Source organism: Nitrospira sp. (assembly GCA_037045225.1).
Lineage (GTDB): Bacteria > Nitrospirota > Nitrospiria > Nitrospirales > Nitrospiraceae > Nitrospira_A.
This window is the reverse complement of sequence record JBAOHZ010000009.1, coordinates 2,758,687-2,816,357: the sequence shown is the minus strand read 5'-3', so window position 1 is coordinate 2,816,357 and position 57,671 is coordinate 2,758,687. Positions and strand designations below refer to the sequence as shown.

At 56.4% G+C, this 57,671-nt stretch carries 59 protein-coding genes, 2 tRNA genes, 1 other RNA gene and 1 riboswitch (2 of these 63 only partly in view); of the genes, 21 read left to right on the top strand and 41 right to left on the bottom strand.

Translation table 11 applies throughout. From position 1 onward, the window contains the following. From mrdA to V9G17_13985, 5 genes are all read right to left on the bottom strand, one after another. Window positions 1-1,579 carry the 5' portion of a penicillin-binding protein 2 gene (gene mrdA, locus V9G17_14005; protein ID MEI2753710.1) on the bottom strand. It extends 305 nt beyond the left edge of the window, so the window shows 1,579 of its 1,884 coding nt (coding positions 1-1,579); the start codon lies at window positions 1,577-1,579; its stop codon lies off the left edge, out of view. A 40-nt stretch (window positions 1,580-1,619) separates the two neighbouring features. After that, the gene (locus tag V9G17_14000) at window positions 1,620-2,120 is read right to left on the bottom strand and encodes a hypothetical protein (GenBank protein ID MEI2753709.1); all 501 of its coding nucleotides are present in this window, start codon (window positions 2,118-2,120) and stop codon (window positions 1,620-1,622) included. Then, entirely contained in the window at window positions 2,117-2,998 is an 882-nt protein-coding gene (mreC, locus tag V9G17_13995; protein MEI2753708.1) for a rod shape-determining protein MreC, read from the bottom strand. The genes V9G17_14000 and mreC overlap by 4 nt, the downstream gene beginning before the upstream one ends. Before the next feature lie 18 nt (window positions 2,999-3,016). After that, entirely contained in the window at window positions 3,017-4,048 is a 1,032-nt protein-coding gene (locus V9G17_13990) for a rod shape-determining protein (protein ID MEI2753707.1), read from the bottom strand. 66 nt (window positions 4,049-4,114) lie between these two features. Then, on the bottom strand, window positions 4,115-4,660 hold the full coding sequence (locus tag V9G17_13985; GenBank protein MEI2753706.1) for an RDD family protein: 546 nt from the start codon (window positions 4,658-4,660) through the stop codon (window positions 4,115-4,117). Between the two features lie 75 nt (window positions 4,661-4,735). Between V9G17_13985 and V9G17_13980 the strand changes: the two genes are divergently transcribed. Then, window positions 4,736-5,434 carry a SurA N-terminal domain-containing protein gene (locus V9G17_13980; GenBank protein MEI2753705.1) on the top strand — a complete coding sequence of 233 codons (699 nt, stop codon included), beginning with the start codon at window positions 4,736-4,738 and terminating at the stop codon, window positions 5,432-5,434. Here V9G17_13980 and queA read toward each other — a convergent pair. From queA to rnpB, 14 genes are all read right to left on the bottom strand, one after another. Further along, a complete protein-coding gene (gene queA / locus V9G17_13975; GenBank protein ID MEI2753704.1) occupies window positions 5,427-6,470 on the bottom strand; it encodes a tRNA preQ1(34) S-adenosylmethionine ribosyltransferase-isomerase QueA in 1,044 nt (347 codons plus the stop codon). The two genes, V9G17_13980 and queA, sit on opposite strands and share 8 nt — an antisense overlap. Beyond that, complete coding sequence (locus V9G17_13970) at window positions 6,470-7,669, bottom strand: SpoIID/LytB domain-containing protein (protein MEI2753703.1); 1,200 nt, start codon at window positions 7,667-7,669, stop codon at window positions 6,470-6,472. Before V9G17_13970 ends, queA begins: the two co-directional genes overlap by 1 nt. Beyond that, on the bottom strand, window positions 7,651-7,905 hold the full coding sequence (locus tag V9G17_13965; protein ID MEI2753702.1) for a DUF2905 family protein: 255 nt from the start codon (window positions 7,903-7,905) through the stop codon (window positions 7,651-7,653). Before V9G17_13965 ends, V9G17_13970 begins: the two co-directional genes overlap by 19 nt. 3 nt (window positions 7,906-7,908) lie before the next feature. Beyond that, the gene (locus V9G17_13960) at window positions 7,909-8,928 is read right to left on the bottom strand and encodes an aspartate-semialdehyde dehydrogenase (GenBank protein MEI2753701.1); all 1,020 of its coding nucleotides are present in this window, start codon (window positions 8,926-8,928) and stop codon (window positions 7,909-7,911) included. A gap of 10 nt (window positions 8,929-8,938) precedes the next feature. Beyond that, complete coding sequence (locus V9G17_13955) at window positions 8,939-10,153, bottom strand: hypothetical protein (GenBank protein MEI2753700.1); 1,215 nt, start codon at window positions 10,151-10,153, stop codon at window positions 8,939-8,941. A gap of 3 nt (window positions 10,154-10,156) precedes the next feature. After that, window positions 10,157-11,233: a 3-isopropylmalate dehydrogenase gene (gene leuB / locus V9G17_13950; GenBank protein ID MEI2753699.1), complete on the bottom strand. Its 1,077-nt coding sequence runs from the start codon at window positions 11,231-11,233 to the stop codon at window positions 10,157-10,159. Window positions 11,234-11,251: 18 nt separating this feature from the next. Beyond that, entirely contained in the window at window positions 11,252-11,614 is a 363-nt protein-coding gene (locus tag V9G17_13945) for a cupin domain-containing protein (protein MEI2753698.1), read from the bottom strand. Between the two features lie 102 nt (window positions 11,615-11,716). Beyond that, on the bottom strand, window positions 11,717-13,264 hold the full coding sequence (locus V9G17_13940) for a 2-isopropylmalate synthase (GenBank protein MEI2753697.1): 1,548 nt from the start codon (window positions 13,262-13,264) through the stop codon (window positions 11,717-11,719). Window positions 13,265-13,693: 429 nt separating this feature from the next. Next, entirely contained in the window at window positions 13,694-14,494 is an 801-nt protein-coding gene (gene pssA / locus V9G17_13935) for a CDP-diacylglycerol--serine O-phosphatidyltransferase (protein ID MEI2753696.1), read from the bottom strand. Continuing rightward, window positions 14,491-15,141: a phosphatidylserine decarboxylase family protein gene (locus tag V9G17_13930; protein MEI2753695.1), complete on the bottom strand. Its 651-nt coding sequence runs from the start codon at window positions 15,139-15,141 to the stop codon at window positions 14,491-14,493. Before V9G17_13930 ends, pssA begins: the two co-directional genes overlap by 4 nt. Window positions 15,142-15,190: 49 nt before the next feature. Beyond that, complete coding sequence (ilvC, locus tag V9G17_13925) at window positions 15,191-16,204, bottom strand: ketol-acid reductoisomerase (protein MEI2753694.1); 1,014 nt, start codon at window positions 16,202-16,204, stop codon at window positions 15,191-15,193. Between the two features lie 65 nt (window positions 16,205-16,269). Beyond that, a complete protein-coding gene (gene ilvN / locus V9G17_13920) occupies window positions 16,270-16,788 on the bottom strand; it encodes an acetolactate synthase small subunit (protein ID MEI2753693.1) in 519 nt (172 codons plus the stop codon). A gap of 41 nt (window positions 16,789-16,829) precedes the next feature. Beyond that, entirely contained in the window at window positions 16,830-18,608 is a 1,779-nt protein-coding gene (gene ilvB / locus V9G17_13915; protein MEI2753692.1) for a biosynthetic-type acetolactate synthase large subunit, read from the bottom strand. Window positions 18,609-19,101: 493 nt separating this feature from the next. Further along, window positions 19,102-19,525: RNase P RNA component class A (gene rnpB / locus V9G17_13910), an RNA gene on the bottom strand. Between the two features lie 503 nt (window positions 19,526-20,028). Here rnpB and V9G17_13905 point away from each other — a divergent pair. After that, entirely contained in the window at window positions 20,029-21,468 is a 1,440-nt protein-coding gene (locus V9G17_13905; GenBank protein ID MEI2753691.1) for a hypothetical protein, read from the top strand. Between the two features lie 82 nt (window positions 21,469-21,550). Here the strand turns inward: V9G17_13905 and V9G17_13900 are convergent, their stop codons facing one another. The 19 genes from V9G17_13900 to rho form a co-directional block, all read right to left on the bottom strand. Continuing rightward, on the bottom strand, window positions 21,551-22,441 hold the full coding sequence (locus tag V9G17_13900; protein ID MEI2753690.1) for a M48 family metallopeptidase: 891 nt from the start codon (window positions 22,439-22,441) through the stop codon (window positions 21,551-21,553). Between the two features lie 359 nt (window positions 22,442-22,800). Next, window positions 22,801-23,571 (bottom strand): C4-type zinc ribbon domain-containing protein, encoded by a 771-nt coding sequence (locus tag V9G17_13895; GenBank protein MEI2753689.1) that lies wholly within the window; start codon window positions 23,569-23,571, stop codon window positions 22,801-22,803. Window positions 23,572-23,648: 77 nt separating this feature from the next. Continuing rightward, window positions 23,649-23,725: transfer RNA gene (locus tag V9G17_13890), tRNA-Ile, on the bottom strand. Between the two features lie 213 nt (window positions 23,726-23,938). After that, window positions 23,939-25,744, bottom strand: coding sequence for an RNA polymerase sigma factor RpoD (gene rpoD, locus V9G17_13885; protein MEI2753688.1), 1,806 nt, complete (start codon window positions 25,742-25,744; stop codon window positions 23,939-23,941). Between the two features lie 2 nt (window positions 25,745-25,746). Next, window positions 25,747-27,648: a DNA primase gene (dnaG, locus tag V9G17_13880; GenBank protein MEI2753687.1), complete on the bottom strand. Its 1,902-nt coding sequence runs from the start codon at window positions 27,646-27,648 to the stop codon at window positions 25,747-25,749. Window positions 27,649-27,721: 73 nt separating this feature from the next. Continuing rightward, complete coding sequence (locus V9G17_13875) at window positions 27,722-28,066, bottom strand: histidine triad nucleotide-binding protein (GenBank protein ID MEI2753686.1); 345 nt, start codon at window positions 28,064-28,066, stop codon at window positions 27,722-27,724. Continuing rightward, entirely contained in the window at window positions 28,059-28,742 is a 684-nt protein-coding gene (hisIE, locus tag V9G17_13870) for a bifunctional phosphoribosyl-AMP cyclohydrolase/phosphoribosyl-ATP diphosphatase HisIE (protein MEI2753685.1), read from the bottom strand. The genes V9G17_13875 and hisIE overlap by 8 nt, the downstream gene beginning before the upstream one ends. A 15-nt stretch (window positions 28,743-28,757) precedes the next feature. After that, a complete protein-coding gene (gene hisF / locus V9G17_13865) occupies window positions 28,758-29,528 on the bottom strand; it encodes an imidazole glycerol phosphate synthase subunit HisF (GenBank protein ID MEI2753684.1) in 771 nt (256 codons plus the stop codon). 73 nt (window positions 29,529-29,601) lie between these two features. Continuing rightward, window positions 29,602-30,411, bottom strand: coding sequence for a 1-(5-phosphoribosyl)-5-[(5-phosphoribosylamino)methylideneamino]imidazole-4-carboxamide isomerase (hisA, locus tag V9G17_13860; protein MEI2753683.1), 810 nt, complete (start codon window positions 30,409-30,411; stop codon window positions 29,602-29,604). Beyond that, a complete protein-coding gene (locus tag V9G17_13855; GenBank protein ID MEI2753682.1) occupies window positions 30,350-31,054 on the bottom strand; it encodes a hypothetical protein in 705 nt (234 codons plus the stop codon). Before V9G17_13855 ends, hisA begins: the two co-directional genes overlap by 62 nt. 26 nt (window positions 31,055-31,080) lie before the next feature. Continuing rightward, entirely contained in the window at window positions 31,081-31,689 is a 609-nt protein-coding gene (gene hisH / locus V9G17_13850; GenBank protein MEI2753681.1) for an imidazole glycerol phosphate synthase subunit HisH, read from the bottom strand. A gap of 86 nt (window positions 31,690-31,775) precedes the next feature. After that, window positions 31,776-32,381, bottom strand: coding sequence for an imidazoleglycerol-phosphate dehydratase HisB (hisB, locus tag V9G17_13845; GenBank protein MEI2753680.1), 606 nt, complete (start codon window positions 32,379-32,381; stop codon window positions 31,776-31,778). After that, window positions 32,378-33,661: a histidinol dehydrogenase gene (gene hisD / locus V9G17_13840; GenBank protein ID MEI2753679.1), complete on the bottom strand. Its 1,284-nt coding sequence runs from the start codon at window positions 33,659-33,661 to the stop codon at window positions 32,378-32,380. The genes hisB and hisD overlap by 4 nt, the downstream gene beginning before the upstream one ends. A 58-nt stretch (window positions 33,662-33,719) precedes the next feature. Beyond that, on the bottom strand, window positions 33,720-34,415 hold the full coding sequence (gene hisG, locus V9G17_13835; GenBank protein MEI2753678.1) for an ATP phosphoribosyltransferase: 696 nt from the start codon (window positions 34,413-34,415) through the stop codon (window positions 33,720-33,722). Between the two features lie 2 nt (window positions 34,416-34,417). Further along, window positions 34,418-35,674 (bottom strand): UDP-N-acetylglucosamine 1-carboxyvinyltransferase, encoded by a 1,257-nt coding sequence (murA, locus tag V9G17_13830; protein MEI2753677.1) that lies wholly within the window; start codon window positions 35,672-35,674, stop codon window positions 34,418-34,420. 52 nt (window positions 35,675-35,726) lie between these two features. Continuing rightward, window positions 35,727-36,644, bottom strand: coding sequence for a peptide chain release factor N(5)-glutamine methyltransferase (gene prmC, locus V9G17_13825; protein MEI2753676.1), 918 nt, complete (start codon window positions 36,642-36,644; stop codon window positions 35,727-35,729). Beyond that, window positions 36,641-37,723, bottom strand: a complete 1,083-nt coding sequence (gene prfA / locus V9G17_13820; protein MEI2753675.1) for a peptide chain release factor 1 — start codon at window positions 37,721-37,723, stop codon at window positions 36,641-36,643. Before prfA ends, prmC begins: the two co-directional genes overlap by 4 nt. A 95-nt stretch (window positions 37,724-37,818) precedes the next feature. Continuing rightward, complete coding sequence (rpmE, locus tag V9G17_13815) at window positions 37,819-38,025, bottom strand: 50S ribosomal protein L31 (protein ID MEI2753674.1); 207 nt, start codon at window positions 38,023-38,025, stop codon at window positions 37,819-37,821. A gap of 99 nt (window positions 38,026-38,124) precedes the next feature. Beyond that, a complete protein-coding gene (rho, locus tag V9G17_13810) occupies window positions 38,125-39,372 on the bottom strand; it encodes a transcription termination factor Rho (protein MEI2753673.1) in 1,248 nt (415 codons plus the stop codon). 505 nt (window positions 39,373-39,877) lie between these two features. Between rho and V9G17_13805 the strand changes: the two genes are divergently transcribed. The 9 genes from V9G17_13805 (at window position 39,878) to V9G17_13765 (ending at window position 45,329) form a co-directional block, all read left to right on the top strand. Continuing rightward, a complete protein-coding gene (locus V9G17_13805) occupies window positions 39,878-40,291 on the top strand; it encodes a DUF2203 domain-containing protein (GenBank protein MEI2753672.1) in 414 nt (137 codons plus the stop codon). A 22-nt stretch (window positions 40,292-40,313) separates the two neighbouring features. Then, entirely contained in the window at window positions 40,314-40,601 is a 288-nt protein-coding gene (locus tag V9G17_13800) for a YciI family protein (protein ID MEI2753671.1), read from the top strand. 352 nt (window positions 40,602-40,953) lie between these two features. After that, window positions 40,954-41,589, top strand: a complete 636-nt coding sequence (locus tag V9G17_13795; GenBank protein ID MEI2753670.1) for a carbon monoxide dehydrogenase beta subunit family protein — start codon at window positions 40,954-40,956, stop codon at window positions 41,587-41,589. Window positions 41,590-41,631: 42 nt separating this feature from the next. After that, window positions 41,632-42,843 carry a transketolase C-terminal domain-containing protein gene (locus tag V9G17_13790; protein MEI2753669.1) on the top strand — a complete coding sequence of 404 codons (1,212 nt, stop codon included), beginning with the start codon at window positions 41,632-41,634 and terminating at the stop codon, window positions 42,841-42,843. A 69-nt stretch (window positions 42,844-42,912) separates the two neighbouring features. Then, a complete protein-coding gene (locus V9G17_13785) occupies window positions 42,913-43,815 on the top strand; it encodes a thiamine pyrophosphate-dependent enzyme (GenBank protein MEI2753668.1) in 903 nt (300 codons plus the stop codon). Window positions 43,816-43,832: 17 nt separating this feature from the next. After that, entirely contained in the window at window positions 43,833-44,540 is a 708-nt protein-coding gene (locus V9G17_13780) for a 2-oxoacid:acceptor oxidoreductase family protein (GenBank protein MEI2753667.1), read from the top strand. 23 nt (window positions 44,541-44,563) lie between these two features. Then, entirely contained in the window at window positions 44,564-44,842 is a 279-nt protein-coding gene (locus V9G17_13775; protein MEI2753666.1) for a pyruvate ferredoxin oxidoreductase, read from the top strand. 78 nt (window positions 44,843-44,920) lie between these two features. Continuing rightward, the gene (locus tag V9G17_13770; protein MEI2753665.1) at window positions 44,921-45,190 is read left to right on the top strand and encodes a hypothetical protein; all 270 of its coding nucleotides are present in this window, start codon (window positions 44,921-44,923) and stop codon (window positions 45,188-45,190) included. 63 nt (window positions 45,191-45,253) lie between these two features. Further along, window positions 45,254-45,329, top strand: a tRNA-Asn gene (locus V9G17_13765). Between the two features lie 1,502 nt (window positions 45,330-46,831). On the opposite strand, the gene V9G17_13760 is transcribed toward V9G17_13765, so the two are convergent. Beyond that, window positions 46,832-47,401 carry an ImmA/IrrE family metallo-endopeptidase gene (locus V9G17_13760; protein ID MEI2753664.1) on the bottom strand — a complete coding sequence of 190 codons (570 nt, stop codon included), beginning with the start codon at window positions 47,399-47,401 and terminating at the stop codon, window positions 46,832-46,834. Then, a complete protein-coding gene (locus V9G17_13755; GenBank protein MEI2753663.1) occupies window positions 47,398-47,778 on the bottom strand; it encodes a helix-turn-helix transcriptional regulator in 381 nt (126 codons plus the stop codon). The genes V9G17_13760 and V9G17_13755 overlap by 4 nt, the downstream gene beginning before the upstream one ends. Window positions 47,779-47,881: 103 nt before the next feature. Between V9G17_13755 and V9G17_13750 the strand changes: the two genes are divergently transcribed. From V9G17_13750 to V9G17_13720, 7 genes are all read left to right on the top strand, one after another. Beyond that, complete coding sequence (locus tag V9G17_13750) at window positions 47,882-48,151, top strand: helix-turn-helix transcriptional regulator (GenBank protein MEI2753662.1); 270 nt, start codon at window positions 47,882-47,884, stop codon at window positions 48,149-48,151. Window positions 48,152-48,327: 176 nt separating this feature from the next. Continuing rightward, complete coding sequence (locus tag V9G17_13745) at window positions 48,328-49,074, top strand: hypothetical protein (protein ID MEI2753661.1); 747 nt, start codon at window positions 48,328-48,330, stop codon at window positions 49,072-49,074. A gap of 479 nt (window positions 49,075-49,553) precedes the next feature. Continuing rightward, window positions 49,554-50,273: a response regulator transcription factor gene (locus V9G17_13740; GenBank protein ID MEI2753660.1), complete on the top strand. Its 720-nt coding sequence runs from the start codon at window positions 49,554-49,556 to the stop codon at window positions 50,271-50,273. 2 nt (window positions 50,274-50,275) lie between these two features. Then, entirely contained in the window at window positions 50,276-51,754 is a 1,479-nt protein-coding gene (locus tag V9G17_13735; protein ID MEI2753659.1) for an ATP-binding protein, read from the top strand. Window positions 51,755-51,902: 148 nt separating this feature from the next. After that, complete coding sequence (locus V9G17_13730; GenBank protein MEI2753658.1) at window positions 51,903-52,697, top strand: chlorite dismutase family protein; 795 nt, start codon at window positions 51,903-51,905, stop codon at window positions 52,695-52,697. Window positions 52,698-53,264: 567 nt separating this feature from the next. Further along, window positions 53,265-54,548 (top strand): hypothetical protein, encoded by a 1,284-nt coding sequence (locus tag V9G17_13725; GenBank protein MEI2753657.1) that lies wholly within the window; start codon window positions 53,265-53,267, stop codon window positions 54,546-54,548. Window positions 54,549-54,577: 29 nt separating this feature from the next. Next, window positions 54,578-54,775 (top strand): hypothetical protein, encoded by a 198-nt coding sequence (locus V9G17_13720; protein ID MEI2753656.1) that lies wholly within the window; start codon window positions 54,578-54,580, stop codon window positions 54,773-54,775. Between the two features lie 205 nt (window positions 54,776-54,980). Here the strand turns inward: V9G17_13720 and V9G17_13715 are convergent, their stop codons facing one another. After that, window positions 54,981-55,124, bottom strand: a complete 144-nt coding sequence (locus tag V9G17_13715) for a hypothetical protein (GenBank protein ID MEI2753655.1) — start codon at window positions 55,122-55,124, stop codon at window positions 54,981-54,983. Between the two features lie 1,238 nt (window positions 55,125-56,362). Beyond that, a riboswitch (Fluoride riboswitch) is annotated at window positions 56,363-56,427 on the top strand. Between the two features lie 88 nt (window positions 56,428-56,515). On the opposite strand from V9G17_13715, the gene V9G17_13710 reads away from it, so the two are divergent. The 3 genes from V9G17_13710 to V9G17_13700 all read left to right on the top strand — a co-directional run. After that, entirely contained in the window at window positions 56,516-56,878 is a 363-nt protein-coding gene (locus V9G17_13710; GenBank protein MEI2753654.1) for a cation:proton antiporter, read from the top strand. Between the two features lie 97 nt (window positions 56,879-56,975). Beyond that, a complete protein-coding gene (locus V9G17_13705; GenBank protein ID MEI2753653.1) occupies window positions 56,976-57,524 on the top strand; it encodes a hypothetical protein in 549 nt (182 codons plus the stop codon). A 47-nt stretch (window positions 57,525-57,571) separates the two neighbouring features. Continuing rightward, window positions 57,572-57,671, top strand: partial view of a bile acid:sodium symporter gene (locus V9G17_13700; GenBank protein MEI2753652.1) — the beginning only. Its footprint extends 974 nt past the window's final position; the window shows 100 of its 1,074 coding nt (coding positions 1-100); the start codon lies at window positions 57,572-57,574; the stop codon falls past the right edge of the window.

The following is a 57,671-nucleotide window of genomic DNA, read 5'->3' as shown; positions in this document are numbered from 1 at the left end:
CGAGAGAGGACTTGGCTCGCGTCGCGGTTCCCTTCGTGACCACATCCGCCAGCGCCGCCTTGATCAAAGCAATGCTGGCCGGCTTCACCGCCACTTTGCCCCGCACCGTCGGTGGAAATTCGGCACGGTCTCCCGTCGCGCGATTCATCACCGCTTGCACCAAACGCGGCTTGATCGCCACGCCGTCGTTGGCCACCGTACCGATCATACTGGCCATCTGCAGCGGTGTCACCGTGACGTATCCCTGTCCGATCGCGGCAGAAATCGTTTCACCGGGATACCAGGGCTGATTGCGGGCCTTCTGCTTCCAAGCTGTCGACGGCACAATACCGACACGTTCCGACGGCAGTTCAACTCCGGTCTCCTGTCCGAGCCCGAACTGCTTCGCATACTCGGCGATCGTATCGATCCCCATTCGCTGCCCGACGGTATAGAAATAGACGTCGCACGAATGGATCAAGGCCTCGTTCAGATCGACTGATCCATGCCCACCCTGCTTCCAGTCGCGGAACAACCGATTCCCGAATTGATAGCCTCCCGTACACCGGACCATGGTCGAGGGAGTCACCGTATTGGATTCAAGCGCCGCCGCCGCCATGACGACTTTGAACGTCGAACCTGGAGGATATTGGCCTTGAGTGGCGCGATTATTCAGGGGGCGCCGCTCATTCTGCACGATCTCCACCCACTGCTTATTCGTGAGTTCTTTCGACAACATGTTCGGATCGAATCCCGGACGACTGGCCATTGCCAGAATATCTCCGTTGGTCGGATCCAGTGCCACGATGGCGCCAGATTCCTCCCCAAGCAGATCTTCGGCGATTTTCTGGAGATGCGCGTCGATGGTGAGGTAGAGATCGTCACCGGCGACCGGCTTATCCGACACCACGGCGCGTTTTTCGTGACCGAGCGCATCCACCTCCACACTCTTCTGCCCGGCACGTCCACGCACCTGCCGGTCGAACCACTTCTCAACCCCATATTGCCCGACCACACTACCTTGATGGAGATCCGCAAAATCCGCCTTCTCAAGCTGGTCCGCCGACACTTCGCCCACATACCCTAGCAAATGCGCCGCAACCGGCCCGCCGGGGTAGTTCCGTTGCGACTCCACCTGAATCATCACGCCAGGCAAATCCAACCGATGTGACTCGATCAACGTCGCCTCGCGCAGCGTTAGCCGATCTTTTACCTTGCGAGGCTGGAGCTTGCTGCCCTTGCCGGTCGACAACTTTTTCTGAATCAACTCCGGATCAAGGTTGAGCAACGAGGCTAACTCCGCGACCAAAGCCGGGCGATCCTTTACGTCTTCCAGCGTGACATACAGGGCGAAACTCGGCACATTGTTCGCCAACAACACACCGTTCCGGTCGAAGATGAGACCGCGGGCCGGCTCCAACACCACCGAACGCGTCCGGTTGTTTTCGGACAAGTCCCGGTAATAAGGTCCTTCCCGAATCTGGAGATGCCACAGGCGTAAGGCAAGCAACGCGACCACCAGCAGGAGCCCCACGCGCAGAATGGCCAGCCGTCGCTGAAGATCGAGAAGGTCAGAATCGTTAAATCCTATCGAGGCCATCGTAGTCAGACTCTCGCCGCTTGTTGCCGGGCAATCACAGTTAGAGCGCGCCCTCCGTCACCAGTCGATCATCGGACCAGCGCTGACGAAACAGCAGATACAAACCTGCCCCGACCAAGGCGTCGAACCCGGCCTGCACGAGCACTGTTGAGCGGACACCCATCCAGACCTCATCGATACCCGCCGGGTTCATCGAATAGAGAAACACCGCACTGGAAAGACAGGAAATGATCGCCAATCCGGCGGTTAACACGGCCGGAGTGATATGGGCCATATGGCGGCCGGCCAGCCCAGCCAGAAACCCGCCCCCACCCTTGGTCACCACATTGATCCAAAGATCCCCTGCGGACAACATATCCTGAAAACACCCCAGGAGGAGCCCGAGAATCAATCCGTCCAACTCGCCCCCGAGAAACCCGACGAGACAAGCGGCCACCAGACCGAGATCAGGACGCACGCCGAAGAGGCTGAAGTAGTGCAGCAAGGTGGCCTGAAAGGGAACGACGACCAGCGCTAAGAGGAGATACAGGAGAAACTTCATGGTTTTTTTCGATCCCCGCGAATGTCCTGCAACAGCTTTTGCGCAGAGTCGGCATCCTCATATGGAGCCGTGATAATGAGGACTTCATCCAGTTTCGAAAGGTCCACTTCCGGTTCGATTTCGGCCGACTGAAACAAATCCCCCTCCGACTTCTCAACCTGGGTCAGTCCCCCGATCGCCAAACCGCGAGGAAAGGCCCCCGTCAATCCTGAGGTGACGACCCGGTCGCCGGCCTGAACCCGAGACAACAGGGGAATGTACTTGAGTCGCGCCCGTCCGTGGCTGGTGCCCTCCACAATGCCTTCATCACGAGTCCGTTGCACCACCCCTGCAATCGCGTTGTTGGGATCGGTGACCAGGAGGACCACCGACGAGGCTGAATTGGTCTTCACGATTCGTCCCACCACACCTGCAGGAGTCACCACTCCCATTTCCACACGCACGCCGTCACTTTCGCCCTTATTGAGAATCATCCCGCCATACCAATTCGTGGCATCCCGACCGATCACTTGAGCCGCCAGAGTCTGGGACGGCGATTGCTGTTTAAAATTCAGCAGCGTCTCATATCGTTGCGTGGCCGCTACGGCTTCACGCAGCTGATTATTCTGTCCTTCAAGCAACTCGATGTCGCGACGAAGCTGGCGGTTCTCTTCGTGGACACCCTGCAGGGCAAGATACGCATTCCAGGTTTCCGAAATGCCGTGGTCGATCGAGGAAAACGCGGCGAGGGGCACACTGAGGATTTGACCAAGCGGTCCGCCGACGTACTGAAGCAACCTCTGGCTTTGGCTAGGAAGAAGTAAGAGGGCGACGAGCAAGCAGGCGAACAGCACGATGGCGAGACGCCTAGTGCCGTATGTTGATCGCGATATAGCCATCCACACTCGGGATGGAGATCATCGAGAGGTACTACACTGCGACATAACTGAGACCTTGCGAAGGAGATCCAGTTCGTCAAGAATCTTCCCGACCCCCAAGACCACGGAGGTCAACGGGTCATCGACCGTAATGATCGGGAGGTTCGTTTCTTCACGGAACCGAGTATCCATTCCCTTCAGCAAAGATCCGCCGCCAGTCAGCACGATACCGCGATCGATGATGTCTCCGGCCAATTCAGGCGGTGTGTTTTCAAGCGCCACCTTGATGGCATTGACGATGGTTCCAATGGGTTCCTGCAACGCCTCTCTCACCTCGGCATCGTCCACCACCAGCGTGCGGGGGATACCGGAAATCAGATCGCGTCCTTTGATCATCATGGTCTTGCGCTCTTCAAAGGGGTAAGCTGAGCCGATCTCGAACTTGATACGTTCGGCCATATGCTCCCCGATGAGGAGGTTATATTTTTTCTTGATGTAGTTCATGATGGCGTCGTCCATCCGGTCTCCGGCCACCTTGACCGACTCGCTATAGACGATACCGCCCAGCGAGATGACCGCGATGTCCGTGGTACCGCCGCCGATGTCTACCACCATATTCCCGGACGGCTCCGTAATCGGCAGCCCTGCCCCGATCGCCGCCGCCACCGGCTCTTCGATCAAATACACTTCGCGGGCTCCGGCCAGCTCAGCCGAATCGCGCACCGCCCGTTGCTCCACCTGGGTGATCCGCGACGGCACACCGATGATGATGCGTGGTCGCACGAAGGCCGTCCGGTTATGGGCCTTCTGAATAAAGTGGCTGAGCATCGCCTCGGCTTTTTCGAAATCGGCGATGACCCCTTCCTTCATCGGGCGTACCGCAAGGATATTGCCCGGGGTGCGTCCCAACATACGCTTCGCGTCGGCGCCGACCGCCATCACACGCTCCGTCTTTTTCTCCACGGCGACCACGGAAGGCTCATTTAACACGATGCCCTTCCCCTGGACATACACGAGAGTTGTCGCCGTCCCCAAATCGATCGCCAGATCGTTGGAGAACCATCCGAACATGTCACTCATGAAGCCCACTAGGACTCTCCCTTCACACGATTCCTGCGCTGAACCACGTCGCGCCGCCTAATCCGCCACATCCAGTTGCCCGCTCTCCAACACCTGAGTTTTGGCAATTTCGTCGCCCAACCGCCGCCCCTGCTCGTTCCCGATGACCAGCAACCCTTCCAGCGAGAGGACCGCGCCCCATCCGATCCATCCGACATACGGTATTTCAAACGCCAACTGGGCAAGACCACAAGGCAGATTACGGATGATCGACTCTCGGAACCCTGCCGGGTCCCTGGTGCGGGGGACGATGGTCTGAAGCCCGATGAGCCGCTTCCCGACACTGCGACCGCCGCCAAACCCGTCGGCCAGCAAGAGATAGGCAAGTCCGGCAAGGACCCCGATCGGGGGAACCAACTTACTCACCGCCGCGACGATCAGGAGGTCGACCATTTTGGCAATGAAGCGATTCAGCACCTGGGCCTTGGGATAGACGCCCAGTTCGAGCGGGCTGTGCCCGATTGCCTCCTCCACCACCGGAGATCTCTCCAATTCTTCGACACTATAACAAATCTGTTTGACCTGCACAAACAAAGTCGCAATCTTCCCACCGCCGCAATCCATGCGCGTCTTCCTCTTGCCTTTGTGATCGTCGCCTGAGTAGAATTCACGAAACCTTGCCGACAAGAGGCGCTCTCGATGATCAAACTGTTACGCGAAGCTGCTCACGACTATCCGTGGTTCCTTAAATCCATCATGGGGGTACTCGCCCTCGCGTTCGTCATTACCATGGGCTGGTGGGGGTTCGGCCAGGACAGCGGCAACGTCGTCGCCTCCGTGGGGGATCAGATCGTCCCCTTGGACGAGTATCGCCGAGCCTATGAAAATACGTATCGTTTCTACAAAGACAAAGGGCAGAACGAGATCAAGGACGAATTCCTCAAACAGTTTGTCCTGGAACAGCTCATCGATAATCGGATGTGGCTACACGTAGCGAAAGAGATGGGCCTGACGGTTTCCGACGAGGATTTGCGCAAGGCGATCATGCAACGGACGGAGTTTCAGAAGAACGGGGCCTTTGATCCCGACGCATACCGACGATTGCTGTCGGCGAATCGTTTGACACCCGCCTCATTCGAGGCCATGGAAGCCAAGGACATTCTCACCAACAAGGCGCGGCTGGTCATTATGGATGCGGTGGCGCTCACTCCGGCTGAATATACGGAAGCGCAGACACTCGCGGCTCGCGAAGGGGATGCCGACCCGGCCAAGGCTGCCGCGGCGAAGGAACGGGTGTTCCAGAGCCTCCTGTTCCAAAAGCAACAGCGGGCATTGATGGCCTATGCGGAGTCGATGAAGAGCAAAGTTCCCGTGAAGATTCACAAAGAACTTATGTAGCCGGCGCCCAGCCGCTCCCGATCAGCATCGCGTCCCCATAACTATAGAACCGATACCGTTGCGCCACCGCCTCTTCGTACGCAGCACGGAGCGGTGCCACACCCACAAGAGCAGACACCAACATCAGTAGGGTCGTCCGCGGCAGATGGAAGTTCGTCACCATCGCATTGATGACCTGAAACTCAAATCCCGGAGTGATGAATAGTTCCGCCTGCCCCTGGAACGGCTCAATCCCGCGCCCACCCTGCGCTGCGGTCTCCAAGGCGCGCACCACCGTGGTGCCCACGGCCACGACACGATGCCCCTGCTCCCGCGCCCGTCGAATCTGCGCCACGGTCTGCACAGACACCTCGATCCGCTCGCCCAACATGCGATGGTCCTCGATTCGCTCAGTCTTCACACTCCGAAACGTGCCAGGCCCCACATGCAAAGTCACCTGCGCCATTTCGATGCCTTTCCCTGCCAGAGCCTGCACCAAGTCGCGCGTAAAATGTAGCCCGGCGGTAGGCGCCGCGATGGCCCCTTCATGCCGAGCAAACAGGGTCTGGTACCACTGCTGATCGTCTGCTGACGGTTCCCGCTTGATATACGGAGGCAGCGGCATCGTGCCTGCCGCCTGCATGAGATCGTAGACGCTTGTAACACCCGACACCTGCAGTGTGGTTCGGAGTTGGCTGCGCTCCACAATTTCACCGATCCCGCCGCCTGGAAACTCAACCGTGGCGCCGGGCCGGAAACGTCCCTTCATCAGCACTTCCCACAGCCCCTGTCCGAGATCCTGCACAAACAACAGATCGAGCAGTTTTCCGTTGGGTCGAACCTGCGCAGGAACACGTGCCGGCATGACCTTCGTGTTATTCACCACCACGAGATCCCCCGGCTGCAGCAACGAAGGGAGATCGGCCACCTGCCGATGCATCAGACGTCCTCCCGCTTGGCGGTCCAGCACAAGCAGACGTGCACGGTCACGCGGGATCACCGGATGATCGGCCACAAGCGCTGGGTCAAATGGAAAGTCGAATTCGCTGAGTAACATCAGGGGGTCGGTATCGCCGGGGTCACCAACTGCGACAGAGCCGAGTTGTGCAACTGAGTTCCAGGATAGTAGTACTGCAGAATGCTGCTATACGAGTAGCCAAGCTCGGCCAGCTCTTTCGCGCCCCATTGGCAGAGCCCCACAGCATGGCCTGCTCCGTAGCCGGTAAACACCACCTCGGCACCGATCGATTCCACCTCGAACTGCGTGCTGGGAATGATGGTGTACCCCACGGCCTTTCGAAGATCTTCGCCTCGCAATATGGCCTCCCCGCCTGAATGTAAAATCCTCAGGCGCGAAACCCGTCCGGCGCGACTATAGGCAATCGGAGTAATCGTGGCAATCGTACCGACCGAAAAACCCTGGTGTCGTAAATTGTGCTCGAGCTGGTCGAGCTTCACACTGGCTCGCCATTGATAATAGGGGGACTCGAGATCAAACGGACATTCGACCCCCTTGAGGTAGGGCAGATCTTTGTTGGCCCACACATTCACGGCATCTTCCGTCGGGCCTGCTGCGGTGGATGAGAAGGCCGCATAGATAGGCGCCTGTTGATGGGTGACGACAATGCCTCGGGTCGATTCGACGGCGTCCTCGACGCGGCGGTCCACCCCTGTTCGGCCCCGATATACCTGGTCTTGAATGGTCGCGACGACGTCATAGTCTCGGGCCGAACTGAGCATCTTGTTATACAAAGCATACGTCCGTGCCGCCACCGCCTGCACCTTCAACATTTCCGGGTGCCAGGCTGAACTGACCTCCGACGGCACCACCCCTTTCACATACTCTTCCAAATCCACCTGGTTGACGACCGAGAGCCCTTGCCCTTTGCGCCACACACGCACGACCCCGCTGAGTGCCAGCGGAGCGCCCCCGTCTTTTCCCATGACCAGCGCGAGGTTGTTTCGGAGCGGCCGGATGAGGACCTGCCCGGTCATGATGCGTCGTCCATCGACCTGTACCCCATCTCCCCGAGCCGTAAGGTGGATCGGCGCATTCAAGATTTTCGTGTCACCCGACTCCAGGATGAGAGCGAGCGCGCCCTCGGACTGCACTTCCAGCGAGAGTGCGTCCTGAGCCAACAGCACGCGAATGGATTCAGCGAAGACGGCGGGCGCACAGAATAGGGAGAGGAGCACCATCCCCCCGACGACGGCCAGACTGGAAACGCAATGTCGAGTCAGCGGCGAAAGAGCCATGAAAGGAAGTAGAACATCAGACTGAGCAGGATGCTGAGCACGAGACTGGTCGCGATCGGAATATACAGACTGAATCGCTCTCGCGTGACCGAGAGATCGCCGGGCAGTTTACCGATCCACCCGAAGGCAGAGCCAAGGCCGGGCCATTTTTCAGCCAGCGTGAGCAGCAACCCGACGGCTACCAACACCAGGCCCGCCACAATCAACGATCGACCGACACCAGTCCACGCTGCCATCGTTTATTGTATCAGACATTCGGCGATCTGCACGGCGTTGAGGGCGGCGCCCTTCCGAAGGTTGTCGCTCACGACCCAGAGATTCAACCCATTGGTGATCGACTCGTCCACTCGCACCCGCCCGACATACACGTCATCCTTGCCGGACACGTCGAACGGCATCGGATACAGTTTCTTGACGGGATCGTCGTACACGATGACGCCGGGCATCTCCGCCAGCGCCGCCCGCGCATCGTTCGCCTTCAACGGACGTTCCAGCTCCACGTTGATTGCCTCGGAGTGACAGCGCAACACCGGGACGCGCACGGTCGTCGCCGTAACCCGCAGCGATGGCATCTCAAGGATCTTCCTGGTCTCTTGAACGATCTTCACCTCTTCCGAACAGTCGCCACCGTCACCGAACGAACCCACCTGCGGTAACAGGTTGAACGCGATTTGGTAGGGATAGACCTGCACCTTCACCTCTTGAAAGGCCATCAACGACTTGGTCTGGTCGACTAACTCGTCCATGGCGGCCGACCCGGTGCCCGATACCGACTGAAAGGTGGTCACCACCACCCGCTTGATGCCTGCGGTATCGCGAAGCGGCTTCAGCGCCATGACCAAGGGAGTGGTGGTGCAGTTCGGAATGGCCACGATCCCGCGCTTCATCGAGCGCAACGCGGCCGCATTGACCTCCGGTACGACCAGCGGCACATCGGGATCCATCCGGAAAACCGCACTGTCATCGATGACGACAACCCCGGCCGCACCCAACCGTGCCCCGTAGTCCCGACTGATGGTATCGGTCGCGGACACGAACGCGATGTCGACGCCGGCAAAGGAAGAGGCCTCCGTTAACTCCTCCACCTTGTACTCCTTGCCCTGACACGACAACACGTCGCCGGCCGATCGCTTGGACGAAAACAGGCGCAACGTCTCAATCGGAAAATTGCGTTCTTCCAGAATCTCCAGACTTTCTTTTCCCACGGCCCCGGTCGCGCCGAGAATCGCCACCGTATAGGCCTGCTTCTTCTTCAACATGATACTGTCCTTATGCGATCGTGGTCAGAACTCTGATGCGGTGATTGAAGGTATCCGCAACATAGACAGTCCCGTCCGCATCGACCGCTACACCGAATGGATAACTGAGACTTCCTGCCAAGGCATCGCCACCATCCCCGCCGAACTGCGCAACACCGGTACCGGATAGGCGCAAGATGGTCTTCGTCTGTCCGTTCCACACCCGAATCAAGTGGCTGTCAGAATCTGTCAGATACACGTTTCCATGAGAATCGACGGCAATTCCCGCGGGCCTGGAGAGACTCGGCGAACTGGGTTCAGCCGGCCCCTGATAGCGATAGGTCCCGCCGTCTCCCGCTACCGTCGCAATCTGCCCTGTGGCCGGATCGACAGATCGGATCCGGCTATTAAACGTATCCGCCACATAGAGGACGCCGTCCCCGCCTAACGCCACGCCGCTGGGTCCCGCCAGGCTCGCTTGAACCGCCGAAACCTGATCTCCGCTATAGGCCGCCGTGCCATCTCCGGCGACCGTGGTGATGACTCCGGTCGCTAGGTCAACCCGCCGCACCCGGTTGTTACTTTGATCCGCGATGTATAACGCCTCGTTGCTGACAGCCAACCCGGTCGGTTCATTGATCGCGGCCGACACCGCCGGTCCACCATCGCCGGAATACCGCGCCTGGCCTGTGCCGGCGACGTTGGTAATGATCCCGGTCGCCGAATCGACCCTTCGCACCCGGTGGTTCATCGTATCGGCGATATACAGGTTACCTACACCATCGACGGCCACGGCACTGGGAAAATTGAGCCGCGCTCGCCTGGCAGGGCCACCATCGCCGGAATCGTGCTCGACCGTCAAACGCCCTCCGGTCACGTACCGGACCGTGCCACTCAGATCGGTCACCTGCGTGTAGGCCTTGGTGCTGTCACCGGAATGGTCGGCAAAGGGATCCTCGTCCTCATCAGCCTGCGCCGTCACAGGCGGTTCAGGCATGGCCGGCCCGGCCGACCCTGACGGACCGACTCCTGCCACGGTCGTAATGACACCCGTGGCCCGATCGACGCGGCGCACAACATGGTTTTCGGAATCGGCAATATAGAGGTTGCCCTCTCCATCCACGCACAACCCTTTCGGCTCGTTGAGCGAGGCGGCACCGGCAGGTCCACCGTCCCCGGCATACCCCGGCTCGCCGTTGCCTGCCAGGGTCTCGATGATTCCGGATTGTGTCGTGCGTGTCGTCATGATTTACGAGGGAAGGTTGCGCACAATCGCATCGCCCATCTCCACGGTGCCGACCAGCTGCATGCCTTCGGCATGAATATCCTTGGTGCGGAATCCGAGTTCCAGCGTCTTGACGATGGCCTGCTCGATCGCCGCCGCTTCCCTATCGAGCTGAAACGCATAGGACAACATCATTGCGGCAGACGCGATCGTGGCAATCGGATTGGCAATATTTTTACCGGCAATATCCGGCGCGCTGCCATGGATCGGCTCGAACAACCCCACCTTAGCGCCGACACTAGCGGACGGCAGCATGCCGATCGACCCGGTCAGCATCGCGGCTTCGTCGCTGAGAATATCGCCGAAGATGTTGTTGCACAGCAGCACATCGAACTGCCGCGGATTACGCACCAATTGCATCGCGCAATTGTCGACATAGATGTGGCTCAAGGCCACGTCGGGATATCCTTTGTGAACGTCCGTGACCACCCGCCGCCACAATTCCGAGGACTCCAGCACATTGGCCTTATCCACCGAAGTGACCTTTTTGCGGCGCTTGCGGGCAGCGTCAAAGGCCACGACCGCAATGCGACGGATTTCTTCGGTCGTGTAGACCTCCGTATTGAATCCACGTTCGCCACCGCCGGACAGTTTTTCAATGCCCTTCGGTTTGCCGAAATAAATCCCTCCGGTGAGCTCCCGGATCACGAGCATATCGATGCCTTCGATCACCTCACGTCGCAACGTGGAGGCATCGGCGAGCATGGGATACAGTTTCGCCGGGCGCAAATTGGCATAGAGCCCGAGCTGCTCGCGCAGTCCCAGCAGGGCTCGCTCGGGGCGAAGGCTATATTCCAATCCTTCCCATTTGGGTCCGCCGACAGCACCGAGCAACACGGCATCGCTCTGTTTCGCGATGGCGAGCGTCTCAGCCGGAAGCGGCACGCCGACTTTATCGATCGCATGGCCGCCGACATCGCCGGGGGTAAATTCAAACGTATGCCCGTGGCGTGCGGCGACAACCTTCAACACCTTGACCGCTTCAGGGACAATTTCGCGGCCGACTCCGTCTCCGGCCAAGACTGCGATTTTCGCGTTCACGTGTACATCTCCTCTCGACTATTCACCAACGGCCTCATCCTCCGCGGTCCAGGCTGGATCGACCAGGCAGAGAAACTCAATCGGGACGGTTCCATGGTTCACTAACGATTGCTTGGCTCCCGGAGGCACATAGACCACGGAGCCGGCCTGAACAGCAACCGACTCCTCCTCCACCTGCATCACCCCATGGCCCGCAATGAAGTAATACACCTCGGAGGATTTGAGGCGATGCCAGAGGGACTGTTGCCCCGGGTCGAGCAATCCATGAGCCAGGCTATATCCGAGCGCGAGCGATGCCTTTGCCGGGTGCAGTAATTCCCGCAGCCGGGTGTGATCGCCCGCCAAGAACTCCGGGCATCGTTGAAGATGCGTAGTCAGCATCGTGCATCCACAGTCACAGTAGGAATGACCGACGATGTCACTCCGTCCAGGCCGATACGAACGCATCGGCCTGGACGGAGGAATCTACCCTGCAGGTTGGGATCAAATCAAGCTGACCTTCTGAATCCCCTCAGCTTGTTTTGCGGCGAAATAGGCCAACTTATTGAGCGCATTCAGATAGGCCCGCGCAGCCGCCGTAATGATGTCGGTATCGGCGCCATGACCGGACACCGTTCGACCGTCTTCTTCAACCCGCACCGACACTTCCCCTTGCGCATCCGTCCCGCCGGTAATGGCATTGACCCCGAACATCAGCAATTTGCTCTTCGTCTGGGTCATCGCGGCGATCGTCCGGTAGACCGCATCGACCGGGCCGTCACCCGTTCCGCTATGCGACACCAGCTTTCCGTCAATCTCCAACTCCACCGTTGCCTTCGGAGTCTTGTTGGTTCCGCTTTCGACTTGAAAGGATTTCAACACCACCCGTTCCGACATTTTCGCGACTTCCTCGGACACAATGACTTCGAGGTCTTCCTCGTAAATCTCTTTCTTTTGGTCCGCCAACCGCTTGAAGCGTTCGAACGCGTGGTTGACCTCCTCTTCCGTCAACTTATAGCCGAGATCCTCCAGCCGCTGGCGAAACGCATGGCGCCCCGACAACTTGCCCATCACCAGCTTGACCTGTTCAAGACCGATAGATTCAGGCCGCATGATCTCGTAGGTCGTCTTATCTTTCAGCAACCCGTCCTGATGGATACCCGACGTATGAGCGAACGCGTTGGCCCCGACAATGGCCTTGTTCGGCTGAATGACCATACCGGTAATCTTGCTCACCAGGCGGCTGGTCTTGGAAATCTCCTCCGTGACGACCTTGGTGTCAGCCCCGTACCAGTCTCTACGCGTCCGGAGACCCATCACGATTTCCTCCAGCGAGGTGTTGCCGGCCCGCTCGCCGATGCCGTTGATCGTACACTCCACCTGTCCGGCTCCTGCCACCACCGCCGCCAAGCTGTTAGCGACGGCCAGCCCCAAATCGTTGTGGCAATGGACGGAGATGACGGCTTGCCCGCTGTTCGGCACGCTGTCTTTAATCCGCTTGATCAGGCCGCCGAACTCTTGGGGAACGGCATACCCTACCGTGTCAGGAATATTGATCGTTCCCGCCCCGGCCGCAATCACCGCTTCAATCACTTCGCACAGATACGCAGGATCGGATCGGCTGGCATCCATCGGTGAAAATTCAACGTCGTCCACATAGGTGCGCGCCAACTGCACCATCTCCACGGCTCTCTTCTTCGCTTCCTCGCGAGTCATCCGAAACTGATGCTTGAGATGGATGTCCGACGTCGAGAGAAACGTATGGATCCGCACCCGGGGTGCGCCCTTCAACGCTTCCGACGCCCTCGTGATGTCTTCAGGCCTGGCCCGCGCCAGGCTGCACACCACCGGGCCCTCAACTTCCAGGGCGATCCGGCGAACCGCTTCGAAATCTCCGGGCGAACTATAGGCGAATCCGGCCTCGATGATATCCACGCCGAGGCGCGCCAGCTGCTTGGCGATCATAAGTTTCTCTTCGACGTTCATACTCGCACCCGGTGACTGCTCACCATCCCGCAACGTCGTGTCGAATATTCTGATCATCCTGGTCATGGCGCACCTCTCCTTCGGTTAACAACACTGTACAGGATGCTCAAACAGGTCGGCCGGCAAAGCCGCAGGCGAAGGAAGCACCGGAGGCGTACCCTCTTGAGGTACGTCGAGGACGTTTCCTCCCCGAGAACGCCGCCGGACACCTGTTTCAGCATCCTGAAAATAGAAAAGCCTCCGCCCCGGGACAGGGACGAAGGCCTTGCGCGCTTCGTGGTACCACCCTGATTCAGCGACGGATGAAGCATCACCTCCATCCGATCACCCTTCATTCAATCCGTTACGCGGATCAGCCGGGACTTATTACCACCCCTAGGGGGCTTCACAAATCCTGCTCAGAGGCGAGTTCGACAGGTCACCGGCTGGTTTGCACCATCCACCAGCTCTCTCAGTTCGGTCAGCGCTGCCTACTACTCCTCATCGTCGCAATTCCTACTCTCTCGAATCGAGTACCGGTGTCTCAGTTTTCGCCACCGGCTTCCCTGCCCCCTTGGCCACCATCGTCCACAACCGCGCCAACGGACCCGACAGGGCGTACCCGGTGAAGGCCACGAATAACATTGCCTGCGGCCAGGCGACAATCATCATCAGGGCAAGAATGCCCCAGACCAGATAGGTGAAATGATCACCCCGCTTGAACTTCATATCTTTGAAGCTGCGATACTTGATCGTGCTGACCATCAGGAACGCCAGCACAAACGTGATCGCCAGAATCAGCAACGGCTTCACTTCTGCACCCATCTGCGTGATGTGCAGATCGAAGATCACCAACGATGCAATGACCCCGGCTGCAGCCGGAATCGCCAGGCCTGTAAAGTATTTGCTGTCGGCTGTGCTCACCGTGGCATTGAACCGGGCCAACCGAACGGCCCCCATCGCCACGTAGGCAAACATCACGGCAACCCCGAACATCCCCTGCCCGCTCAACGCGTACGAATAAATCAATACACCCGGTGCGACCCCGAACGACACCACATCGGAAAGCGAATCATACTCAATGCCGAACTGGCCGGTACTGTTTGTCAGTCTGGCCAACTTCCCATCCAACATATCGAAAATCATGCCGACCAGAATGGCAATGGCTGCCACCAGATGCTGACCATTAAAGACCGACAGGATCGCGAACACCCCGCAAAACAGATTCCCCGTCGTGCAGAGATTCGGGATCAGGTACATCGCCTGTCGCTTTCGGTTGCCCTTCGCAAACGGAGCTCGCATGGCCGGTGATTTCATCGGAGTTCCCCCACGATGGTTTCGCCCCCTTTGACGCGGTCGCCCAAGGAGACACAAATCTTCGAGCCGAGCGGAAGGAAGGTATCCATCCGCGACCCAAACCGTATCAGACCAAACCGCTCTCCCCGCTGCACCCGCTCGCCCTGACCCACCCAGCAGACGATGCGGCGGGCAATCAATCCGGCAACCTGCACACATAGCACTTTCGCGCCGGACTCCGTTTTTAACATCACCGCGTTCTGTTCGTTCCGGATAGTCGCCTCCGGCTTGCTCGCCACCAGAAACTGACCGGGCTGGTAGCTCACGCCTTCAACTGTTCCCGCACAGGGCATCCGGTTGATATGCACATCGAACACATTCAAAAACACCGTGACCCGAATGCTCTTTTCCTTCAGATAGCGCGGCTCAAACTCTTCCTCAATTGCAATGACCTTCCCGTCGCCCGATGACACGACCGCATTCGGTTGCTGCGGAATGGTCCGACTGGGGTTTCGAAAGAACCACGCAGTAAACAGCGTGAACCCGCCCGCCAAGCAGGTTGGAATGATCCAACCCACCGCTCCGAACAGCAGCGTCGCGCCCACGAGACCACCGACAAACGGCAATCCTTCTTTTGCAATCGGGATCCCGACGGCTTGATCAGCCATAGACCTCAAGCCCTCTCATCATGCTAACACGAAGCGGCCGGCAGCAGGGTTAGTTTTTGTTCTTATCGACGAGCTGATCTTTCTTCAGCCAAGGCATCATGGAGCGCAGCCGGGCGCCGACTTCCTCGATCGGATGGCTCTCGCCTTGTTTCAGCAGGGCGTTATAGACCGGCCGGTTCGCCTGATTCTCCAGCACCCATTCCTTGGCAAACTGCCCCTTCTGGATCTCGTCGAGAATCTTCTTCATTTCCTGCTTGGTCTGTTCCGTGACCACGCGTGGCCCGCGCGTGATGTCACCATACTTCGCCGTGGTACTGATCGAATAACGCATGTTAGCGATGCCGCCTTGATAGATCAAATCCACGATCAATTTCACTTCATGCAAACACTCAAAGTAGGCCATTTCTGGCGCATACCCAGCCTCGACGAGGGTCTCGAATCCGGCCTGGATCAGGGAGGTCAACCCTCCGCACAACACTGCCTGCTCACCGAACAAATCCGTTTCGGTTTCTTCACGGAAGTTCGTTTCAATAATGCCGGCCCGTCCTCCGCCGATGGCACTGGCGTAGGCCAAACCCACTTGGCGCGTGTTGCCGCTGGGATCTTGATGCAAGGCCAGCAAACAAGGCACACCGCTGCCCTTCGTATATTCCGATCGCACCAGATGACCGGGCCCCTTCGGCGCCACCATGAAGACGTTGATGTCCGCCGGCGGCACAATCTGCCCGAAATGAATATTGAACCCGTGACCGAAGGCCAAATAGGAACCGGGCTTCAGATTCGGAGCGATCTCCTGGCGGTAGATGGCGGCCTGAGCCTCATCCGGGGCCAGAATCATGATGACATCGGAGGCTTTGACGGCATCGGCCACCGGCATGACTTTCAATCCGCTCGCTTCCGCCTTCTTCCAGGAACTGCCTTCACGCAAACCCACGACGACATTGACGCCGCTTTCCTTGAGATTGAGCGAATGCGCATGGCCCTGGCTGCCATAGCCGATCACGGCCACTTTCTTTCCGCGAATGAGCTGTAAATCGGCATCTTTGTCGTAATAGATCTTCATACATCACTCCTGAAGGTTCATAGGGCACATGGGTGGAAACGACAGCTGCACACAGGGGATGAGAGTTATTCCCGGGCGATCTTTTTGGGTTGGCTGAGCGCCGGCCGGATCGCTTCACGGGCAATCGCCACTCGCCCCGTTCGAATCAGTTCCTTGATACCGAGCGGCTGAAGCAAACTGATGATGGCCTCAAGCTTCTTGGGATCGCCGGTCACTTCGATGGTGTAGGTTGAGGGCGTCGAGTCGATCACGTTGGCCCGAAAAATATCCGCAATACGGAGCGCCTCGGCCCGGTCTTCTGCCTTGGTATGGACCTTGATGAGCGCCGTCTCCCGTGAGACGAACTCACTCTCATTGAGATCCACGACCTTGATAACATCAATCAGCTTATTCAGCTGCTTGACGATTTGCTCCACAATCCGTTCATCCCCCGACGTGACAATGGTCATCTGCGACATCGAGGGGTCCAGCGTGGGGGCCACCGACAAACTTTCGATATTGAAACCGCGGCCGCTGAACAACCCGGCCACTCGGGATAACACGCCGAACTTATTTTCTACGGTGACTGAAATGATATGTTCCATCGAAACACTCTATCCTGACAGCTGTCGGCTGACAGCGTGATTTAGGCTGTTAAGATCGTATCTTTATCTTCGTCGGACCCGGTACCAGGCGCGCCGGCCATTCGCCGCTTCAGTTCTGGCGGATCTTCCAGAATCATCTCGTGGTTGCACCCACCCGCCGGAATCATCGGGTAACAATTCTCGTACGGATAGGTCGGCACATCAACCACGACGGGCTTATCGGTCGCGATGGCTTCCTTCAAGACGGCATCCAGGTCCCCCACCTTGTTCGCACGCAAGCCGACGGCGCCATAGGCTTCGGCCAACTTCACGAAATCCGGCGTGGTATCGAGGTAGCTCGACGCATACCGTCCTTCGTAAAACAGATCCTGCCACTGCCGGACCATGCCATGGAAACGATTGTTCAGAATGATCACCTTCACCGGCAGCTTCGACACCACTGCGGCGGCCATTTCCTGCATATTCATTTGTATGCTGCCGTCACCGGCCACACAGAGCACCAATCGGTCTCTGAACGCAGCCTGCGCCCCCATGGCGGCCGGAAATCCGAATCCCATCGTACCCAATCCGCCTGAGGTCAACCAACGATTCGGTCGGGCAAGCTTGAAGTACTGGGCTGTCCACATCTGGTGCTGACCGACATCGGTCGCCACGATCGGATCGCGGTCCTTCGTTAATTCGTACAAACGTCGCACGACGTGCTGCGGCTTAATCGCGCCATCCGGCTCCTGCTGGTAGGCCAGCGGATGGGCCTGCTGCCATTCGCGGATTTGATCCCACCACGGCTTGCGCAGGTCCTTTTGATTCCCGTTCACGGTGGCACGGAGAATTTGATTCAATTCCCGTAACACCGCCTTGCAATCGCCCACGATCGGGATATCGACATGAATGTTCTTACGAATCGACGTCGGATCGATATCGATGTGGATGACTTTGGCGAACGGACAGAATTCCGACACCTTCCCCGTCACCCGATCATCGAAACGGGCCCCCACCGCAATGACCAAATCTGAATAGTGCACGGCCATGTTGGCGCAATAGGTGCCGTGCATGCCCATCATTCCCATCGACTGCGGATGCTCACCAGGAAATGCCCCGAGCCCCATCAAGGTCATATCCACTGGGATCTGGGTCATCTCGGCCAGTTCAAGCAACTCTTTGGACGCCTGCGAGAAGACCACTCCTCCGCCGACATACAGAATGGGCTTCTTTGCCTTCATGATGGCTTCGGCAGCCTGCTTGATCTGCCACTTATTGCCTTCATAGGTCGGATTGTATCCACGGATCGAGACCGAGCTCGGGTAGGTGAACTCTGTCTTGGCCATGGACACGTCTTTAGGAATATCCACCAATACCGGCCCAGGACGGCCGGTCGTGGCAATATAGAAAGCTTCCTTGATGGTGGTCGCCAGGTCGTTCACGTCCTTCACGAGGAAATTGTATTTTGTGCAGGGCCGACTGAGGCCGATGTTGTCGGCTTCCTGAAACGCGTCGTTGCCGATCAAACTCGTCGAGACCTGCCCGCTGATACACACCAGCGGCACGGAGTCCATGTAGGCATCGGCCAGCGCCGTAATCACATTCGTCATACCAGGCCCGGATGTCACCAAACACACACCGGCCTTGCCGGTAGCCTTGGCGTACCCCTCAGCCATATGCCCCGCACCCTGCTCGTGCCGGGTCAAGACGACTTCAATATCTTTTTGCTGGTGCAGCATGTCGAAAATCTTCAACACCACGCCACCCGGCAACGCGAAAATCGTTTTCACGCCTTCCGCTTTTAAGCATTCGATCAGGATTTCGGACCCTGTAAGCTTCATATCACCCTCCCCTTCGCACATCGTGGCGAAGGACGCGATGCCTTGACTGAGCATACCCCACGCTCTGTGTCACACACGCGGCACAGATTGATACAATCTTTCTGGAAAATCAACGGGTAAGATAGCGGATCGTATCACCAGCTCTCAAGTGAGGTCAAGAGAGTCACTGCACGAACTTCTTGCCGGAGACTGGCGCTCACTTCTCACGCGTGATATACGAACGCCCATCGATTGATTGATCGTACGACCGATGGAAACGCTTCGAATCACGATCCTGTCTCGCCGTGAGTGCCACCTCTGTCGAGTGGTCACCCGCGTCGCCGAACAGGTGCAACAAGACCTCTCGTTCGAGCTCCGCACGATCGATGTCGACAGCGACAATCGACTCCGCACGCAGTACGGCGATCGCATACCGGTGGTGCTGATCAATGACCGAGAAACGCTCTCTGGCAAGGTAACCGGCGGAGAGCTGCGAGAGGCGATTAAAAAAGCGCGTTGGAGAAACCCTATAAGCCGGATTCTGTCCCGCGTGAAGCTTGCGCTCACACGGGGGTGATCATTTCTCTGGGACTCAAGTTACCTCGAGCCTCAAGCAACCTACCCGAGGACCTCGGCCGGGCCGGCCTTTCTGCCGAGCTCTCGCGAGCCCACAGGCGTCCCCCTATTTGGTCTTGCTCCGGACGACGCTTACCGTGCCGTTGATGTCGCCATCACCGCGGTGGGCTCTTACCCCACCGTTTCACCCTTACCTGATCCCGTGCAAGCGATCGAAATCCTTGCACCGGCCATCGGCGGTTTATTCTCTGTGGTGCTGGTGTCGGATCGCTCCGCCTGGACGTTATCCAGCGTCCCTGCCCTTGGAGTCCGGACTTTCCTCCCGTCGAGCACGCTCGACGAGCGAGCACCCGTGTCCCCCCAGCGCGCGTGCGTAGTATAAAATCGATGTCCGCACGTTTCAAGAGAGGACGGAAGATCACCAGCGCCGCCTCGTGAGCAATCTCGCACAGACCGCACCGGGCGGAAGTGCACCATACGCCTTCACAGAGCAGACTTCACTCTCTTCCATTCGTGAAATCCACGCCTTTCTTGAATGCGATACAGCTCATGCCAGGAATGTAGCGCCTGCTCGATTCTTGCTCTTTACCTCCTGATCTCAATTCGTCCGACACACTGCTGAGGCCACCCAAGTGGAAAAACTTAGCGGAACAGTGCCGACTTTATTGCACAGGTCTTGGCCACCCAGTGGAGAAGGCCCGATGCGCATCAACCTATAGGAGGTGCCCCGCCCACAGGCCACATCGCGATAACCCATCAGGCCAGAGACCATCAGAGTCCCGAGTCACACCATCCACATATTTACAGCAGGAGAATGATGATGCGGACTCAGATGTCGTTCTGGGCGTTTCTATTAGGATTGTCGATGTTTGTTCCACCGGCCGGCGCGGACGAGGTCAGCGTCGACGAGCGCATGCGGAAATTGGAGCAACGACTGCATGAGATCGAGCAGCGGAACCGCCATAGCCAAGAGGCGACACCCTTCGATGTCGGGCCGTCTGATTCCCGCGAGGGCCCGGAATCCTCGCCGAATTCGGGAGGATCGTCCCTTCCGGAAATTGGGAAGGACACACGACGAAAAAAACAGGCACCCCTTTCATTCAGCAGTTCCGGCTCCGGAACGATGATCTATGCCAAACCGTTCGTAAACGCACCCAAGGCGGTTGTGGGCGGCTATTTCGACCTCCAATACCGCAACAGCAGAAAGGATGTCATCGACAATGGGGCCGGCGCTGCCGGGGACAACCCCGGTATCGGCAGCACTAACAGTTCGTTCGACCAACAACGCTTCATCCCATTCATTTATGCGGACATCACAGAACATGTGAAATTTGCATCCGAACTCGAAATCGAACATGGCATTCGCGAAGGAACGGAAACGGAAGTCAGTCTGGAGTTTGCACACGTCGATTATCGGATCAATGAACCGGTCAACCTACGCGCGGGGATCATTCTCTTGCCGGTCGGCAAATTCAATCTGCTGCACGACTCTCCCCTGAACGATTTGACCGACCGACCACTCGTCAATCAATTCATCATTCCAACAACAATGTCCGAGACCGGAGCCGGCCTCTACGGAACGGTGTACCCGGGACGGTATGCCAAGCTGGACTATGAGTTCTATGTCACCCAGGGGCCCAATGGATACCAGCCCGATGGGACCGCCAGAATAGGCGAAGCCAGCGGTCTCAAGAACTCTCGGCAACGCAAGTCTTTCACCGACGATGGACTCGACAACAACCGAGGGAAAGCTGTCGTCGGACGGGTGGCCTACAGCCCTTTTTTGGGGGTCGAAATTGCGGGATCCGGGTATCACGGCACGTATGATCCGGAAAGCAAGCGATCGCTTTCAATCTTCGTGCTGGACTGGACACTCCAACGAGGCCCCTTCGAGTTGATCGGTGAAGCCGCCTGGGCTTATGTGAAGAATAACTCCCGTAGTCTGGACGGAACCCCCGCCATCGACCCTGTCACCGGACGCCTGCGTCCACAACGCATGAACGGCTACTACATCCAGGGGAATTATCATTTTATGCCAGATTTCTTGCGGCGGATACTGCCGCAACGTTTTTCGGAAGGGTCGACCATGACCGCCGTGGTACGCTGGGACAAGATCAACACCAACCAGGATGTGACTGGAGGATTCGGCGATCTTGAGCAATTGAGCCTCGGATTAAATTTTCGCCCGATTGAGGACACCGTCTTCAAAGTGTCGTATCAATTTGGCACGAGAGCATTTAACCCGAATACAAATGAGCGCATTCACGACAACACCTTTGTGTTGTCCGCCGCGACCTACTTCTAATTCACGGGGGGCATACGCGCATGCGTATGCCCCAGGGAAAGACGGCCTGACCTCAAGCCCCTCATTGCCTCACATCGACCATTCAGTGCAGCTGGGGTAGCGCACTATTCGGTGCAGGCGGTTTTGACTCGTAGATCGGCATCGCTTCAGCCATCCATTCTTCGAGCTGCTCGATTCTGGTTTCATGGCTGGGGTGGGTCGACATGAATTCCGACGACGATTTGCCGCCGGACAGTTCGCCCATTCGCGTCCACAGCTGAATCGATTCCCGTGGATCGTACCCGGCATCCGCTGCGAGCAACACCCCGACATAGTCGGCCTCGGACTCATGTTTCCGGCTGAACGGGAGCAACACTCCGACTTGCGCCCCAACACCCAATGCCGCCATCGCACCTTGTGAGACTACCGGATTGGCGCCACTCACGCCGAGCGCGATTCCGATCGCCTGAAGTGTGGTCTGCGCCAAGGTATTTTGACTCATGCGCTCTCCGCCATGCCGCGCCAAGGCATGCACCACCTCATGCCCCATCACGGCAGCAAGTCCGGCTTCCGTCTTGGCCACCGGAAAAATGCCGGTATACACAGCGATCTTACCGCCCGGCAGCGCAAAGGCGTTCATCGTCTTATCATCCTTGATGACCGTCACTTCCCACTCAAATTGATTCGCCATCTCGCTGTATTTGGATCGCTTCGCCGCCTCGATCACCCGCGCCGCCACCCGTTTGACCGGCTCAATTTCTCGGGGGTCGGTCGACGGCCTCATGTTCGGATCTTGCTTCACTTCGGCATACGCCTGAGCACCCATCTGCGTTTCCTGAGACATCGGCATCATCATCAGCTGCCAGCGCCCCGTGTAGGGATTGGTTTGGCAGCCCGTCGTCACCAGCATCGAGACCACCGCGCCTGCCAGCCACAGCACGTTCAGCCGCACCGTAGACGTCCGTTTCCTGACCATCTTCCATTGAATCTTCATCACGCCTCCACAAATGAACCTGTCGGGTAAGCTCCGCTAGAGTACCGCGCCGCTCAGCCAGTTGCTACATGGGAGTTTCACCGAGTGCCTGCCGTCGGCGACTTTCATCACTCGGTCGCAGCACAATCGATAATTCTGGGAGCGAGATGGTTTCGGGCAGCCGGTGGTCGCCGCAGCATATACGGCTGACCTGGTGTCAGGCCCGGCCGTGAGTCAGGGCTGGGACAGCACGTTATTTCTAAGGGAGAACACCAGCCGAAGAACTGGCCGGCAGAGGGTGATCAAGAACGGACACGAAACCGGCGAGCCACCGTCTCTTCGATGCCTTTCATGACGACGTGGCGAACCCTGCGTAAAGCTTAAAACGATTCCCCGACTTCCAGGTTCTGGTCCTGAGCTGCGCCCCCCTTCGCCTCAGCGCCCGGCTCGCCTTCCCAATACAACATCCGGTAACAATAGGGGCAGGTGTGCACCTCTTCTCCGCGCTTGACCTGAGACACCAGCTGAGGCGGCAGTTGGAGCCGACACCCGATACAAATGCCGTCCTTGATGCGCGCCAGCGCTTGCTCTTTCCGTGTAGTTTTCAGCTTGTTGTATCGAGCCAGGAGGGACTTGTCCACCTGTCCGGCCACGTGCGTCTGCTTGCCCTCTAATTCGGCGAGCTCGGTGGCGAGTCCCCGGTCCTTCTCGTCGAGCTTGGCCTTCTCTTTCGTGAAGAGGGCTTCGGACTCCTTTAGCTTGGCCTGTGCGTCGGTCATAGTCCGTTGGGTTTGTTCGATCTGTTCCATCGCCAACAGAATTTTCTCTTCGATCTCGCCCCGCTTCTTGTTGGCCAGTTCCACCTCGAAGAGATGCGCCTGATATTCCTGATTGGTTTTTAACTGGGCGGCACGGTCTTTCATCTTACCGATGCGGTCTTCATGTGCCTCGAGATCCTTCTCGTGGCTGCGACGCTCCTTGATGAGTACTTCGGTCGATGCCGACGCCTCCTGGAACACCCGTTTCGCCTCACGAAGCGGCGATTCATATTCCTCAAGACGCTCGGGGACTTTTCGCCGTTGCTCCTTGAGGTCGGCTATCCGAAGATCGAGTTTCTGCAGCGCAATAAGGGGGGACAGCTGTGGGTTCAACGGGCTCCTTGTGGGTTCTGCGATACCAGCGTCGACTGGACGCCACTCGCGCGGAATTCATGGTGCAGCACTCAGGCTGGTGGGCCCACTAGGACTTGAACCTAGGACCAGCTGATTATGAGTCAGCCGCTCTAACCACCTGAGCTATGGGCCCAGCCCTTCGAGCCAGTAACCTGGACACAGACGGCTTGATGAGCCTGGCTCAGACCAGCCGCTCATCAGGAACACACAGACGGCCTACCCCCGGTGCAAACGCGCCCGATTCTAGGCTCCCGATCGGGCGGAGTCAAACCACTGATACTCATCTGCCACAAAAGTTGCTTGCGGCCTACGGCACAGAGGTTGAGCCTCTCATTCCTGCGTACGGTTAGAGACTCTCCACAAAACTGCGCAACTTCTTGCTGCGGCTCGGATGTCGCAATTTGCGCAAGGCCTTCGCTTCGATTTGCCGAATACGTTCGCGCGTGACCTCGAAGTCCTGGCCGACTTCCTCAAGGGTATGATCGGTCGCCTCGCCGATACCGAACCGCTTGCGCAAAACCTTTTCCTCTCGAGGGGTCAGCGTTTCCAGCGCGCCGTTGATCTGGCGCTGCAAGTCATATCGGATGGCCGCTTCCAAAGGCGAAACAGCCTTCTTATCCTCGATGAAGTCCCCCAGGTGACTGTCTTCTTCTTCACCGATCGGAGTTTCGAGGGAAATCGGCTCACGCGCAATTTTCAAGATCTTTCGTACCTTATCGAGCGGCAAATCCATCCGTTCGGCGATTTCTTCCGGCGTCGGTTCGCGACCGAGCTTTTGCACCAGATGCCGAGAGGTGCGGATCAGTTTATTGATCGTTTCGATCATGTGAACCGGAATGCGGATGGTGCGGGCCTGATCGGCAATCGCACGAGTGATTGCCTGCCTGATCCACCAGGTCGCGTAGGTGCTGAATTTGTACCCGCGCTTGTACTCGAACTTGTCGACGGCTTTCATGAGGCCGATGTTGCCCTCTTGAATCAAGTCCAAGAACTGCAAGCCCCGGTTTGTGTATTTCTTGGCGATGCTGACCACCAAGCGTAGGTTGGCCTCGACCAACTCAGCCTTTCCTCGCTTCACCTTTTCTTCGGCCACGTCGAGATGTTTGACCGCGTCCTTAATTTCTTCGGCGGAAATCAGCGCCTCTTCCGTTTCGAGCTGGCGAATCCGACCCTTAGCTGCCTGATAGTGCTTCTTGATGTCCTGCAGCACTTCTTCAGAGAGCCCGGCCCTCCGCTTGACGGCGAGAAGATCCTTGTGCGTCCGGCACAACCGCCGCAAGAGCTCGGCCCCGGCCTCCCCACCGACGCCCAACCGACGTTGACAGCTCGTGACCTCCCGCTCTGCTTGGCGAAACAACAGATTGAGGTCGCGAACCCGCTGCGTCATTCGATCTTTCAACACGCCGTGCAGATTCACCGACTCCATCTTGTCGACAACCTGGCCGCGCACCGTATCGATCTGCTTGCGTAACTTCTTCTGCTTTTCAGGATCGGCGCCGACATGGCGCGCCTTATCGTACAAGTCTTTCAGCGAAGCCGAGACCTTACGAACCGCATTCAGGGACTCGAGTGTTTTGACCCGCAGCTCTTCATAGTCCTTCTCAACCGCCTCTTCCTCAAAATCTTCTTCCGTCTCAACCACCGGCACGATTTCGCGCACATCAATTTTGCCGTTCTTCAGCTGCTCCCGAAGATTCAAGACGAACTCCAAGGTCATCGGCAAGCCATACACGACCGTGGCAATATCCTTCTTGCCCTCTTCGATCCGCTTGGCAATCTCAATCTCGCCCTCGCGACTCAGCAGTGCAACGCTTCCCATTTCTTTCAGATAGAGCCTGACGGGATCGTCGGTCCGGCTAAGGGCGCCAGGCGTCAGGTCGATCTCTTTTTCATTTTCCTCGGACGCCTCGGCTTCTTCGCTTTCCTCGATGGCCTCTTCGCCTTCCGCAGCTTTCGTGGTGCGCTCAGTGTCGGCGGACTCCACAATCTCAATGTCCATTTCGCCGAACATCGTCATGATCGTACTGAACTGGTCCGACGACACGACATCCGCCGGCAACGTGCTATTGAGATCGTCGTACGTGAGAAAGCCCTTCTCCTTGCCGAGATTAATAAGCTTCTTCACCTCGCCGAGTAATTCTTGTTTCGGCATACCTACTCCTTCACCGCAGACGTCAGCGCAACCGGCATCACGCCGGCCTTCCGAATCCGCATCTCGTTAATCAATGTGTTCAGGCGGTGCACATCCGCTTCACGCCGCTCCCGTTCGGCGGCCCTCAATTCCTGAATCAGGACACCCATGGTCCGCTCGCGGCCCCTCCGCTCCAGCGTATCCAAACATCCGGCAATATGTGCCGGAACATCATCATAATGCTGCTCCAGCATCGACAGCTCTGACACCAACGCGCCGCAGTCCTCGTCATTGATCAGGGTATCCAGCAGACCCCGGACGGACACCCGCCCGTCCGGCTCAAGATGCTGCATCGCACAGTCCACCAGTCGACGATAGGCTGGCGCAGAAAAAGCCTCCGGAGACAATCGACGCAGATCCTCGGCCGACAGACTTCCCTGCACTAAGAGATGCGCCAAATCACGCTCCTCCGGATTGCCCCTCACTTTCGAGACCGCCACAGCGGGCGGAGTCATGGGCCGAGGAGAGGGTCTGCGGGAATCTTCGGATGCAAGCGTAGGATAGCGATCGATCAGCCGTTGCTGGCTGAGCCCCAGCCGCTCCGCCACCAGGCGAATCCGTTCTTCCCGTTCGATCGGATGGGCGCTTTTCTGCAGAATACGTAGTACCGCATCCACGGCGCGAATTCGGTCTTCCACAGTCCCGGACTCGGCCGTACGCAGGCTGTGCTCCACGGCAAAATCCAACAGACTCGGAGCCGTTTGATGCAGGGCGGTAAACCCATCGGCTCCGTATTTCCTCACATAGGTGTCCGGATCTTCGCCTTCGGGCAACGAGACGACCTTCACGCTCAGACCACTGTTGACGAACAAATCCAACGTCCGCAGTGCCGCTCGCACCCCGGCTTGATCGGGGTCGAACAACAGCACCACATGGGAGGCGAATCGCCTGATGATGGTGATGTGTTCGGCGGTCAGAGCGGTTCCCAAAGTGGCAGCCACATGGCGGATGCCGGCCTGGTGCAACGCGACCGCATCGAAATACCCTTCAACAATGATCAACGTGTGTTGTTGCCCCGCCGCCTCACGCGCGGCCTCCAGAGCGAACAAGGTCTGCCCTTTTTTGAAGAGCGGCGTCTCGGGCGAGTTTAAATACTTGGGCATCCCCTCTCCGAGAATCCGTCCGCCGAATGCGACGACCCGCTTACGCAGATCGAGAATCGGAAACATGACTCGGGAGCGAAACCGGTCATAGTGCCCTGATACGGCCGCTTGTTGTTGCCCACTCTGATCTCGCGGAATGGATAGGCCGGCCGCGACCAGATCTGCGGGAGCGAACCCTTCCTTCAGCATCGCCTTGGTCAATCCGTCCCACTCCGCTGTAGCATAGCCGATCTGAAACTGCAGGATGGTGTTGGCCTGAATACCACGCCCATCGAGATAGGCACGGGCAGAAGCCCCGGCGGTCTGCTCCATCAACATGCGCTGATAATAGGCCCCGGCGGCGGCATTGAGCCGCTCCAGGCGGCCGAGCTGCGTGCGAGCTTCACTGGAGTATCCACCGGCCGATTCTGGAACATCTACCCCCACTTTTCGGCCCAGGTCGCGGACGATTTCAGGAAACCCGGCCCCGGTCAATTTCATGAGAAACGTATACACATTGCCACCGGCTCCGCAGCCGAAGCAGTGAAAAATCTGTCGGGAAGAGCTGACCGTAAAGGAGGGAGACTTTTCTTGATGGAACGGGCAAAGACCTTTGAGATTCTGCCCGGCTCGGGTCAAGGCCACGTGTTGACCCACGATCTCCGCGATGTCCACTCGGTCTCTGATTTGGTTAATGACGTCGTCCGAAATCAGGCCTTGGCCCACGGCGGTCCTCGCTTGTGCCCGTAGGGATCCAACCGGTTGCAGCCGGCAGGAAGACATTGGACGAGAATGAAAGTTGACCGTTCACCCTAACAAACGGCCTGCCTGAGTGTCAATCGAGGACAGGCGCAGATTAGCCCGGAGGCCAAGCCATGCGCCTCCCGCCAAGCACATGGACATGGAGATGAAACACGGTCTGCCCGCTGTCCGCCCCCGTGTTCGTGACGATCCGATACCCGGAATCGGTCAGATTCTTCATGCGCGCAACCTTTGCACAAGTCAACAGGAGATGCCCCAGGAGAGCCTGGTCCCCTTCATGACAGTCCTGGACAGCCGCCACATGACGTTTGGGAATCACCAGGATATGGACAGGAGCCTGGGCGTTGACGTCTTCAAATGCCAGCACCTGCTCATCCTGATACACGATCTTTGCTGGAATACCGCCTTCGACAATGCGACAAAAAATACAGTTATCCACGCGGTCCCCCTTCAGGCAAGGGCCGGATGCCGGACTTGCCGAATCGGGTTCCGAGCTCACGGTACACCTCGTTCAGGGTGACATCGTGATACCCGAGAACCAGCAGGGTGTGAAAGAGCAGATCGGCTGTCTCGTAGATGATTTCCTCCCGCTGTTGATTCTTTGCGGCAATAATCACCTCGCCGGCCTCTTCGGCCACTTTCTTCAGAATCCGATCGGCGCCGCCCTGCAACAACTTTGAGACATACGAGTCCGGCTGCGGACTGGCCTTGCGGGACAAAATGGTCTGATACACCCGATCCAAGATCCCTCCGCCGGCATCCTGGGTCTTCTCCTCACCGGCCTGCCCCTCCTCCGTCATCCGAACGAAGAAACAGGCGCGCTCACCGGTATGACACGTTGGCCCAACAGGCTCGGCCTTGACGAGAATCGTGTCCCGATCACAATCGACAAAGAGATCCTTCACCTTGAGAAAATGCCCCGACGTCTCGCCCTTCTCCCACAATTTCCGACGCGATCGACTCCAAAAGTGGACAGACTTCGTCTGAAGCGTCTTGGTGATGGCCTCCTGATTCATATACCCCACCATCAACACCGAACCATCCAGCCAATCTTGAATCACGGCGGGAATCAACCCTTGTCCATCAAAGGTCATCGCTCGACTGTCGTTCGACATCACATCCTGCTCCAGTTACGCCGGTCCAAGCCGCACCGATACCCCGCGCTCGCGCAAATACGCCTTCGCTTCCTGAATGGTATGGGTTCGATAGTGGAAGATCGAGGCGGCCAGGACAGCATCCGCTTTCCCGTTCACCAGCCCATCGTAGAAATGTTCCAAACTCCCCACTCCGCCGGAGGCAATCACCGGAATCGACAGGCGTTCCGAGACGGCCGCGGTCAATGCCAGATCATACCCGTTCTGGCGACCATCCTGGTCCATGCTGGTCAGGAGAATCTCTCCGGCCCCGTATCCTTCCATCCGTTGCGCCCACTCGACCGCGTCCAGGCCCGTTGGTTTTCGGCCGCCGTGGGTAAACACTTCCCAGCGACCCGCCTGTCCGGAATGTTTCGCGTCGATCGCCACCACGATGCACTGCGTTCCGAATCGCTGTGCGGCTTCGCGAACAAACTCCGGCTGTTGCACCGCCGTAGTATTGATGCTTACTTTGTCGGCGCCGGCATTGAGCAACGTCCGAATGTCATCCAGCGTGCGCACCCCACCACCGACCGTGAGCGGCATAAACACACGGGCAGCAGTCTGTTCCACGACATCGATGATGGTCTTGCGGTTTTCGTGCGAGGCGGTGATGTCGAGAAAACACAGTTCGTCGGCGCCCTCACGATCATAGATGGTCGCCACCTCGACCGGATCGCCGGCATCCCGCAAGTTCACGAAGCTCACGCCTTTAACGACTCGACCATCCTTCACATCCAAACAAGGGATGATGCGCTTGGTCAACATATGGGTTCGTGATCCGTCACCCGCGACACGTGACGCGAGCTCGTCCTCTCTTCTTCCAGCCTCATGCAAGCCCTCAACGTTGTCCGATGGCTGCCACCGCTGCCGCGTAGTCCAACTTGCCGTCATAAAGAGCCTTGCCGACGATAGCCCCTTCCACACGGGGACCGAGGGCCTGTACCGCCTGCAGATCTTCCACACGCGTGATGCCCCCGGACGCAATGACTGGAATCAAGGAGCATGCGACGACTTCCCCCAACGCCGTCAGGTTCGGCCCATTCAGCATTCCATCCCGGGCGATATCGGTGTAAATGACCGCGCCTAACTCAAGACCGGCGAGTTCCTTGAGGAGTTCGATGGCCTTGGTCTCGGACACCGCCGTCCAACCCTTCACCGCAACCTTCCCGTCTCGAGCATCAAGGCCCAACAAAATACGCCGAGGAAACTCCTGACAGGCCTGCGCCAGGAACTTTCGATCCGTGAGGGCAGCCGTCCCCAGCACCACACGCGCCACGCCCGCATGGAGATATCGCCGCACGGTCTCAATGGTCCTGATCCCGCCCCCCACCTGTACCTTTACACTGACCGTCTTCATGACCGCTTCGATCTGGGGGAGGTTCTTCGGCTCTCCATCGACGGCCCCGTTCAGATCGACCACATGAATCAAATCGGCGCCTTGCTGCTGCCAGCGTCGAGCCACCGAAGGCACGTCCTCTGAATACACCGTTTCAGCGGCCATATCTCCCTGTCGCAATCGCACACAGCGGCCGTCCTTGAGATCAATCGCCGGAATCACACGCATGACACCACCTGTCGCAATCCGTTCATTTTTCCCCGCCTGCTGCACCACCGTATGGAAACGCCTCCGCCAATTCCTCCGCTCCATAGGCGGCCAACTCCTCGGCCGTGACAAACGCGCCATAGCGCTGGATGAAGCCTAACAAATCTTCCGTCATCGGCCGCTGCTTTTCATAGTAATTGCCCTCCCATAGCACCATCCCGTCGGGCGCCACCAGTTTCACCTCGAATCCAACGGTCGCGGGTGGGTCCGCGCCAAGCCGGCCGCCGACACGTTCCTGATAGACAAGCACCTTGCCGCTAAGTGCCGCATCGGCCCCGAGTCGTTGAGCAATCTTGTGAGGAGGTATCGCTTCTGTCGCAGTCACCCCGGAGATTTCCCACCCTACCCTTGCCGATTCGTTGGGAGAGAGTAGGTGCAGCCCGGATCGGGCCTTGAGTTTTTCCCACATCAGATCGGTGACTTTCTCACCTGCGAAGGCCGGCACACGATGAGTTTGGCGAACAGATTGATCGGTCGTTGGAGGAACCCCGACAGTCATGTCGGACCGTCGTACAGCGGACGGGACGGAAAACGCGGGACCGGACGCCTCGATCGCTTGCGGCGTCGCCATCGTTTCAAACGGAATAAGGGCGATGGTACGGACCTGATACTTGCCCACCTGCGGCGAGGACTTGGCCGTGATTTTCATCCCACTGCAGCCCATGAGCAGCAGCACTACGATCGACATCACGAGCATCCGAGAAGATGAGTACCTCACGTCCAGGCCCCGAAATTCTTGATCACTTGAAGCCCGACTGCCTGGCTTTTCTCAGGATGGAACTGGCATGCGACGACATTGTCTTTCCACACGGCAGACGCAAACGGCCGCCCATACTCCGTCACCGTGGCGACCACCGAAGACTCGACCGGCTCAACGTAGTATGAATGCACAAAATAACAATAACTTCCGTTGGCAATCCCGGCAAAGGGCGGAGCGGACCGCACGATGTGAATGTCATTCCACCCCATATGCGGCACCTTTAGCGACGAATCCAGCGTAAACTTCTTCACCCGACCGGGGATGATGCCAAGACCTTTATGCACACCGAATTCTTCACTTTCCGTGAACAACAATTGCAGTCCCAGGCAAATGCCCAGAAAGGGTTTTCCGGATTGCACGGCGGAGTGAATCGGCGCAATCAATTCATACCGTTCCAGATTCGCCATGCAATCACCAAAGGCCCCCACACCAGGCAACACCACATGGCTGGCGTCAGCAATGACGCGAGCCTCACGCGTGACTACGGCCTGATGTCCCATCGCCTCAAAGGCCTTGGAGACACTGCGTAAATTACCCATGCCGTAATCAATAATGGCAATCATGTTTCGCGTTCGGAAACGACCCGTGAGGACGTGGCGGACACCAGGCAAGACGATGACATCTGCCTCTCTTGCGCCACGGGTTTGACTTAGAGGCTCCCCTTCGTGGACAGGACGCCCCCTGACAGACGCACTTCCGGCATGGTGGCCTGATCCAAAGCCCGTGCCAATGCCTTGAAGATGGCTTCCATGATGTGGTGCGGATTGCGTCCATACTGAAGATTCACATGCAGATTCAGTCCACCATGGGTCACAAAGGCCTGAAAAAAATCTTCGAACAGGCCAAGATCGAATGTCTTGATCTTTCGGTCCGGCAAATTCACGTTATACACCAGGTACGGACGTCCGCTCAGATCAACCGTCACCTGAGCAAGGGTTTCATCCAGTGGAACCGAGGCAAATCCGAATCGCTTGATCCCCGCCTTTTCGCCCAACGCCTGATGCAGGGCCTTTCCCATGACAATCCCGACATCTTCCACCGTGTGGTGCTCGTCGATGTCGACATCGCCCTTGGCCTGGACCGTCAGGTCGAAGAAGCCGTGTTTGGCGAGGAGATCCAGCATATGGTCAAAGAACCGAATGGAAGTGTCGACCTTCCCCCGCCCGGCGCCATCCAGATTCCATGCGACACGGATATCCGTTTCCTTCGTGGCACGGTGAAGCGAGGCCTGCCTGGGGACACCGTTCTTTTTCATGCGAACCTGCTTTCGGCTGATTTGGCGTGCGCATCGAAGCCCTCGATATGCGCCAGTCGGACGATATGGTCCTTGGCTTGTGTCAACTCTTCCTTGGTGTAATGCACAATGTTGCTGACCTTCACGTAGTCGTTAACCGACAACGGTGAAAAAAAGCGGGCCGTCGCCCCGGTCGGCAGTACGTGATTCGGACCAGCGACGTAATCCGCGACCGCAGGCGGGGTATAGCGGCCCAGGAACAAGGCTCCGGCATGCCGGACTTGCTCCAAATAGTCGAATGGCCGATCAACCGAGAGGGTCAAGTGCTCGGGCGCAATCGCATTGGCCACCTCAATGGCGTCGTCCATCGAGGGGACGACGAAGGCCACAAAGTGTCGTGCGATCGACTTCGCCGCAATTTTTTCTCGCTGCAAGCCCTTCAATTGCACCTGGATCAACCGCACTACGTCTTTGGCCAATGAGGGAGAGGTGGTGACCAAATACACCTGCGCATCTTCGTCATGCTCTGCCTCGCACAACAGATCCGCTGCCACATGTGCGGGCTTCGCATCCGCATCCGCCACCACGAGTAACTCACTGGGACCGGCCACCATATCGATGCCGACCGTGCCATAGAGCAGCCGCTTAGCCGTGGCGACAAAAATATTCCCGGGCCCGACAATTTTATCAACCTTGGCGATGGTCTTCGTCCCGAACGCCATCGCGCCGACCGCCTGCACGCCGCCCACTCGGTAAATTTCATCGACCCCGGCGATATCCGCCGCCACCAGCAGATAGGGGTTGATCTCTCCTTTCGGGGTCGGGGTACACATGACAATGCGCCGAACACCCGCCACTTTAGCAGGGATAGCACACATCAGCACCGACGAGGGATACACAGCCTTCCCTCCCGGCACATACACACCGACAGCATCAAGGGGCGTGACCATTTGGCCGAGTGTGGCGTTCTGTTCCTGGTACATCCAGGTTTTCGTGCGCTGCCGCTCATGAAATTGTCGGACACGTTCGGCGGCATATCGGAGGGAGTCCCCCTCATCCTTACGAATATGGTAGTAGGCCTCCTTGATCTCCTCGGAGGTCACACGGATCTGATCGACCTTCAGTGTCAGTCGATCGAATTTTTTTGTGTACCGCAGGACCGCACGATCCCCGCCCCGCTCCACGGCCTTCAGAATCGTGCGCACGCTCTTCTCCACGCTCGCGCCTTGCGTGCGCGAGCGGGTTACGACTTTCCGCAAGGCCTTGCCATATCCCCGATCAGTACTCGCCAGAATGGTCATATCATCCGTCCTGCGCTACGTCCCCGCCTCACGGGCTCGAGCGCGCTGAATCAGATCCTTACCGGCGCGACGCGACTCGGCCGAGATCGTCTCCTGCCACCGCAGCCCGTAACCGCTCGATCAACACCTTCAGCGGGGCATGCTTCAATTTAAGGCTGGCCCGATTCACGATCAGTCTGGCGGTCGAGTGCGTAATCACCTCAACCTCCGCCAGATCATGCGCCTTGAGAGTACTGCCTGTTTCGACTAAATCAACGATTCGATCGGCTAATCCGACAATTGGGGCGAGTTCAATCGACCCGTACAACTTCACCAACTCGACCGGCACCCCACGCTGGTTGAAATAGCGTTCGGTCACATTGGGGTACTTCGTCGCCACACGAATCTTCGAGGACCATCGGTCCGGCGAAGGCTGCCCCTGCAGCGCGGCGACCGAGATTCTACACGCTCCGACCTTCAAATCCAACGGCTCATAGACGTCGCTGCCTTGCTCCAGCAATACGTCTTTCCCCACCACCCCGACATCGGCCGCCCCATGCTCGACATAGGTGGGCACATCGGTCGGCCTGACGATCAGGAACGTGGCATCGTTGGAGGAGCAGGCAAACACCAACTTCCGGCTTTCTGTCGACAGACCGGGACTATGGTAGCCGGCCTGCTTCAAGAGGTGCAGGACGGGCCCCAGCAACTTGCCCTTGGACAGCGCAATGGTCAGGCCCTGAGACTTTTGACTGTGCGATTTCGTCGCCCCCACGGTCACTTCCCCTTTCTTCGCTCGACGCTGGCGCCCAACGCCGTGAACTTCTCTTCGAGACGCTCATAGCCTCGATCAAGGTGGTAGACTCGCGAGACTTCTGTCGTACCCTCGGCGGCAAGCCCCGCCACAATCAACCCGGCACTAGCGCGAAGATCCGAGGCCATCACCGGCGCACCTGTGAGCCGTTCTTTTCCCGTAATGACCACCCGGTTTCCTTCGACGCGAATATCCGCGCCCATGCGGCGCAACTCCTCGACATGCATGAACCGGCTCTCGAAAATCGTTTCTGTGACGACACTGGTTCCTTCAGCCACCGACATAAGCGCAACAAACTGCGCCTGCATATCAGTGGGGAAGCCAGGATGTGGGCTCGTGCGGACGTTCGTCCCCTTCAAGCGCCCGGCGACCTTGAGGTGGATCCGCTCTTTTTCCACGCAGAGCTCCACGCCGCTCTCCCGCAATTTCACCAACAACGGTTCCATGTGTTCAGGGCGACACCGATCGACCAGCACATCGCCGCCGGTAATGGCTCCGGCAACGAGGTAGGTGCCCGCCTCAATTCGATCGGGAATCACGGCGTGATCCGCACCGTGCAGCGCGCTCACTCCCTCGATCGTAATCATGTCCGTGCCCGCCCCAGCGATGCGCGCCCCACGTTTGACGAGAAAGGCGGCGAGATCGGTAATTTCAGGCTCCTTCGCCGCGTTTTCGAGCACCGTCGTCCCCTCAGCCAGAACGGCGGCCATCATCAGATTCTCCGTACCGGTCACGCTGGGCGTGTCGAAGTAAATACGGGCCCCTTTCAGGCGACGTGCGGACGCCTTGATATAGCCGTGCTCGATTTCGACGGTCGCGCCCATTTTTTCCAGACCCGCCAGATGGAAGTTGACCGGTCGAGACCCGATCGCACACCCGCCTGGAAGCGACACCTTCGCCTCGCCCAACCGAGCCACAAGCGGGCCCAGCACCAGCACGGAGGCGCGCATAGTGCGAACAAGATCATACGGCGCTTCTGTGGAGGCAATCGTCTGGGCCTGCACAATCGTATGATCCGCCTCCTCTGCGACCGAGATTCCCAGCATGCCGAGCAACTTCCCCATCGTCAGCACATCGACGACCCGAGGCATATTCGACAGCACACATTCGCCGCCGCCTAGAATGGTCGACGCGAGAATAGGCAACGCGGCATTCTTCGCCCCGCTGATGCGGACTTCGCCGTGTAACGGCCTGCCACCCTGGATAATGATTTGGTCCATACGAATGAGGAAGACGACCTACCCGATGCCGATTGCCTACGACTGACCCACGCTACAAACTCGGCCCTGCCGCCATTTTCTCGAGACAGACGACGCGATCGATACCACCCTCGTCCCGCAGAACACCATCGATGCGAAACCATCCGCTGTTCTCGGCCTCGCGACAGACGGTCGCTGCCTGGCCAAGGCCCACTTCCATCAGCAACATACCCCCGGCCTTCAAATACGTCGGCGCTTGCTGGATAAGGCGACGGTGGACATCCATTCCATCAGGTCCACCGGCCAACGCCATACGCGGCTCGAAGCACCGAACTTCCGGCTGAAGCATCGCCAGATCGAGCTCTGCGATATACGGGGGATTTGAAAGAACCACGTCGACCTGCCCCACCAACCCACGTTCGGCCAACGGTGCCAGGAGATTTCCCTGCACACATTCAATTCGGGTACCCAACCCATGCTGCTCCATATTCGCCCGCGCCACAGTCAATGCCTCGGCCGAGACATCGATAGCCAACACTCGCGTCTCCGGTAGGGCCGACGCCACGGACACCGCCAGACAGCCGGACCCGGTCCCAACATCCACCACTATGGCGGTCAGATTCTGCCCGCACCGACGGATCGTCTCTTGAACCAACAACACACTCTCCGGACGCGGAATGAGGACAGATGAGGTAACACGGAATTCTCGCCCGCAAAACTCCTGCGTGCCAAGTACGTACTGGAGCGGCTCCCGATTGGCGCGCCGCGCAACCAGCGCCTGCACACGCGCATAGTCTACGTCAGACACCTGACGTTCGGCATTCACCCGCTGCATGAGCGGCGGCAGCTGCAGCACATACTCCAACAGCCAGGCCGCCTCCAATCCCGGCTGCTCGATACCGGCCGCCCGAAGGCTCCCTTGAGCCTCAACCAATAATGAGCGGATGGTCCCGACCGACGAGGCGGCCAGGTCGAACGGGTGCACACTCATTTGGCTTCCAGGGAGGCGAGATGTTCATAATGTGCGCGTAACGCCTGAACAATTTCTTCCAGATCCCCAGCCAAAACTTGATCGAGCTTATGCACCGTTAGGCCAACGCGATGATCCGTCACACGGTTTTGGGGAAAATTGTACGTGCGGATCTTTTCACTCCGATCACCCGTTCCCACCTGCGATTTCCGAGTTTGTGCGATCTCCGCATCCTGCTTTTCGCGCTCAGCTTCGACAATGCGCGCCCGCAAATTCCGCATGGCTTTGGTTCGATTCTTGAGCTGAGACCGCTCATCCTGACAGCTCACGACCACGCCGGTTGGAATGTGGGTGATGCGGACCGCCGAATAGGTCGTATTGACACTCTGCCCGCCCGCACCTGACGAACAAAATGTGTCGATACGCAAATCCTTCGGATCGATATGCACCTCTACCTCGTCCACCTCCGGCATCACCGCTACGGTCACGGTCGAGGTATGAATTCTCCCGCTCGCTTCCGTAGTGGGCACTCGCTGGACGCGATGCACTCCACTCTCATACCGGAGCCGACCATATGCGCCCTTCCCTTCGAGCAACGCAATTACTTCCCGGTAGCCACCGATCCCGGTCTCGGACGCATCTACGACTTCCAACTTGAGCCGATTGCGCTCGGCATACTTGAGATACATTCGGAACAGATCTCCGGCAAACAGGGCCGCCTCATCCCCACCCGTTCCAGCCCGAATTTCGAGAAACATATTTTTCTCGTCGCGCGGATCCTTCGGGGTGAGAAAATCCTTGGCCTGCTCTTCGAGATCCAGCACCTGCTGCTTCAGATGGGCGCTCTCCTCCGCGAACAACTGCTTCATGTCCGCCCCGGTCGAGGCGTCCTGCAGCAGGGCCGAGGCCTCGTCCAGCTGCTTCTTCGCCTCACAGTACGCAACAAATTGGGTTGCCGGCGCCTCCAGTTCTGTCCGTTCCTTGTTCAGCTTGTGGATCATGCCCGGCTGATTGAGCACAGACGGATCCATGAGTTGATTGGTCAACTCTTGGAAGCGCGCAGCCATGCCTTCCCACTTCTTGATCAGCCCATCTTCCATGTCCCGCCCATTCCGGCCGTAGCCCGCATGACGCCAAAAAACAAGAGACCCTGCCCCAAAAGGAAGCAGGGTCTCCATGATGTCCTGACTGAGGCCTACTTATCTTTTTTGGCGTACTTCTTCTTGAACCGTTCGACACGCCCTTCGGTATCGACGATTTTCTGCGTTCCCGTAAAGAAGGGATGGCACCCGGCACAGATGTCGACCTTGATGTTGCCAATGGTGGATCGTGTTTTGAACGTGTTCCCGCAAGCACAATGCACAGTCGCTTCACGGTAGACTGGATGAATTCCCTTTTGCATACGTGCTCCTCTACTACCCTTGATTCGTTGACTCGCCCGGTCCTACTCGCCAGGGTGCACGACTTTACACTGGAGTGGCCCGCACTGGCAAGCGGCAGCCTAACGATTCATCGATTGCAAAAATTCCTGGTTCGTTTTGGTCCCGCCGATCTTGTCCATTAAGAACTCCATGGCTTCCATGGTGCCTAATGGGCTCAGGACCTTGCGCAGAATCCACATCTTGTTCAGGCGGTCGCGGTCGACCAGCAACTCTTCCTTGCGGGTTCCGGACTGACTGATATCGATCGCCGGGAACAACCGCTTGTCGGCCAGACGACGATCCAAGTGCACTTCCATGTTACCAGTTCCCTTGAATTCTTCGAAGATCACGTCGTCCATACGGCTGCCGGTATCGATCAGCGCGGTCGCCATGATCGTCAGACTGCCACCATTTTCAATGTTTCGGGCGGCGCCGAAGAATCGTTTTGGACGCTGCAAGGCATTGGAATCCAATCCGCCCGAGAGCACCTTCCCGCTGGGAGGCGCAATCGTATTGTAGGCCCTGGCCAAGCGGGTGATGCTATCGAGCAGGATCACGACATCCTTCTTATGCTCAACCAGCCGCTTTGCCTTCTCCAGCACCATTTCCGCCACCTGCGCGTGACGCTGCGCCGGTTCGTCGAATGTGGAACTGATCACCTCGGCTTTCACCTGGCGCTGCCAATCGGTCACTTCCTCCGGTCGCTCATCGATCAACAAGACGATGAGCGTGACTTCCTTATGGTTCTTTAGAATCGCGCGGGCGATCGCCTGCAGCAGCATCGTTTTGCCGGTGCGGGGTGCGGCAACAATCAGTCCGCGCTGCCCTTTCCCAATGGGAGTCGTGAGATCCATCACGCGGGTGCAGTACTCTTCGCGATCAAACTCGAGATTGAGCCGTTCCTCAGGATACAGCGGCGTCAGGTTGTCGAAGAGGATCTTGTCGCGCGCGACTTCCGGGTCTTCATAATTGACCTTTTCCACCTTGAGTAAGGCAAAGTAGCGCTCGCTCTCCTTGGGCGGACGTATTTGCCCCGACACAATATCGCCCGTCCTCAGGTTGAAGCGGCGAATTTGTGAGGGGGAGATGTAGATATCGTCTGGCCCCGGGAGATAGTTCGAGTCAGGCGCGCGCAGGAATCCAAACCCATCCGGCAAGGTCTCCAGCACTCCTTCGCCAAACACTACGCCATTCTTCTCCGTCTGCGCTTGCAGAATGGCGAAAATGAGTTCCTGCTTACGCAGATTCGCCGCGCCCTCAATCTTCAGATCCCGCGCCACCTCATTTAAGTCGGCGATCGACTTCTGCTTGAGTTCCGCGAGATGCATAACTTCCCCTTTAACCTGTGTCATACCTCTTCCCTATCGGGCTCTCAACCCGACAGCTCCCCAAAATGAGAAAAACAATTGAGTGGTCATGAACGAATTCACGGAAGTGATTGTCTAGGTGTCGACCTGCTGGTTGCCTACGGCAGGATGGTTCGATGAAGGTATTGCCGATTTAGATTTTGCGGAAATGAGAGTAACCCGCTGCTTCACTACTCTTGGGAATTTACGTTTGAGATGGGTCTCGGGAGCTGATGCACAGAAGGTAAAACTATTTCTACGAATCGCGAAGTTGAACCGATTCTAGCGCCGAGCCGGAACATTGTCAATACATTAACGTCTGATCCGTCGTTCTTCAAACCACAATATGCCTTCTCCCTCGCCCCATAATCTAATCCCACCACGCTTCGGCCGTCACTCAACCGTCACGTTATACACTCCATCATGGATTGCAGTCTCGGTTGCAGGCCATGGAGTGATATGCTAAAGATCGCGCGGAGACATATTCATGGCCAAATCAGACAACGACACACCGGATCGCATATTTACACTGGCCGAAGCCAACGAACTCCTCCCTCAACTCAATCAGCGATTTGCCGCCGTACGTCGGGCGAAAACCGTGATCGCGAGCACGAAGGAGGAAGTGAGTAAAGCTAGCGCTCAGGCAGCGTCAGGCGGCGGAAGCCCCGTAGGAGCGCTCTACATTCGAGCGCTCCATGAAATCAGTGGTAGCCTGCAGGCGATTCACGAACTCGGCGTGGTTATTAAGGATGTCGACCTTGGACTGTGCGACTTCCCCTATGAACTCGACGGTCGCGTCGTCCACCTGTGCTGGAAGTTCGGTGAAGATCAAATTCGGTGGTGGCACGAGACGTCCTGTGGATACAAAGATCGTCACCCCCTCGATGAAACTGCCGTATAAACAAGAGGATCCTGAGACAGCTATGACATTCGTCATCCTTGGGTTCGATGGGCCAGACGGCCAAGCAAGACGCAAGATTCATCGTGCCGCCCACCTCGCCGGACTGGAGCCGCTGCACCGCGCGGGGAAAGTGGTCCTCGCCGGCCCGTTCACCGACCAGGCTGGCAGCCTTATCATTATCGAAGCGGACTCGCTCGAGGACGCGAAACGAATCGCCCAAGAAGACCCTTATACGATACACGGCATTTTTGAACGCGTAGAAGTTCACCCCTTCCTGCAAGTGCTTCCGACCTCACAACCTCCCACGTAATCAGAACCCTGTGCACCCACAACCCTCCACCTTGCCAATGGATCGTGGCCACTTCCTCATTCTAGACACCCGAGTTCGCTGAGCGCTGAAGCGGCTCCTCCACACTCCTTCAGATTGACAACACAAAAGATCGCCACCTATAATCCGCACTTAGCGCTGTTTGAGAAGCGGGAGCGCTGTAGTTCAAAAGGCCTAACCGCCTGCTCCTGCGCTGGCCCTAAATTTCCCCACTGTGGGCCTTCTGCTGTGTTGCGGAGAAACGGCGAGAAAGCTTAGAGTGACTTGACCCCACGCTTTAACCGAGGGTATCCCTTCTCCAAAGTTGTTAACCCCAAAAAGAGAGCAGGTTCGAATGACTCAGTATCGCGTGTTACCAGGACCAGAGCACTTCCTGCCACCGGCAGCCGCCTCCATGGGGATTTATCTCCCCAATCCAGGAGAGGCACATATTAACGGCGTGATCGTTCCTGAAGAAAAAGCCTACGAAGAAGCGGCACGCCAGTTTCTGATGGCACAGGTACCCACTATTTTCCCTGGCCCCTTAGTGTTGTGGGCCTGGAACGAAAAAGCGGCAAAGAAGGCCGCCGCCGTCAGGAAACTATATGAAACTTTGAAGGAGTGTGTTCAGCCCGGGCAGAAACCGATGCTGATCCCGATGCCGGACTATCGCCCGAAGTATCCCAAGATCAATCCTGAAGTAGAAATCAATCCCAACCATCCGAACTTGACCATCTGGCATAACAAGATCGACTGCTGCATGTTCATCGGCGTGCACTGCCACCAAGCGAATTTGTCGCTGAAGATCATCCGTGGCGGGACGTCCTGCTACACCGTCGCGATGTGCGCCCAGGCCGGACATGAAGATGCCATGCTCTCCTTTAGAGATGCCTCCGTGGAAAAAATCCTCAAGCTAGGCGAGTGGATTAAAAAGCTCAAAGGCACGGTCAAGCCACGGCTGACCACAACAAAGTCCAGCGCGTCAAACTAAGTGGCTTCAAGCACTTCTAACGATTAAAAGGAGGCCGAGTCCATGGCGGAAACAAAATCCCACATCGGGACGCAAAATAAAAAAGGCCAGACATATACAGATGCCTGGAAGATGATGAACGAAGCCCCGCGCAACCCGTCTTTTTATACCGGGAGCGAGGTCATTAAAGAAGCCTTACGGCGTGCGAGCTGCGATGTGATGATCGCCTATCCCATCACACCACAGAGCGAGGCAGCCGCCCTCATCGGTGAGTTGTTTGCGGAAGGCTACATCGGAGACTATTTCCGTGGCGAGAGCGAGTTTGCCGTGATGTCCCAATGTGCTGGTGCCGCTTTTGGTGGCGCTCGGGTGTTCACCACGACGGCAGGACCTGGCACCATGCGCGCGATGGAGAATTTCCCAATGTGGGCGGGAGCGCGCCTACCGATCCAAATGATCGTCACGTGTCGCGGCATCAACTCCCCGTTATCGATTCAGCCCGATACCATTGAGATTTCCTACCTGCTGAACACGGGCATGCTCGTGTGGCATGCAGAAACCGCTCAAGACTTCTTCGATTGGATCCTCAAAGGTTTCATCGTGTCAGAAGAGCCGGAAGTGCATTTACCGTTGGCACTGTGCTGCGATGGTTTCTTTGTGACCCACACAAAAGACGTCGTCAATCTCACTCCCGCTGATATGTGCTTGCCACCGTATGATCCCTACCGTTCCCCCGTGCCCTGCATGGACATGGAATGTCCGCCAGTCCGGATGATGCGTGACCCGTTCATCATGAAGAGTAACTACATCAGCTACGCCACCCACGCCTCGTGGCAGCAAGAAGTTTGGGCGGCAGTAGAACGATCGCGCAAACACACGATTAAGTGGATCAACGGCCTGATTGAAACCGAAAATACCGATGCTGACGTGGTGATTGTTGCGTCAGGCACTGCCGTCTCGCAAGGGCGGGAAGCTATCCGCCTGCTCGAGGATGAAGGCGTACGTTGCGGACTCGTGAAGGTCAAGTCACTCCGTCCTTGGCCCGGAGAGGAAATTCGAGAGGCCACCAAGAATGCGAAACACATCTTTGTGCCGGAGTTTAACGTAACCGGCTGGCTGGCGAAGGAAATCAAAGCCACCATTCCTAACAGCGAACGTGTTCATGCCGGCCCGCATGTGTGTGGCGGAATGACGATGCCGCCAGAAATCATCGCCTCAGAGATCAAGACGGCTCTCGGCTTGCGCTCCGAGTCACTCGCTGGAAGAGGGAGCTGATAGTAGCTGAGTTGTGAAACCGTCCATTGAGCCATCATTTCGTGACAGACAAGCCTTGAGGAGGCATACATGAGCAAAGAGCGAATCAAGATTTCGCCGGACCTATATGACATCATGCCATCGGACTATCAGGATCTCGTGCAAAGCGCGACCTATGGGAAGGAAGACCGTGGCTGGAAGGATATCGGAACTTCTAAAGAGTTGATCGAGCAGCACTCCTTGTGCGCAGGCTGCCCGGAATCAATGGCCTTCCGCTATATCCTAGCGTCACTCCCGAACCCCGAGGACACGGTCATGGTTGGTTCCACAGGGTGCACCAGCCTTGTGTTCCCCATGGTGGCAGTGCACAACATCCACTCGCTCTTTGGCAACCAAAACGCTATTGCATCCGGCCTGAAGCGAGCCCTGAGCGTGAGATTTCCCGACCGCGTCAAAGACGTAGTTGTCTTGGCCGGCGACGGCGCGACGGTCGATATCGGCCTCGATATGACCTTGCAAGCCTGGTTCCGCCAAGAAAAGTTCACGACCATCTGCTTTGACAACGAGCTGTATGCCAATACCGGAGGCCAGGAGAGCGGTCTGATGCAGAAAGGCTTCGTTGCCAAGATGGCGCCGGTCGGAAAGCTGTTTGATAAAGTCCGGTTGCCTGAAATTGCTCGGGAGTCCGGCTGTCACTACGTGGTCAACTGCACCGTGAGCAAACCGTCACTGGTGGAAAAAGTGATTCGGAATTCCGTCCTCATTGCACGTGAGATCGGGCCTACCTATATCCAGCTGTATACGCCGTGCATCCTTGAAATCGGCAAGAACAGCATGGAAGGCCTCCAGGAAATGCGTGACTCTGAAAAGCCAACTGAGCGGTTTGCCTATAAAGAGTATGTCAGCGAACCGGCGAAGCAGTTCCTGGCTGAACTGGCCGCTAAGGACAAGGAACGCAAAGCCGCCGCAAAACAGTTGGCGGGAAAAGCTTAAGGAATCGGAGGTCGCTCATGATCAAGAAAAGACTGAACATCCGCATGTCCGGGTTGGGTGGGCAGGGCGCCGTGACGGCTGCCCATGTCATGGCCATGGCCGCCAACCGTGACGGAAAGTTCTCCATTTCAAATCCGTTTTTCGGCGCTGAGAAGCGCATGGCTCCAGCAGAAAGCTATTGCCGAATCGGGATTGAACGGATCTATGACCGTGGAGAACTGGTGTTTCCCGATGTGATCGAAGTGTTCCATCCTCAGGTCATCACGATGGGCAAGAGCTACACCATGCCCTTCTACTCCGGTGTCAAAGAGGGGGGAGTCGTCATCATCAACTCGGCCCAGCCCCTCCTGTCTGAAGAGGACATCAATCGCCTTAAGGACCTGAACGTATCCTTGTTCTACATTGCAGGAACCGAACTCGCCATCGAGGTTGCCGGCACCGAGCTCTCGACCAATATGTCGATGATCGGTTCGGTCGCAGGCATTACCAAATGCGTCTCCATGGAAGCGCTCGACGGGGCCTTGCAGGAACGTTTCGGCAAGAAATTTGTGGCATCCGGCGGAACAGCCTCCTTGGACGAAGCAATCAAGAAGAAATTCGCCAAGAAGGAAATGCTGTTGGCGAAGAACCTGGCAACGGTCAAACGAGCCTACGAAATCGCCAGCGAATGGGCTGAGAAGAACAAAGTCGAGTTGCGGGTTGGCAATCCTGCCGTTGCGGCTTAACGAGAGAGAAGGAACCACGTCGCATGTATAACGTAGCGCAAGTGATCGACGAGAAGTGCGTGGCCAAGAAGGGCTGCCGCCTCTGCATCATGTACTGCCCGGAAGCCAACTGCTTGGATCTAAATTCAACCAAGATGGTGGCGGAGGTCACGATTGATCGCTGTAAAGGGTGTGAACTGTGCGTCGTCGTCTGCAACGCCGCCAAACACGAGGCGATTGAGATGCAGGCCGTCAGCGCCACGGGGCAGTTGATGAGCCACAAGGGTGAGTCCGCAGGCCTCGGACAAGCCTACCAAGGCTAAGCGAACCGCGTCGCCTCAAGGCCCCATAGCGTCCCACGCTATGGGGCTTTTTCTTGAACTGCGCACTGAGAGGAACCCATGGAACGAGAAGACAATGTGCTCGATGAGCTCCTCCGTGATATCGCTGGCCTCCTGAACGAATATCCCAAGGCCATCGAACGGCAAGCGGCGACGATCCATGCCGGCGGGAAGGATCCTGAACTGGCAGAGAAACTTGTTAAAGCCGCGGATACGATGCGAGATAGCGGAAACCTCTATCTCACCTGGGCAAAACATTTTGCCGCGCTGGCGGAAGGCAATACGGACGCCTCGTCCGATGAAGACGAAACGGATGATTTCGGGATCTAAAAAAGTCTCCCCCTTCTCCCTTTAGTTTTGCTAGAATGCCGATTCCATTTTGAACATCTTCATTCCCCGGTAGCTCAGTTGGTAGAGCAGCCGGCTGTTAACCGGCTGGTCGCAGGTTCGAGTCCTGCCCGGGGAGCCAACCTTTACGCTGCTGCGAACTCGTCCCTACCTCGGCAAGCTCGAAGATATTGAAGACGAGCTTGTCGGGGTATACGACGATATCCCTCACAAGACACCGAAGGACCTCCATTTGTTCTTTCGGTAGCAGCGCTGCGAAAACCCTTTGAAAATCTTTCAGATTTCGTAAAACGATCTCTGAATCGTACTCCCTCGCGGAATGCTCTTGGATCTGCCGTTGCACGGCTTGGTACTGGGCTTCTAAGCCCTGCTGTTCTTTGTGCTGACGATGCATCTCTTTCTCAAGGCGTTGCACTGAAACCGTTCCCTGCCCTACCCCTCGCACCAACCTATCTATTTCTCTTTCTAGCCGGTCCAGGCTCGCCTTGAGGCGAATGGCTTCCTGTTCAAGCGGTCGCACTTGCTCTTTTTGATCCCGGTTCAACTCCTCCACAGTCCCTTTCACCCACTCGGCCTGCTGACTCAGAGTGGACAGGTATTCAATAACCTGTCGTTCTACAGCGTCAGCATTGAGGGCCTTGACCGTACAGACCGCATTGTTCTGATGCATCGTCTTGGTGCAGCGGTAGTATGGGATGCGATTAATGGACTGATCCTTTCGACGCTTCTGCGTGTAGTGCGGGGTCATCACTGACTGACATACGCTGCATTTCAGCAGTCCCTTTAAAAGAAACGCTCTTTGGATCTTCGTTTCAGCTCGGGTATGTTCTCGGGCCATCGACTGCACTTTATGGAAGAGCCCCTCCTCCACAATGGCCTCATGCTCGCCCTGGAAAACCTGATCGTTAAACTGTACTTTTCCTTGATAGGTGGGGTTGCTGAGAATGTAATCAATCGTCATCTTCCCCCAAGGCTTGCCAGACCGTGAATACCATCCACGACGATGTAGCTCCGCGCGTAGGCGGGTCAGTGAGGGATCTTGCGCGAAGAATTGAAACATGAACTGCACGCAGGCAGACTCCTGAGGGTGCTTCACTAACCGCTTGTCGTCATTCTGATAGCCAAAGGGGATATTGCCGCCATTCCACAGGCCCTTGGTCGCCCGTTGCTGCATTTTGTCTCGGGTACGATCCGCCGTCATTTCGCGTTCAAACTGGGCAAAGTCCAACAAAATATTCCGCAGCAATCGTCCCATTGGATGATGCGTATCGAGGCTCTGCGTGATGGACACGAATTTGGCCCCATGGCGGTCAAATAAATCCATCAGGACATGAAAATCCTTCACGGATCGGGTCAGTCGATCAATTTTGTAGGCCAACACGCAGGTAATCCGTCCAGCCCGAATATCTTGCAGTAACTCCTTCAAGGCGGGTCGATTCATCGTGTCGGCTGAGAAGCCCGCATCTTCATAGACGCGATAGACGACATACTGTTCCTGGCTTTTACAGTAGGCCTCAAGCTTCTCGCGTTGGGTTTCGAGGGAACTGTATTCCGTGTCGGCTTGATTCCGAGTGGAGACACGCGTGTAGAGGCCGCAAATAGTCGGAGCAGGTGCAATCGCCATTATGCTGTTCCTTTCGCCTGGAGGCCTAACAGGGCTCGTTCCAGCCTATTGGCTAGGCGGATTCGCTGGTGGTACCAAGACACGTAGCAAATAACACGGACCGCGCGCCATGCCATCCCTCGATTATTGAGAACATACAGTAAGACCTCCGGTGCAAGTCGCTCCTTGGGCAATGATCCCATAAGCCAGACTAGGGCAAAGGCGTCTGCCTCGATGTCTCTATGATCATTCCGATTAAGTGATAGCTGTGTATCGGGCTCCCTCATTTCGGGAAGGTGCAAGTGGACATGCCCCAGTTCGTGGGCGATGACAAACTGCCGGTTCAACGGGTTTAATCCACGACGAAGCACAATCATAACCTGGCCTTCGTCACGTGTCGTGATGCCCTCAATCTTAGGCCCAAACGTGGTCTCCAGGACCTCTACCCCTTGATTAGCGGCGGCTTCTTCTTGATGGTGAAAAGGGAGCGTTTGACAGTGGGGATAGACGGCCTGGAGTTTCTGAATAAAGCGCTCCGGTCGTCGCAACCAATGAATGAACGAGGCGAGCAGACCGGAAATAGTCTTCATCGACGTCCTCTCTTTTTCCTTTGATTGAGGATCACCGCCTGCAACTGCTTCATCGCTTCCTTAAGATCTGCCCTGGAGACTGCTTCGTGTGCACTCAACAGTGCCGGGAGCAGCAAATCTGGGACGCGCTTCGCTTCGACAAGCAGCCGCTCGGGCGGATCGACGCGAAGGACCTCCGCCAATTTCAGAATGAGGGTATCGTCTGGCGGGAGTCCCCGTTCGCCCGATAACAGCCGAGAAAGATAGGCCGGCGAAATCCCGGCTTCACTGGCCACGGTCCTGAGACTGAGGTTAACCGTTTCCATTTGCCTTTTTACCAAGGTGCGGAATCCGTGGGGGACCTGTGGGGTATCTCGATTCATCTCTGGATTATTCATAGGACCACTCTATACCTGAAATGTTGTCCAGCAGTCAACGAAAAATGAACAGTTCTATTGACCGTTGGGCAACGACTCTCTATAGTGCCCTTCACGGAGGAGGATGATGATTAAGAACCATCTGAAAGAATGGCGAGCCCGACAAGCCCAGCGCGGCATTTCCAAGGCCGCCCTTGCACGCAGAATACGGGTGAACCGTTCCTATGTCACAAAGCTTGAGCAGGGAAAGGCAGTCCCCAGCCTGCTCGTCGCCCTGCAACTGGCAGAGTACTTTGGTTGCACCGTGGATGAACTGTTTCAGTTACAGCCCGAAACGACCTTAGATCCTTGCTGTACCGATGTGTTGCCCAATGGGCACCATAATGAACATTGAAATTAATTTCGTTCCAGTCGATCCGCAGGCACGTGAAGAACACACCTACTTGTTGCGGTCTCTTCTTCTCCAGGGTGCGCGACGACTCTCCTCAAAGCCTGTCGGCCTTTCCACTAACCCCACAGAGCCCTCTCTACCGGCTCTCTCGTCCCAACCTGCACCTTTGGAGATATTTCATGTCTGAGCCGTATTCCTCCAGGTTCGAGTCAACACCTCATGCGCCTCAATCCGGTGGTCGCCCTGTCAGACCGGAATGGTCACGTAAGCAGAAACGAGGCTATCAGCGGATTCGCTCGCTCTTGTGGTTTTGGGAAGCCCATCACTTTCAGGTGCTGTGGGTCACGCTTTCGACTGCGGACGGCGGACAGGCGGACAAACTGACCTATCATCACAAGCAACTACGCCAGCGAATCGAGCGCCAGCTAGGTTATCGAGGTTTGGAGTACTACCAAGTCCGCACAGAAGAGGGCCATGGAGTGCTGCATATCTTTTGGGCCTGGCGGGTCCCAGACGGCGAACGTCATCGGCGCTTCTGGATTGCCCAACCGTGGCTTTCCGCGCAATGGGAAGCCTTGCATGGCGCCCCAGTGGTCTGGATTAAGGCCTATGAGGCGGGGCAGCGGTCACGTAATCGTTTGAGCCGGTATGTCATCAGTCAATACGTCCAGGATCAATCCGGGTACGTCAACATGTGTTGGTCCTGGAAGCGCTCTCTCGGCTTCCCGATGAGCACTCTGTGGGAAGAGATGAGAAACCAATGGTCCAGTCGTAATGTCTTCCGACGGATTCGAGGGGAATTAGAAATCCCTCGCATCGTCTTAGTCAAAACCTGGGAAGACCTCCTGGCGGGGCACGCGATTCTCTATAACGGGTTTGTTTTGCAATTAACCCTCGGGAAAGGCCTCACATCGAGTAAGCCATGAGCAGCCATACTTGCGTCAAAATGATCAATTCCTTGTTCGGTCCCACCTCTTGCGGACGGACTGGTGTCATTTATGATCGGGCTCGCAAAGGCTGGCTTTGCTCTGAACACGGCAAAGAACGGCTCTGTGAGTTCTGTCAGGCTGATCCGATGTGGGGTTGCATCTGCTATCAGGGGGACGGCGTAGCACGAGAGATCTTTCTCTGTTGCTCGTGTGCAGGGCTCACCACTCGCAAATTCCACTTCTAACCTTCATCTACAGCCGCCGGGAGAGATTTGCACCAAGTAGCCAACCCTTTCGGACCTCAAGGAGCCATTGTATAAACTGTAACACGTTATCGATTGAAGCCTTACGGCCATCCGGCTTCTGCGGCTCAGAGATCTCTTGTCTCAGCCCCACAATAAGCACGGTCTGTGATGATTTTGTGATGGACGCTATGCTAAAGCCATTCCTCATCCTCTCTCGATCATGTGGTGATCATGGCTAAACACATTCTTGTAGTAGAAGACGACTTGGATATTGGTCGCCTCCTGGGGATGCATCTGACCGATTTAGCATATGTCGTAGAGATCGCCAAAACTGGGGTGGAGGGCCTTCAATATGTGCTCTCGAAGAGATATGACCTCATTATTCTCGACGTGATGCTTCCAGGCATTGACGGATTAGAGATATGCCGGCAGATTCGGTCGCTGCCCTCCTACACACCCATCCTCATGTTGACTGCGAAGTCCTCAGAAATCGACCGGGTGCTTGGGCTAGAAGTCGGCGCTGACGACTATCTGACCAAACCATTTAGTGTTCGAGAGTTGCTCGCACGCGTAAAGGCCCTTTTCCGGCGCTCTGAAGCATTCAGGGATAAGACGCAAGATCTTCAGAAAACAATCCGCGCGGAGGGCCTGTATATCGATGTTGAGAAACGAAAGGTCACAGTAGGAGGCAGCCCGCGGGATCTCACGGCCAAAGAGTTCGATTTACTCCTCCAGTTTGCTCTCCATCCTGGCCGGGTTTATACCCGTACTCAGCTTCTCGATGCGGTCTGGGGTTACGGTCACGACGGCTACGAACATACGGTGAATTCCCATATCAACCGATTGCGCGCCAAGATTGAAAAGGATTCCGCCAAGCCTGACTTTATTTTGACCGTGTGGGGCGTCGGGTACAAATTCTGTGAAATAGAAGCATCTCCCTTACAGGACTGACCATGTCGCGGTCACTTTACGGCAAACTCGCCCTTGTGTTGCTCTTCCTGTTTTGTGCGGTTGGGATTTTATACACCCTCCTAACGGTCTTTACGACACGCATGTATCAGCAGGAAGTGAATCAGAAGCTGAACCGCGCACTGGCCAGAAACATCGTTGCCGACCAGCTGCTAAGCAGCCAAGGGGAGGTGAGTCCCTATGCTCTGAAAGAACTATTTCACCTGCTCATGGTTGTCAATCCGAGCATTGAAATGTATTTGCTTAACGCAAATGGAGTGATAGTCAACTTCTCTGCTCCCGCTGAGAAGGTCAAGCGCTCGTCCGTGTCGTTGGAGCCAATACATCACTTCCTGAGCAAAGCGGACACATATCCTATTCTCGGTGACGATCCTCGTGATGTGACTCGGAAGAAGGTCTTTTCTGTCTCTGCGATACCCTTGCACGGACAGCCAACGGGATATTTGTACATTGTCCTTGGCGGAGAAGAATATGACTCCGTTGCCGACATGCTGCAACGGAGCTACATTCTCCGTCTGAGTCTCTGGGCAGCACTCACCGGCTTAGTGTTTGCTCTCTTGGCCGGTCTCTTTCTATTCAACATGCTTACAAGGAGGCTAGGTAAGCTAGCCTCGACAATGGAAACTTTCGCGAAGAACGATTTTTCAGAGGCGCTAGAGGTAACTCCGCAGGATTCTATACCAGAGCGCCACAGTGATGAAATTGATCGCCTGCGGACGACATTCAATCGGATGGTACAACGAATTCTCCAGCAGGTGGCCACTCTGAAACAGACGGACATGCTTCGGCGTGAATTGGTGGCCAACGTGTCGCATGATTTGCGGACTCCTCTGGCATCCCTTCATGGGTATTTGGAAACGTTACTGATGAAAGAAGGAGCACTTACACGAGATGAACATCGGAACTTTTTGGACATCGCACTTAAACAAAGCGAACGGCTTAGTGAACTTGTGGGGGAACTCTTTGAATTGGCTCGGTTAGATTCTCGTGAAGCTCGCATTCAATGCGAACAATTTTCTTTAGCCGAGCTCGTCCAGGATGTGTGTCAAAAGTTTCTCCTCACTGTCGCAAACAAGGGGATAGTCCTAAAGAGTAGTTTTCCAGATGATCTTCCATTTGTGGAGGCCGATATCGGCCTCATCGAGCGGGCGTTAGAAAATATAATCCATAATGCTACCCGCTACACAGCAAGCGGTGGTTCGATTGCGATCTCGTTAAGCCACGAAGCCAGCTCGGTCACAGTACGCATTTCTGATACTGGCTGTGGTATCGCTGCTGGGCACCTACTTCATATTTTTGATCGCTTTTATAGAGCGAATCGACAAAATCAGTCAGGAGGAGCCGGGCTCGGGCTGGCCATCACTAAGCGAATTATCGAGCTACATGGAAGCACAATTCGTGCGGAGAGTACGCCAAACGTCGGAACTATCATCATCTTTGAGTTACCCACTGCTCATTCCTAGTCTCTGTTGTTCCAAGCCCTAATGGGCCGGTCCAACACCCTGCGTGATACAAATGTGACAATTTCGTGAGACCTCCGTGAAGAGGGATGACTATGCTAAACATGTATTGTGTTAGGCAGCGTTTTCAAACGAAAAGGAGAACAGACTTATGAAGAGAATCAGTCAATTTGGTATGGTTGCGCTTCTATTATGTTTCCTGCCAACCTTGTCTGTAGCAAGTGAGTCTGCCGTGGATCGCGAGAAGCTCTTAAAGGATTCCGGCGTCTATGCAACGTTTGCCGTGTTCAAGATGGGAGAACACTGGTGGCAGGTGGATCATGAAGCACGTGTCAAGGCGGCCTCCGAAGTGAAAAAGGTGTTCGAGAAGCACGCCGATAAGTTAGTAGTCGATACGCATTTGCTTCGTGGTCTGTCCGAGAGAGCCGATTTCCTTGTCAGGATTCACTCGAAAGAGATGGTTCATAATCAAAACTTCCTGATAGACCTCATGGGCACCACTATGGGGATGGACTTGAAGAATACCGACACCTTCAATGGCATCACCAAAACCCTAAATTATGTCCCTAGCTTCCCAGAAGAACTGAAGGGGGAGTTGAAGACACCACCACCTCAGGGCAGCCCATACGTTATAGTGGTTCCTATACGCAAGGACGCAGAGTGGTGGATTTCTGGACAAGACACCCGAACGGGCCTGATGAAGGAACACACGGATGCGACGGTCGCATACTTGAAGACGGTGAAACGGAAGCTCTATCACTCCAGCGGGTTGGATGATTGGGATTTCATTACCTACTTTGAAACATCCAAGCTGGATGATTTCAACAATCTTGTGACTGGATTGCTCAAGGTCAAGGAGAACCGTCATAACAAGCGTTTCGGTGATCCTCTCCTGTTGGGGACCATTCGACCATTGGATGAAATCCTCGATATTCTCAGTCGTTAGTCCATTCCCCTCGCACGTTCGACAACACGGTGACCACCTGGGAACAGGTGGTCACTTCTATGCCAGTACGCACAAATCCCCACTTCTAATATTTAGTTTATAGCCTCTATATGGCCCCACCCTGTCACCACCTGTTGGCTTCTCAGGGGGTGAAAGGGTGGGAATACAGGGTTATTTTCAAATGGTGACGGCGATGCGCTAGCTTGGCCGTCCCCTTGGTGAATTACTGGCCTATGCAGAGTTGAGATGAAGACTTTTTCTGACCAGGATTATCAAATAGACGCGAAATATGCTGACCACGAAGGCCCGCCGGCCGCTCCGGACTGCCGGGGCCGGACGGCCGGGGGGCTCGGGGGCACAGCCCCCGCTTCACTTGATTCATATAGTCAAAGTAGGACAGATTACTGATGCTGCTAGTTCGGTATGGATGGAGTTATTTCCCTGCCGCGCCTACGCAACGACTGATTACTCAAGACTGAATGCGCTGAACATAAATATGCTACCTTTGCGTGCCGACCGTCCTAACTATTGTGGCATGGCCACAATCCTATAAGGAAAGGCTTCCTCGTGGAATCGTGGAACCAATTACTTAAAGATCCAGCAAGCTATTGCTTCAGTCTTGGAGTGGGCGCGATTCTCGGGGTGTGGTGGGCGAGGATGACGCCTGCTCAATCCAACGTCACTCTCGTGATCGGCGTGCTGGCAATTAGTGCGGCCGTTGCCTTCAAAACCGGAGGACTGCCACCTTTAGTCCGGGGACTTTGGATCGGCGCAGCGCTGTGCTTGGTGGGGCTATTTGTCAATTACCAACTATGGACCCCGCGTGCGGAAACGCTCGATGCAAAGAGGGTAGTTCTAGCCCAGGTCGAGAACGCAGAGTATCGAGAACTTGTGGTTCAGGTAATCCATGCCTTTGAACCACATGCTTACATTTCGGTAGCGGGGGCAGTACTCGGCCCTGACGGAGCACGGACGGTGGATATTCAGGTGTGGCCGGTCAGCGGTGGGGTCCGGGGACCAACAGTCATTGATGTTATTGATCGACCAGACGCCAAACCTGTGGGCATCGATGCTATTGATATAGCTGACTCCAAGCGTCGCGACGTTCGAGCTAAAGCGATGTTGTTGTGCAGTAACACCGGCTTTGATGCCTTGGCTATTCAGAAAGCAAAGCGCGCCAACATTGGGTTAATTTCCGTTTTAAAACATGGGGACAAGCGAATCAGAGGCAGGATAGTAGAGGAAATATATCTGCGAAGAGTGAACGTGAGCCCATTTACTGTGGATTACGAAGGCGCAAGCACGGACGATTTGGAAACACTACGCCAATACATGACGGCGACCCATAATGTGACATATATGGGTGGGTCAGTTGCTAGTTGGCTGCAACAGCGTGCTTTAATGATTATCTCTAACAATCCAGAAGTAGAACAGCCACTTATTGCCCGGTTTGATCTCAAAAAACCCACGGAATTTCTTGTACAAGGTCATCAAGTGAATCTGCGAGCACTCTCTATTCGTTTTCACCCGCGAGTGCAGTGGCTATCTCAAATTGTCACACTAGACGCTAAGAACGGCATCTACGACTATGTTCGAGGCCGTGTGCGACTTGCCGCTGGGTCTAATTCATACGTCATCGAAGGTGTGAACTTTGACACAGCGAAACCGATGGCTTCGCCACCACCAGTGTCTGGCATTGGCGTTGGTTTACATCCTGGAGAAGTTGATATAACGCTTTTGATGATAGAGGGACTTGACCTGCCACAAGGAACACAAATCCCTAAGTTGGAGGAATTGGTGAAACCTGATGATTTATCGATGACAATAACGGGGTCTCAACTGGCACCTTAGGTCTTTAGACCGTTGGCATTCCCGTTTGAATGATAATTACCATTTGTTATGAGTGGCAATGCAAACTGAAGCGTCCGACTGGGATACAGCGCGGGGAGCCAACCTTTACGCAGTTTCGAACCTGTCTCTACCTCGGCAAGCTCAAAGATATTGAAAACGAGTTTGTCGGGGTATACGACGATATCCCTCACGAGACACCGAAGAACTTCGGCCTGTTCCTTCGGTAGTAACGTTGCGCAAACCCTTCGAAAATCCTTTAGATTTTGTAGAACGATCTCTGCGTCGTACTCCCTCGTTATATGCTCCTGGATCTGTCGTTGTACGGCTTGGTACTGAGTTTAGAGTCCGTGCTGTTCCTGCTGTTGCCGACGCATCTCATCCTCAATGCGCTGTACGGAGACAGTCTCCTGCCCTATCCCTCTGACAACCGATCTATTTCTCGTTCAAGCCTGCCCAACGACGAATACCTTCCCATTCCAGCGGCCTCACTTGCTCCTTCTGGGCCCGCTTCAACTCCTCGACCATCACTTTTGCCCATTCCGCCTGCGCGCTCAACGCGGATAGATATTCAATCACCTGGCGTTCTACAGCGGCGGCATTGAGGCACAGACGCTGTTGCTGTGCTGCATGGTCTTCGTGCAGCGATAGTAGGCAATGCGGTTAATCGATTGTTCCTTGCGACGTTTCTGGATGTCATGCGGGGTCATGACAGACTGGCAGACACTGCATTTGAGCAGTACATTGAGAGAAAGGTCCGATGGATCGTTGTTTCCTCCCGGCTATGCAAGCGAGGCGGACGGACTGGCGTCATGTATGATCGTGCTCGGAATGGCTGGCTTTACGCTGAACAGAGCAAGAAACGGTTGTGGGAGAGTTGCCAGGCGGAGCGAACCTCGGCACGAATGCGTTCGCACTCGAAGATGCCCTTCAAGAGGCCTGACCTTGCGTTGACTGTATCGGGTATGTACGAGGCATAGCATATACTTGATCGGATGGCGTAGAACCATGAATGCCAAATAGATCCTTACTCTCTTCGCGTTGACCCTCTTCTTTGGATTCAGCTTCAATGCCCATGCGTGTCTTGTCCCTGTCTATGCGGTCGGCACCATGGGAAATGGGTGTGCTGAGCCGGAGCAAGAACCAGTTCGACAGTGCTGCGGTACCTTTAAATTCCTTGGACCACAATCAGTCTCGGATGCTCCTCATCCTTCGCCATCCCACACACTCGACGCCTTTTCAGCGACGCCCCTGACGCCTTCGTTTCCGCATTCGGTGATGCTCGCTCTGGCCGGTCTTCACTTCCCGAGAAATGCCACTCTTGACGTGTTATCACACACGACTGTGCTTCGTATTTGATCTATACCCTCGCCATTCCATAGGGCTCTATTAGCACCAATCGTCTGGATGTCCTTGAGGGTGTCCAGAGATCGTGTCCTGTTCGAGCACAATACTCCCGCGCGCACGGTATTGTGCCGTTTCCGCAGGAAGGGAGGTGATGAACAATGTGTCCAATAGAACAAGCCTTGGGCTACTGTCCCTGGGGGGCAGTGAGTCAGCTACTGTCGTGGCTAGGCTGGTCGTAGCCTAAACAAATGACTCCATAAGGTCAGGGGGTGGCTCGCGCTGCAGCGCAACCGCACCCTGACTGCTGTGAAGAACATGTGCCACGCCTGGACGCTTTGCGCCGCGGCCTGCGACGGCGAGAAAAGGGTTCAGTGAATGCGAGGGGCGACTCATTCAGATATTGATCTTTCGCAGATACAGTGTAGTGCTAAATTCACGTCTGTCCTTCTTGTCTTGGATTCGGTAAACTTCAAACTGTCGGGGATGGAGTCCCCCATCAACCGCCTTTCCGAAGGCTGATGACTCCTAGGCTACATGCAGGTAGCTGTGGAGTCGTCATGGTGTTGTGACAGGCGCTAAGAAGCGCCGTATGTCCAGCCACTAGGTTGATGGAGGCCCCTCCCATGGAACAGATCTTTACCGTTGCCTTCCTGTGGCTCGCCCTCGCAGTACTCTCCACACTCATCGCCTACCATCTCCGCGTCTCTGTCGCATTGATAGAGACTTGTGTGGGGGTCAGCCTCGCCGCTGTGCTCAGTCTACTCGGACTACAAGCCCTTCTCCTGCCGAATGCTGATTGGGTCCGCTTCCTGGCCGCCTTCGGGGCAGTCGTCCTCACGTTTCTGGCGGGTACAGAGCTCGACCCGCTGGCACTTCGATCAAAACTCACCGAAGTCGATTTGGTGGGAATGGTAGGCTTCGTCGCTTCTTTTCTCTGCTGCTGTGAAGCAGGGGAAAGGCCCAAGACCGATCAATGGACTGAGTGAGGAAGGATAGCGGGGCACCTCTTTCGCTCAGTGACGATTCGACTCGTCGCAACATTTTCCGGCAATTGAACATGCTACCCACTGAGCGCTGAACATCATGTGCAAGAGAGAACCAACAGGGCATCGAATCTTGCCGGTATTTGGTGCTGGAACAACTATCGGTGTGTTTGTTGGTTCGATTGGTTTAGGCGGGGCTGAATGTCAATTGCCACTTCTGCGTCACTCTTTCTGCTTCCCGCCTTCAGAGTCCGTCATTTTGAACAGGGTTAGAAGTCTGGCGGCCGTTGTTTCAGCCTTCATAGTTCGAATCTGGATCATTCCCTTCTGGTCCATTGCTCAGGCATGGATGATCGTTGAAAATCTTTTGGGATGGAGCCTCGTCGGGGCCTGGGTGCGAGCAGGAGTAGCGACTCGATGTGCATCCCACACTCTTCATCGCGTGATTGTGATCCTATTGCTCGTGATTGCGCTTCTCTTGGTTTTCGCGCATTCCCCCTCGCCAGCTGTGAGTTCCGGAACCATCGGTATCTCGCAGGCTGCCGCAGGTGTATCTGTCGGCTTGCTGATCGGAATCGTGGCTTCCATTCTCAGTGTGGCAGACAATGAGCTGCTATTTTTACCATGGTCCTATTATTCTGACCTGTAATCTGCGCTTGGATTTTGGCGCTGCTGCATGATTAGGTAGCATCTTCAATGGGGCACCGCACATTCACAGTTTCCAACCTGTCTCAGTTCGTCCACCACCACCTACTTTGGTTCCTGATCAGCTCGTATGCGATAGCGGCCGTGTTTC

Bases quoted from the DNA above. Each gene is read 5' to 3' on its own strand.
- V9G17_13740 (MEI2753660.1), top strand. From the start codon at position 49,554: ATGGCTAAACACATTCTTGTAGTAGAAGACGACTTGGATATTGGTCGC.
- V9G17_13970 (MEI2753703.1), bottom strand. From the start codon at position 7,669: ATGGCTCTTTCGCCGCTGACTCGACATTGCGTTTCCAGTCTGGCCGTC.
- V9G17_13905 (MEI2753691.1), top strand. From the start codon at position 20,029: ATGTTTGTTCCACCGGCCGGCGCGGACGAGGTCAGCGTCGACGAGCGC.
- V9G17_13775 (MEI2753666.1), top strand. From the start codon at position 44,564: ATGTATAACGTAGCGCAAGTGATCGACGAGAAGTGCGTGGCCAAGAAG.
- V9G17_13760 (MEI2753664.1), bottom strand. From the start codon at position 47,401: ATGAAGACTATTTCCGGTCTGCTCGCCTCGTTCATTCATTGGTTGCGA.
- V9G17_14000 (MEI2753709.1), bottom strand. From the start codon at position 2,120: ATGAAGTTTCTCCTGTATCTCCTCTTAGCGCTGGTCGTCGTTCCCTTT.
- hisB (MEI2753680.1), bottom strand. From the start codon at position 32,381: ATGAAAAAGAACGGTGTCCCCAGGCAGGCCTCGCTTCACCGTGCCACG.
- hisH (MEI2753681.1), bottom strand. From the start codon at position 31,689: ATGATTGCCATTATTGATTACGGCATGGGTAATTTACGCAGTGTCTCC.
- V9G17_13710 (MEI2753654.1), top strand. From the start codon at position 56,516: ATGGAACAGATCTTTACCGTTGCCTTCCTGTGGCTCGCCCTCGCAGTA.
- V9G17_13785 (MEI2753668.1), top strand. From the start codon at position 42,913: ATGAGCAAAGAGCGAATCAAGATTTCGCCGGACCTATATGACATCATG.
- rpmE (MEI2753674.1), bottom strand. From the start codon at position 38,025: ATGCAAAAGGGAATTCATCCAGTCTACCGTGAAGCGACTGTGCATTGT.
- V9G17_13750 (MEI2753662.1), top strand. From the start codon at position 47,882: ATGATGATTAAGAACCATCTGAAAGAATGGCGAGCCCGACAAGCCCAG.
- V9G17_13780 (MEI2753667.1), top strand. From the start codon at position 43,833: ATGATCAAGAAAAGACTGAACATCCGCATGTCCGGGTTGGGTGGGCAG.
- hisIE (MEI2753685.1), bottom strand. From the start codon at position 28,742: ATGTCGAACGACAGTCGAGCGATGACCTTTGATGGACAAGGGTTGATT.
- ilvC (MEI2753694.1), bottom strand. From the start codon at position 16,204: ATGAAGATCTATTACGACAAAGATGCCGATTTACAGCTCATTCGCGGA.
- V9G17_13705 (MEI2753653.1), top strand. From the start codon at position 56,976: ATGTGCAAGAGAGAACCAACAGGGCATCGAATCTTGCCGGTATTTGGT.
- ilvN (MEI2753693.1), bottom strand. From the start codon at position 16,788: ATGGAACATATCATTTCAGTCACCGTAGAAAATAAGTTCGGCGTGTTA.
- V9G17_13855 (MEI2753682.1), bottom strand. From the start codon at position 31,054: ATGTCGATCGTAGTGCTGCTGCTCATGGGCTGCAGTGGGATGAAAATC.
- pssA (MEI2753696.1), bottom strand. From the start codon at position 14,494: ATGAAATCACCGGCCATGCGAGCTCCGTTTGCGAAGGGCAACCGAAAG.
- queA (MEI2753704.1), bottom strand. From the start codon at position 6,470: ATGTTACTCAGCGAATTCGACTTTCCATTTGACCCAGCGCTTGTGGCC.
- V9G17_13805 (MEI2753672.1), top strand. From the start codon at position 39,878: ATGGCCAAATCAGACAACGACACACCGGATCGCATATTTACACTGGCC.
- murA (MEI2753677.1), bottom strand. From the start codon at position 35,674: ATGGACCAAATCATTATCCAGGGTGGCAGGCCGTTACACGGCGAAGTC.
- V9G17_13985 (MEI2753706.1), bottom strand. From the start codon at position 4,660: ATGGATTGCGGCGGTGGGAAGATTGCGACTTTGTTTGTGCAGGTCAAA.
- hisF (MEI2753684.1), bottom strand. From the start codon at position 29,528: ATGTTGACCAAGCGCATCATCCCTTGTTTGGATGTGAAGGATGGTCGA.
- V9G17_13730 (MEI2753658.1), top strand. From the start codon at position 51,903: ATGAAGAGAATCAGTCAATTTGGTATGGTTGCGCTTCTATTATGTTTC.
- V9G17_13930 (MEI2753695.1), bottom strand. From the start codon at position 15,141: ATGGCTGATCAAGCCGTCGGGATCCCGATTGCAAAAGAAGGATTGCCG.
- V9G17_13955 (MEI2753700.1), bottom strand. From the start codon at position 10,153: ATGACGACACGCACGACACAATCCGGAATCATCGAGACCCTGGCAGGC.
- V9G17_13795 (MEI2753670.1), top strand. From the start codon at position 40,954: ATGACTCAGTATCGCGTGTTACCAGGACCAGAGCACTTCCTGCCACCG.
- V9G17_13755 (MEI2753663.1), bottom strand. From the start codon at position 47,778: ATGAATAATCCAGAGATGAATCGAGATACCCCACAGGTCCCCCACGGA.
- prmC (MEI2753676.1), bottom strand. From the start codon at position 36,644: ATGAGTGTGCACCCGTTCGACCTGGCCGCCTCGTCGGTCGGGACCATC.
- V9G17_13790 (MEI2753669.1), top strand. From the start codon at position 41,632: ATGGCGGAAACAAAATCCCACATCGGGACGCAAAATAAAAAAGGCCAG.
- V9G17_13720 (MEI2753656.1), top strand. From the start codon at position 54,578: ATGATAATTACCATTTGTTATGAGTGGCAATGCAAACTGAAGCGTCCG.
- rpoD (MEI2753688.1), bottom strand. From the start codon at position 25,744: ATGCCGAAACAAGAATTACTCGGCGAGGTGAAGAAGCTTATTAATCTC.
- V9G17_13770 (MEI2753665.1), top strand. From the start codon at position 44,921: ATGGAACGAGAAGACAATGTGCTCGATGAGCTCCTCCGTGATATCGCT.
- V9G17_13745 (MEI2753661.1), top strand. From the start codon at position 48,328: ATGTCTGAGCCGTATTCCTCCAGGTTCGAGTCAACACCTCATGCGCCT.
- prfA (MEI2753675.1), bottom strand. From the start codon at position 37,723: ATGGAAGATGGGCTGATCAAGAAGTGGGAAGGCATGGCTGCGCGCTTC.
- mreC (MEI2753708.1), bottom strand. From the start codon at position 2,998: ATGGCTATATCGCGATCAACATACGGCACTAGGCGTCTCGCCATCGTG.
- V9G17_13945 (MEI2753698.1), bottom strand. From the start codon at position 11,614: ATGCTGACTACGCATCTTCAACGATGCCCGGAGTTCTTGGCGGGCGAT.
- V9G17_13735 (MEI2753659.1), top strand. From the start codon at position 50,276: ATGTCGCGGTCACTTTACGGCAAACTCGCCCTTGTGTTGCTCTTCCTG.
- V9G17_13990 (MEI2753707.1), bottom strand. From the start codon at position 4,048: ATGTTCGGATGGTTCTCCAACGATCTGGCGATCGATTTGGGGACGGCG.
- hisD (MEI2753679.1), bottom strand. From the start codon at position 33,661: ATGACCATTCTGGCGAGTACTGATCGGGGATATGGCAAGGCCTTGCGG.
- V9G17_13900 (MEI2753690.1), bottom strand. From the start codon at position 22,441: ATGAAGATTCAATGGAAGATGGTCAGGAAACGGACGTCTACGGTGCGG.
- V9G17_13800 (MEI2753671.1), top strand. From the start codon at position 40,314: ATGACATTCGTCATCCTTGGGTTCGATGGGCCAGACGGCCAAGCAAGA.
- dnaG (MEI2753687.1), bottom strand. From the start codon at position 27,648: ATGTCTTCCTGCCGGCTGCAACCGGTTGGATCCCTACGGGCACAAGCG.
- V9G17_13965 (MEI2753702.1), bottom strand. From the start codon at position 7,905: ATGGCAGCGTGGACTGGTGTCGGTCGATCGTTGATTGTGGCGGGCCTG.
- V9G17_13980 (MEI2753705.1), top strand. From the start codon at position 4,736: ATGATCAAACTGTTACGCGAAGCTGCTCACGACTATCCGTGGTTCCTT.
- ilvB (MEI2753692.1), bottom strand. From the start codon at position 18,608: ATGAAGCTTACAGGGTCCGAAATCCTGATCGAATGCTTAAAAGCGGAA.
- rho (MEI2753673.1), bottom strand. From the start codon at position 39,372: ATGCATCTCGCGGAACTCAAGCAGAAGTCGATCGCCGACTTAAATGAG.
- V9G17_13940 (MEI2753697.1), bottom strand. From the start codon at position 13,264: ATGACCAGGATGATCAGAATATTCGACACGACGTTGCGGGATGGTGAG.
- V9G17_13960 (MEI2753701.1), bottom strand. From the start codon at position 8,928: ATGTTGAAGAAGAAGCAGGCCTATACGGTGGCGATTCTCGGCGCGACC.
- hisA (MEI2753683.1), bottom strand. From the start codon at position 30,411: ATGGAGCGGAGGAATTGGCGGAGGCGTTTCCATACGGTGGTGCAGCAG.